The organism is Polyangium jinanense (assembly GCF_028435265.1).
Lineage (GTDB): Bacteria > Myxococcota_A > Polyangia > Polyangiales > Polyangiaceae > Polyangium > Polyangium jinanense.
Genome location: NZ_JAGTJK010000005.1, coordinates 228,438 through 284,887, shown reverse-complemented (window position 1 = coordinate 284,887; position 56,450 = coordinate 228,438). Strand labels below are relative to the sequence as shown.

Annotated in this window: 52 protein-coding genes (1 of these 52 only partly in view); 16 read left to right on the top strand and 36 right to left on the bottom strand. The window is 68.8% G+C overall.

The genetic code is table 11. The features are described 5' to 3' along the window. On the bottom strand, positions 1-542 hold the start of the coding sequence (locus tag KEG38_RS14280) for a DUF4912 domain-containing protein (RefSeq protein ID WP_272419982.1). It extends 892 nt beyond the left edge of the window; the window shows 542 of its 1,434 coding nt (coding positions 1-542); it begins with the start codon at positions 540-542; its stop codon lies beyond the left edge, outside the window. A gap of 144 nt (positions 543-686) precedes the next feature. On the opposite strand from KEG38_RS14280, the gene KEG38_RS14275 reads away from it, so the two are divergent. Next, positions 687-1,367 (top strand): sterol desaturase family protein, encoded by a 681-nt coding sequence (locus tag KEG38_RS14275; protein WP_272419981.1) that lies wholly within the window; start codon positions 687-689, stop codon positions 1,365-1,367. Between the two features lie 319 nt (positions 1,368-1,686). Here KEG38_RS14275 and KEG38_RS14270 read toward each other — a convergent pair whose 3' ends face one another. After that, positions 1,687-2,691, bottom strand: coding sequence for a D-alanine--D-alanine ligase family protein (locus KEG38_RS14270; protein WP_272419980.1), 1,005 nt, complete (start codon positions 2,689-2,691; stop codon positions 1,687-1,689). A 237-nt stretch (positions 2,692-2,928) separates the two neighbouring features. After that, complete coding sequence (locus KEG38_RS14265; RefSeq protein ID WP_272419979.1) at positions 2,929-3,747, bottom strand: PP2C family protein-serine/threonine phosphatase; 819 nt, start codon at positions 3,745-3,747, stop codon at positions 2,929-2,931. A gap of 88 nt (positions 3,748-3,835) precedes the next feature. On the opposite strand from KEG38_RS14265, the gene KEG38_RS14260 reads away from it, so the two are divergent. Further along, positions 3,836-4,978, top strand: coding sequence for an FIST C-terminal domain-containing protein (locus KEG38_RS14260; RefSeq protein ID WP_272419978.1), 1,143 nt, complete (start codon positions 3,836-3,838; stop codon positions 4,976-4,978). 357 nt (positions 4,979-5,335) lie between these two features. Here KEG38_RS14260 and KEG38_RS14255 read toward each other — a convergent pair whose 3' ends face one another. Next, the gene (locus KEG38_RS14255) at positions 5,336-7,708 is read right to left on the bottom strand and encodes a protein kinase domain-containing protein (protein ID WP_272419977.1); all 2,373 of its coding nucleotides are present in this window, start codon (positions 7,706-7,708) and stop codon (positions 5,336-5,338) included. 60 nt (positions 7,709-7,768) lie between these two features. Here KEG38_RS14255 and KEG38_RS14250 point away from each other — a divergent pair, with 60 nt between their 5' ends. Beyond that, the gene (locus KEG38_RS14250) at positions 7,769-8,773 is read left to right on the top strand and encodes an ABC transporter ATP-binding protein (protein ID WP_272419976.1); all 1,005 of its coding nucleotides are present in this window, start codon (positions 7,769-7,771) and stop codon (positions 8,771-8,773) included. Next, positions 8,770-9,555, top strand: coding sequence for an ABC transporter permease (locus tag KEG38_RS14245; protein ID WP_272419975.1), 786 nt, complete (start codon positions 8,770-8,772; stop codon positions 9,553-9,555). Before KEG38_RS14250 ends, KEG38_RS14245 begins: the two co-directional genes overlap by 4 nt. 3 nt (positions 9,556-9,558) lie before the next feature. On the opposite strand, the gene KEG38_RS14240 is transcribed toward KEG38_RS14245, so the two are convergent. The 8 genes from KEG38_RS14240 to KEG38_RS14205 form a co-directional block, all read right to left on the bottom strand. Next, a complete protein-coding gene (locus tag KEG38_RS14240) occupies positions 9,559-9,927 on the bottom strand; it encodes a VOC family protein (RefSeq protein ID WP_272419974.1) in 369 nt (122 codons plus the stop codon). 68 nt (positions 9,928-9,995) lie between these two features. Then, positions 9,996-10,793 (bottom strand): hypothetical protein, encoded by a 798-nt coding sequence (locus KEG38_RS14235; RefSeq protein ID WP_272419973.1) that lies wholly within the window; start codon positions 10,791-10,793, stop codon positions 9,996-9,998. 14 nt (positions 10,794-10,807) lie between these two features. Then, the gene (locus KEG38_RS14230) at positions 10,808-11,854 is read right to left on the bottom strand and encodes a cysteine hydrolase family protein (protein ID WP_272419972.1); all 1,047 of its coding nucleotides are present in this window, start codon (positions 11,852-11,854) and stop codon (positions 10,808-10,810) included. 27 nt (positions 11,855-11,881) lie between these two features. Further along, positions 11,882-13,825, bottom strand: coding sequence for a hypothetical protein (locus tag KEG38_RS14225; protein WP_272419971.1), 1,944 nt, complete (start codon positions 13,823-13,825; stop codon positions 11,882-11,884). 13 nt (positions 13,826-13,838) lie between these two features. Further along, positions 13,839-14,663 (bottom strand): protein phosphatase 2C domain-containing protein, encoded by an 825-nt coding sequence (locus tag KEG38_RS14220; protein ID WP_272419970.1) that lies wholly within the window; start codon positions 14,661-14,663, stop codon positions 13,839-13,841. A gap of 15 nt (positions 14,664-14,678) precedes the next feature. After that, positions 14,679-15,368, bottom strand: a complete 690-nt coding sequence (locus tag KEG38_RS14215; RefSeq protein WP_272419969.1) for an NUDIX hydrolase — start codon at positions 15,366-15,368, stop codon at positions 14,679-14,681. A gap of 104 nt (positions 15,369-15,472) precedes the next feature. After that, complete coding sequence (locus KEG38_RS14210; RefSeq protein ID WP_272419968.1) at positions 15,473-16,501, bottom strand: pirin family protein; 1,029 nt, start codon at positions 16,499-16,501, stop codon at positions 15,473-15,475. Between the two features lies 1 nt (position 16,502). Next, positions 16,503-17,126, bottom strand: a complete 624-nt coding sequence (locus KEG38_RS14205; RefSeq protein ID WP_272419967.1) for an NAD(P)-dependent oxidoreductase — start codon at positions 17,124-17,126, stop codon at positions 16,503-16,505. Between the two features lie 58 nt (positions 17,127-17,184). On the opposite strand from KEG38_RS14205, the gene msrP reads away from it, so the two are divergent. Next, positions 17,185-18,198, top strand: a complete 1,014-nt coding sequence (gene msrP, locus KEG38_RS14200) for a protein-methionine-sulfoxide reductase catalytic subunit MsrP (RefSeq protein WP_272419966.1) — start codon at positions 17,185-17,187, stop codon at positions 18,196-18,198. After that, entirely contained in the window at positions 18,198-18,851 is a 654-nt protein-coding gene (msrQ, locus tag KEG38_RS14195) for a protein-methionine-sulfoxide reductase heme-binding subunit MsrQ (protein WP_272419965.1), read from the top strand. Before msrP ends, msrQ begins: the two co-directional genes overlap by 1 nt. 141 nt (positions 18,852-18,992) lie before the next feature. Here msrQ and KEG38_RS14190 read toward each other — a convergent pair whose 3' ends face one another. Continuing rightward, the gene (locus KEG38_RS14190) at positions 18,993-19,811 is read right to left on the bottom strand and encodes a hypothetical protein (RefSeq protein WP_272419964.1); all 819 of its coding nucleotides are present in this window, start codon (positions 19,809-19,811) and stop codon (positions 18,993-18,995) included. A gap of 258 nt (positions 19,812-20,069) precedes the next feature. On the opposite strand from KEG38_RS14190, the gene KEG38_RS14185 reads away from it, so the two are divergent. Beyond that, positions 20,070-21,074, top strand: a complete 1,005-nt coding sequence (locus tag KEG38_RS14185; RefSeq protein ID WP_272419963.1) for an FG-GAP repeat domain-containing protein — start codon at positions 20,070-20,072, stop codon at positions 21,072-21,074. Between the two features lie 40 nt (positions 21,075-21,114). On the opposite strand, the gene KEG38_RS14180 is transcribed toward KEG38_RS14185, so the two are convergent. Then, the gene (locus KEG38_RS14180) at positions 21,115-21,831 is read right to left on the bottom strand and encodes a hypothetical protein (protein ID WP_272419962.1); all 717 of its coding nucleotides are present in this window, start codon (positions 21,829-21,831) and stop codon (positions 21,115-21,117) included. A 330-nt stretch (positions 21,832-22,161) separates the two neighbouring features. After that, complete coding sequence (locus tag KEG38_RS14175; protein ID WP_272419961.1) at positions 22,162-22,953, bottom strand: DUF6585 family protein; 792 nt, start codon at positions 22,951-22,953, stop codon at positions 22,162-22,164. A 61-nt stretch (positions 22,954-23,014) separates the two neighbouring features. Here KEG38_RS14175 and KEG38_RS14170 point away from each other — a divergent pair, with 61 nt between their 5' ends. Both KEG38_RS14170 and KEG38_RS14165 read left to right on the top strand, forming a co-directional pair. Continuing rightward, complete coding sequence (locus KEG38_RS14170) at positions 23,015-23,800, top strand: ABC transporter permease (RefSeq protein WP_272419960.1); 786 nt, start codon at positions 23,015-23,017, stop codon at positions 23,798-23,800. A gap of 7 nt (positions 23,801-23,807) precedes the next feature. Then, the gene (locus KEG38_RS14165; protein ID WP_272419959.1) at positions 23,808-24,659 is read left to right on the top strand and encodes an acyl-CoA thioesterase; all 852 of its coding nucleotides are present in this window, start codon (positions 23,808-23,810) and stop codon (positions 24,657-24,659) included. Here KEG38_RS14165 and KEG38_RS14160 read toward each other — a convergent pair. Both KEG38_RS14160 and KEG38_RS14155 read right to left on the bottom strand, forming a co-directional pair. Beyond that, entirely contained in the window at positions 24,610-25,443 is an 834-nt protein-coding gene (locus KEG38_RS14160; RefSeq protein WP_272419958.1) for a sterol desaturase family protein, read from the bottom strand. The genes KEG38_RS14165 and KEG38_RS14160 overlap by 50 nt on opposite strands. Continuing rightward, positions 25,430-25,813 (bottom strand): hypothetical protein, encoded by a 384-nt coding sequence (locus KEG38_RS14155; protein ID WP_272419957.1) that lies wholly within the window; start codon positions 25,811-25,813, stop codon positions 25,430-25,432. Before KEG38_RS14155 ends, KEG38_RS14160 begins: the two co-directional genes overlap by 14 nt. A 69-nt stretch (positions 25,814-25,882) precedes the next feature. Between KEG38_RS14155 and KEG38_RS14150 the strand changes: the two genes are divergently transcribed. Genes KEG38_RS14150 through KEG38_RS14135 form a run of 4 tightly spaced genes read left to right on the top strand, consistent with a single transcriptional unit; the run spans position 25,883 to position 29,237 of the window. Further along, positions 25,883-26,461 (top strand): hypothetical protein, encoded by a 579-nt coding sequence (locus KEG38_RS14150; protein ID WP_272419956.1) that lies wholly within the window; start codon positions 25,883-25,885, stop codon positions 26,459-26,461. After that, a complete protein-coding gene (locus KEG38_RS14145; protein ID WP_272419955.1) occupies positions 26,455-27,027 on the top strand; it encodes a hypothetical protein in 573 nt (190 codons plus the stop codon). Before KEG38_RS14150 ends, KEG38_RS14145 begins: the two co-directional genes overlap by 7 nt. Beyond that, the gene (locus tag KEG38_RS14140) at positions 27,024-27,635 is read left to right on the top strand and encodes a hypothetical protein (protein ID WP_272419954.1); all 612 of its coding nucleotides are present in this window, start codon (positions 27,024-27,026) and stop codon (positions 27,633-27,635) included. Before KEG38_RS14145 ends, KEG38_RS14140 begins: the two co-directional genes overlap by 4 nt. 30 nt (positions 27,636-27,665) lie before the next feature. Next, positions 27,666-29,237 (top strand): FMN-binding glutamate synthase family protein, encoded by a 1,572-nt coding sequence (locus KEG38_RS14135; protein ID WP_272419953.1) that lies wholly within the window; start codon positions 27,666-27,668, stop codon positions 29,235-29,237. Positions 29,238-29,333: 96 nt separating this feature from the next. On the opposite strand, the gene KEG38_RS14130 is transcribed toward KEG38_RS14135, so the two are convergent. The 15 genes from KEG38_RS14130 to htpG form a co-directional block, all read right to left on the bottom strand. Then, on the bottom strand, positions 29,334-29,735 hold the full coding sequence (locus KEG38_RS14130; protein WP_272419952.1) for a hypothetical protein: 402 nt from the start codon (positions 29,733-29,735) through the stop codon (positions 29,334-29,336). Between the two features lie 183 nt (positions 29,736-29,918). Continuing rightward, entirely contained in the window at positions 29,919-30,776 is an 858-nt protein-coding gene (locus tag KEG38_RS14125; protein ID WP_272419951.1) for a DUF6544 family protein, read from the bottom strand. Positions 30,777-30,795: 19 nt separating this feature from the next. Then, positions 30,796-31,293 (bottom strand): hypothetical protein, encoded by a 498-nt coding sequence (locus KEG38_RS14120; protein WP_272419950.1) that lies wholly within the window; start codon positions 31,291-31,293, stop codon positions 30,796-30,798. Between the two features lie 57 nt (positions 31,294-31,350). Beyond that, the gene (locus tag KEG38_RS14115; RefSeq protein ID WP_272419949.1) at positions 31,351-33,033 is read right to left on the bottom strand and encodes an IgGFc-binding protein; all 1,683 of its coding nucleotides are present in this window, start codon (positions 33,031-33,033) and stop codon (positions 31,351-31,353) included. Between the two features lie 61 nt (positions 33,034-33,094). Beyond that, positions 33,095-33,925, bottom strand: coding sequence for a pyruvate, water dikinase regulatory protein (locus KEG38_RS14110; protein WP_136929456.1), 831 nt, complete (start codon positions 33,923-33,925; stop codon positions 33,095-33,097). A gap of 72 nt (positions 33,926-33,997) precedes the next feature. After that, the gene (gene dnaJ / locus KEG38_RS14105) at positions 33,998-35,110 is read right to left on the bottom strand and encodes a molecular chaperone DnaJ (RefSeq protein WP_272419948.1); all 1,113 of its coding nucleotides are present in this window, start codon (positions 35,108-35,110) and stop codon (positions 33,998-34,000) included. A gap of 64 nt (positions 35,111-35,174) precedes the next feature. Next, positions 35,175-36,065, bottom strand: a complete 891-nt coding sequence (locus KEG38_RS14100; protein WP_272420124.1) for a hypothetical protein — start codon at positions 36,063-36,065, stop codon at positions 35,175-35,177. 126 nt (positions 36,066-36,191) lie between these two features. Beyond that, positions 36,192-37,688, bottom strand: a complete 1,497-nt coding sequence (locus tag KEG38_RS14095) for a purple acid phosphatase family protein (protein WP_272419947.1) — start codon at positions 37,686-37,688, stop codon at positions 36,192-36,194. A gap of 16 nt (positions 37,689-37,704) precedes the next feature. Further along, positions 37,705-38,874: a putative porin gene (locus KEG38_RS14090; RefSeq protein WP_272419946.1), complete on the bottom strand. Its 1,170-nt coding sequence runs from the start codon at positions 38,872-38,874 to the stop codon at positions 37,705-37,707. A 68-nt stretch (positions 38,875-38,942) separates the two neighbouring features. Further along, positions 38,943-39,800: an MBL fold metallo-hydrolase gene (locus KEG38_RS14085; RefSeq protein WP_272419945.1), complete on the bottom strand. Its 858-nt coding sequence runs from the start codon at positions 39,798-39,800 to the stop codon at positions 38,943-38,945. Positions 39,801-39,804: 4 nt separating this feature from the next. Continuing rightward, positions 39,805-40,989 carry a thiolase family protein gene (locus KEG38_RS14080; RefSeq protein WP_272419944.1) on the bottom strand — a complete coding sequence of 395 codons (1,185 nt, stop codon included), beginning with the start codon at positions 40,987-40,989 and terminating at the stop codon, positions 39,805-39,807. 53 nt (positions 40,990-41,042) lie between these two features. After that, complete coding sequence (locus KEG38_RS14075) at positions 41,043-41,627, bottom strand: RNA polymerase sigma factor (protein ID WP_272419943.1); 585 nt, start codon at positions 41,625-41,627, stop codon at positions 41,043-41,045. Between the two features lie 191 nt (positions 41,628-41,818). Then, the gene (locus KEG38_RS14070) at positions 41,819-43,480 is read right to left on the bottom strand and encodes an NAD(P)H-hydrate dehydratase (protein ID WP_272419942.1); all 1,662 of its coding nucleotides are present in this window, start codon (positions 43,478-43,480) and stop codon (positions 41,819-41,821) included. Then, positions 43,477-44,214 (bottom strand): pyridoxine 5'-phosphate synthase, encoded by a 738-nt coding sequence (locus KEG38_RS14065; RefSeq protein WP_272419941.1) that lies wholly within the window; start codon positions 44,212-44,214, stop codon positions 43,477-43,479. Before KEG38_RS14065 ends, KEG38_RS14070 begins: the two co-directional genes overlap by 4 nt. Positions 44,215-44,280: 66 nt before the next feature. Beyond that, complete coding sequence (gene htpG, locus KEG38_RS14060) at positions 44,281-46,203, bottom strand: molecular chaperone HtpG (protein WP_272419940.1); 1,923 nt, start codon at positions 46,201-46,203, stop codon at positions 44,281-44,283. A 183-nt stretch (positions 46,204-46,386) separates the two neighbouring features. Between htpG and hemB the strand changes: the two genes are divergently transcribed. Both hemB and KEG38_RS14050 read left to right on the top strand, forming a co-directional pair. Next, positions 46,387-47,370, top strand: coding sequence for a porphobilinogen synthase (gene hemB, locus KEG38_RS14055; protein WP_272419939.1), 984 nt, complete (start codon positions 46,387-46,389; stop codon positions 47,368-47,370). Then, the gene (locus KEG38_RS14050) at positions 47,370-47,858 is read left to right on the top strand and encodes a hypothetical protein (protein ID WP_272419938.1); all 489 of its coding nucleotides are present in this window, start codon (positions 47,370-47,372) and stop codon (positions 47,856-47,858) included. Before hemB ends, KEG38_RS14050 begins: the two co-directional genes overlap by 1 nt. Positions 47,859-48,158: 300 nt before the next feature. On the opposite strand, the gene KEG38_RS14045 is transcribed toward KEG38_RS14050, so the two are convergent. From KEG38_RS14045 to KEG38_RS14035, 3 genes are read right to left on the bottom strand one after another with little or no spacing between them, the layout of a single operon-like run. Beyond that, a complete protein-coding gene (locus KEG38_RS14045) occupies positions 48,159-50,087 on the bottom strand; it encodes an ABC transporter ATP-binding protein (RefSeq protein WP_272419937.1) in 1,929 nt (642 codons plus the stop codon). Then, positions 50,084-51,895, bottom strand: coding sequence for an ABC transporter ATP-binding protein (locus tag KEG38_RS14040; RefSeq protein ID WP_272419936.1), 1,812 nt, complete (start codon positions 51,893-51,895; stop codon positions 50,084-50,086). Before KEG38_RS14040 ends, KEG38_RS14045 begins: the two co-directional genes overlap by 4 nt. Then, positions 51,895-53,367: a hypothetical protein gene (locus KEG38_RS14035; RefSeq protein WP_272419935.1), complete on the bottom strand. Its 1,473-nt coding sequence runs from the start codon at positions 53,365-53,367 to the stop codon at positions 51,895-51,897. Before KEG38_RS14035 ends, KEG38_RS14040 begins: the two co-directional genes overlap by 1 nt. Positions 53,368-53,728: 361 nt before the next feature. Between KEG38_RS14035 and KEG38_RS14030 the strand changes: the two genes are divergently transcribed. Then, a complete protein-coding gene (locus KEG38_RS14030; protein ID WP_272419934.1) occupies positions 53,729-54,277 on the top strand; it encodes a CxxC-x17-CxxC domain-containing protein in 549 nt (182 codons plus the stop codon). 66 nt (positions 54,278-54,343) lie between these two features. Here KEG38_RS14030 and KEG38_RS14025 read toward each other — a convergent pair whose 3' ends face one another. Next, positions 54,344-56,230 (bottom strand): serine/threonine-protein kinase, encoded by a 1,887-nt coding sequence (locus KEG38_RS14025; RefSeq protein WP_272419933.1) that lies wholly within the window; start codon positions 56,228-56,230, stop codon positions 54,344-54,346. Positions 56,231-56,450: the final 220 nt, after the last annotated feature.

Sequence of the window (56,450 nt, the reverse complement as noted above, 5' to 3'; positions counted from 1 at the left end):
ACCTCCGCGGCTTCCTCCGTGCTCTCTTCCTCGACCGGCTCGGGCTCGCTGTCACTCTCGCTCGGCGTGGTCACGACTTCCTCCCGCTTCTCTTCCCCGACCGCGGGCGCCGCGCCTCCTGCGACGAGCCGCTGCCTCAGCACGCGCGCTTCCGTGTGCTCCGGCTCCCGCGCGAGCACCTCGTCCAGCACGCCGATCGCTTTGTCCACGAACCCCTGCGCCGCGTAGATCTCCGCGAGCGTCACCGTCGCGAGGGGCGGCGGCGCCGTCGGCCAGCCTTTCGCCGGTGGCGGCGCGCTCCGCACGGCGTTCGCCACGTCGGGCAGGTGCAGACCTCGCTCGATCACCCCGGCGAGCAGATCCCTCGCTCGCCCCATCCATCCACGCGACCGCGCGCGGTCCCGCTCGCTCCGCGCCGTGCGCGTCACGATCTCGTCCATGAGCTCCGGAATCGTGAGCGCGCGCGGACGGGCGATGCCGAGCTCTTCCGAAAGCGCGATCAGCTCTTCCCGCGTCAAACCCTCGAGCTCGTGCCGCTCCATTTCGCGCGCAACCTAGCACGAAGCGCGGCGTGGCGAGAGCGTCCGAGGCGGGGCAATTTCATTGCGTCCGTTCGTCCGGAGCATCCCTGCAGAATGCCATCGGAAAACCGCCGAGCGACGGCTCCCGCGCACTAGAATTCGAACATGCCGCCGCCGCACGTGCTCGCCTTCCGCGGCCAGGACCGCGCCGAACGAAGGCCAAGCACGCGCGCGGCCGGCTGGACGCATTTCGCCTTCACGAGCCTCGCCTCGCTCGCCGCCGTCGTCTTCGCCGCCTCCCGCGTCGAGCGTGTCCGCCTCCTCGAAGCGCTCGTCGTACCGGGCACCTTCCTGTTCGCGAACCTCGTCGAGTACCTCGTGCACCGCGGCCCGATGCACCGCCGCAAGAAGCTCCTGCCGATCCTCTACGAGCGCCACACCTTGCGGCACCACCGTTTCTTCACGCGCGAGGCGATGGCCTGCGAGTCCGCGGCCGACTTCCCCATCGTCCTCTTTCCCCCCGTGATGATCCTCGTGGTCCTCGGCGGCGTGGCCCTGCCGGTCGCGCTCCTCCTCTTCGCCGTCGCCACCCCGAACACCGGCTGGCTCTTCGTGGCCACCGCCATGGCGTACTTCCTCACGTACGAGTGGCTCCACTTCGCCTACCACCTGCCAGAGCGCTCCTTCCTCGCGCAAAGCCGCCTCGTCCGCGCCCTGCGCCGGCGGCACGCGCTCCATCACGACCTCGGCCGGATGGCACACGAGAACTTCAACATCACGTTCCCGATCTGTGACTGGCTCTTCGGGACGCTCGGTCAGCAGAGAAACGACGACCGAGACGGTTGACGCGCGAAAACCCACGCGGACCACGGTGACCAGCGGCCCTCGACGGCGCGTCGACACCCGCTGGCAACGATGACCAAGGGCCCTCGACACGCGTCGACCCCCGCTGGCAACGACGACCAAGGGCCCTCGACGGCGCGTCGACACCCGCTGGCAACGACGACCAGCCACCCTCGACGCGCATCAACCCACGCGGATCACGATGACCAAGGGCCCTCGACGGCGCGTCGACACCCGCTGGCAACGACGCCCCGTCATCCTCGACGCGAGGATCAGGGCACGAGAGACGATTTTCGGGGGGATTCGGGGATCGAGGGGCTGCTCAGCCCACCGACTTCATCATCGCGACGGGCGCCGCCGCGTTCGCGCGGTAGCTGCCCGCCGAGAGCGTCTCCACCGGCGTCTTCCGGCGCGCCGGCTGGTTCAGCTTCGCGCCGTCGAGCACCGCCTCGCAGAGCTCGCCGAAATCGTACCCCTTCGCAGCGGCCGCCCGGGCGAGCAGGCCGTCCGGCGACAGCGCCGGCAGCGTGTTCACCTCGAGCACGTACTCGTTCTCGCCCGCCGTCACGAGCAGGTCGACCCGCACCGCGCCCGTGCATCCGAGCGCCCGCGCGGCACGCTCCGCCAGGTTCTGCACCCCGCGCTCCCGCTGCGGCGACAGCTCCACCTTCACGAGCTCCGCGCCGGGATCCTCCAGCATCGCCTTCGGCGTCGCCACTTCCACCGAGCCGAGCACCTGCCCGTCCAGGATCGCGACGTTGATCTCCACGCCCGTCACGAACCGCTCCACGAGCGCGATGTCGTCGAACTCGAACGCCTGCTCCAGCGCCGCCCGCAGCTCCGCGAGGTTCGTCACCCGCGACACGCCCTGGCTCGACCCCTCCCCGCGCGGCTTCACGATCGCCGGGTACCCGAACGAGCCGTGCATCCCCTCGAGGTCCGTGAGGTCCGCGTCCTCCGACACCGTGTAGTACGGCGGCGTCGGCACGTTGTGCAGGCGGAACATCTCCTTCGCCTTCAGCTTGTCCATCGCGAGCGCGCTCGCGAGCACGGACGACCCCGTGTACGGAATCCGCAGGAGCTCCAGGAGCCCCTGCACGCAACCGTCCTCGCCCATGCGGCCCGACAGGGCCAGGAACGCCACGTCGATCCGGGCTTTCTGGATCACGGACGCGAGGTCGGGACCGTAACTCTCGCCGAGCGACAGCCGGACCACCTCATGGCCCCGCGCCGAAAGCGCCTCCGCGACGGCATGTCCGGCGGACAGCTCCGACGACGAGCCACCCATGATCACGCCGACCCGCCTCCGCATCGATCGCCTCTTCATCGAATCCACCTCCGTCGGCCTGAACGCTCGGACCACGTCACGACCTTCTAGCCGGCGGGTATCAGACAATCGACGAAGGGGTCAACAAAACGGACAACTTCGGATCTACGCGGGACCGTTCGGGATCTAGAACATCGGAACGATGTTCTAGGGAGATCGCAACGCGAGCTCCCTCGGGGGGTGAATCGGCCGGGCTTCGCCTGGCCGAGTGGGGGACGCGAGGCGTCCCCCTCGGGACTAGACGACCTCGACAAGAACGGCGGTGATGTTGTCTTTACCGCCTCGCCCGTTCGCGAGGTCGATGAACTGCGTCACCGCGTCGGCTGCCCCGAGCGCCGCGATCTCCGGGATCTCCTCGGTCCTGAGGTAGCCGTGCAGCCCATCCGAGCAGAGCAGGTACCGATCCCCCGCCCGCACCGCGAGCACCGCCGTGTCCACTTCCACGTAGTCGCGGTTGCCCACCGCGCGCGTGATCACGTTCTTGTGCGTCGCCTTCGCCGCCTCCGCGGGCGTCAGCAGGCCTTGCTTGATCTGCCAGGCGAGCAGCGTGTGATCCTCGGTGAGCTGCACCGCGGCGCCTTCGCGGATCTGGTAGATGCGGCTATCACCCACCTGCCCCGTCACCAGCGATCGGCCGAGGAACAGCGCCGCGCTGATCGTCGTGCCCATCCCGAGCTTGTCGCGCTCGAGCTCCGCCATCGCGTAAATGAGGTACGTCGCCGCCTGGATCGCCCCCTCCATGATCCGACACGCCGCGTGCGCCTGGGCCCCGTCGAGCTCCCCGTCGAGGGCCCCGATCTCGCTGAGCCCGCGCTTCACCATCCCGTGGATCGTGTCCACCGCCTGATGGCTCGCGACCTCGCCCGCAGCGTGCCCGCCCATCCCGTCCGCGACGATGTAGAGCGCGAGCTCGTCGTCGTGGAAAAATGCATCCTCGTTGCTCTTGCGATGCTTCCCGATGTCGGTTCGCGCCGCAGAGCGGACGGGCCATCGCCCTCGGAGCGTCGCAACCTCGTTCTGACGCAGGGCGTTATTCCGGTCGTGCGGTGTGCTCATCGTGGAGCTCGTACTTCGGCCGACGATAATCCGCCCCGGCCCCCCCTGTCGAGAGGGCCGTCCGCTCGGGTAGACTCCCTCGCCACCCATGTCAGCGCGGAGCTTCTGCACCAGCGTGACCTCCCCCGACGGGCTCTCCCGCGTCCTCCGGGAGATACGTGGAGCGGTCACCTCCCCGACAGGTGGGCTCGTCTTCGTGACGGGCCCGCTCGTGCCGCATCTCCACACGCTCGCGACCCGCGTGGCCGCCGCGTGGAAAGGCGTGCCGACCGTACTCGTCCCAGGCTCCGGCGTGCTGCACGAGCGCGCCGAGCTCGAAGGGGTCCCCGCCGCGAGCGGCATCCTCTGGAGCGGCGGGAAAGTCACGCCGTTCGCGCTCGGCGACGCGGAGGATTCACCACGCGCGCTCGGCGAGTCGATCGGCCAAGCCCTCGGCGCGCGTCCCTCGACGGCGCTGCTCTTCCACCGAACCGAAGGCTTCGACACGAGCTTGCTCGAAGGCCTCGCGACCGCGGCGCCCTCGGCCTGCGTGTTCGGCGCGGGCACGGTCGGCGCGGGGGGCGTGGTGATCACGGCCGACGGCGAAGAGCGCTTGGCGCGCGCGGTAGGAATGTCGATCAAGGGGCTCGCGTCGCCGATCGTCGCGGCCTCGCCCGCGTGTCGCCTCGTCTCCGAGCTCGTGCCGATCGAGGAGGCCAGCGGGGGCCTCGTGCTGCGCCTCGGCGGCCGCGGCGCGCTCGACGAGCTCTCGCAATGCGCGCCCGGCTCGTCGAACCCGGGCGCTTCCTCCCCACTCGTGTTCGCCGCGCTCGCCGAGTCCGACGACGTCACGGAGGATGGGCGCCCGCGCTTCGTGGTCCGGCCCGTGCGAGGGATCGATCCTTCCCGGCGGGGCGTGATGATCGGCGCGGACGCGCGCCCGGGGATGCTCATGGCGTTCGCGGTGCGAGACGCGCAGACGGCGAAGGCCGACCTCGAAACGATGGCGCGTGTCGTCTCCAAGAACGCGCTCGGCGCAGCGCCGCGCTTCGCGCTCTACCTGAGCTGCGCGGGCCGCGGCCAGGGCTTGTACGGCGCGCCCGACACCGAGGTGCGTATCCTCCGCCAGCGCTTTGGCGATCTCCCGATCGCCGGCATGCACGCGGCGTTCGAGATCAGCCCGCGTGAAGGCCGTCCATCACGGCTCGACCTTTACACCAGCGTGCTCGCGCTCTTCCGCTCGCCGAGCTGAGGCGCCGCGCCGGGGCTCTGCCCCGGGCCCCGCGGGGGCTGTTCGCCCCTCGACCCGAACCAGGGCAAGCCCTGGACTCGGGGTGGAAGAACTGCGCAACGCGCAGTTCTTCCAACGGGCCCGTTGGACCGCGTCGCCAGTCGAAAGGGCAGCGCGGCAGTCTTGGTTGGCAGGGTGCTTGGCAGTCTTGACTCGGCCTGTTCGATGAACTGCGCATCGCGCAGTTCATCGACCCCGGGTCCAGCGCTTGCGCTGGTCCGGGTCCAGGGGCGGATAGCCCCGGTGGGGCCTGGGGCAACGCCCCAGCACAGCGGCCCCAGGAAGAGACCATGCTCGACCGCAACGCGGCGAAAGGATCTACCCCGCCCGCAGCGCTTCCAGCATCCGCGACACACGCTCGTCGACGAGCACGCGCGCCGCGAGGAACTCCGGCGTCGCGCGGATCGGCTCGACCAGCGGGCAGCGATCCATCCACAGGAGATCGATGAGCCCGCTCTGCGCGCAGGGCACGATGGATCCGGCGGCGCGCGCCACGTCGCCCACGTACACCGCGAGCTCGATCTCGACCTGCCGGAAATAGGCGCTCCGCCTCCAGCCGCCATCGCGGTTCGCCATCGCTTGCTGGAAGACCGGCGAATCGAACGGCGAGATCTTGTCGAGCAGCGCGTCGCGGATCGCCATCTGGATCGGCGCGTCGGTCTTCACGTCGCGGAGCCGCTCGGCGACGTCCTTCGTGAGCGCCTCGTCGCGGAACCACATCGCGTACCGCGTCAGGCCGGCGAAATACGCGAACTCGCCTTCGATCGTTCGCACCTGCTCGAGGAGCTTCAGCGCGCCGTCCCAGTCGCCGCGCAGCACGAAGACACGCGCGAGGTTGCGGCCCACCGAGGGCGCCGCCGGATCGAGCGACCGCGCCGTCTCCAGCACCCGCGCCGCTTCGTCGAGCGGCCCCGACTCCGAGAGGATCATCCCGATGAGGCCATACGCTTCAGCGAGCGCGGGCGCGCGCAGGATGGCCTGACGCGCGCGTTGCACCGCGCCGGCCACGTCGCCGAACTGAAACAGCCCGTGCGCCATGGCGAGGTGTGCCTCCGCGAGGTGCGGCGCCACGGCGAGCGCGCGCTCGGCCGCTTGTTTGGCGAGGATCGCGTTGTCCCCATTGAAGAACGACATCCGCGCGAGCGCGCTCGCATACCCGGACAGGATCGTCGGATCCTGCGGCGCGCGCGCGAGGGCCTGCTCGAGCAGCTTCACGGCTTCGCGCACGTGCTGCACCCAGAACTTCCGGTACTCGACGCGCGCCTTCAGGTAGAGCTCGACGGCCACGGGATCCGTCGGCGACTCGCGCGCGGGCTGGGCCATGTCGACCGTGAGCGCGTCGGCGATCGCCTTCGCGACCTCGTCGTTCACCACGAAGAGATCTTTCTCCGGCCGATCGAATCGCTTCGCCCAGAGCTGAAACCCATCGGCCACGCTGAGCACACGCGCGCTGATCCGCACGCCCGCCGGCGTCCTGCGCACGCTGCCCTCGACGACGACCTGCACCGCGAGCTCACGCCCGATCTCGCGTGGATCCTGATCCACGCCCTTCCAGCGCATCACCACGCCGCGCGGCCTGAGCTTCAGGCCTCGCGTCATCGACAGCATATCGATCAGATCGTCGGTGAGACCTTCGGCGAGGTACTCGTCGTCCGGCGGCCCGCTGTTCCGGAACGGCAGCACCGCGACCGCCTTCTCGGCCGACAACCCCTGCGCGGCCGGCGGCGGCGTGCCTCCGCCGGGCGCGGACGCGGCGGGCGTCACGAGCGTCGTCACGGGCAGCTTGTTCATGGCCGGCATCGTCAGGCTCGTAAGGTCCTCGGCCACCTCCTGCGCCGTGCGATATCGATCCTCGCGCTCCCGCGCCATGCACTTGAGGACGAGCGTCCCGCACGCCGTCGGCAAATCGGGCCGCTTCGCGCGTGGATCCGGCGGCGGCTGCACCAGCCGCGCCGCGGCGACGCTCACGATCGACTCCCCGCGCCACGCCTTTTCGCCCGTGAAAAGCTCGTACAGCATCGCGCCGAGCGCATAGATGTCCGCGCGCGTATCAATGTCGGCGAGCCCCTGCACCTGCTCGGGCGCCATGTAGGCCGGTGTTCCGATCACCGCGCCGACCTGCGTGCGCGAGCCCTCCGGCTCGTGCATCCGGGCGATCCCGAAATCGGTGATCACCACACGCCCGTCCTTCGCCATGAGCACGTTTTCGGGCTTCAGATCCCGGTGCACCACGCCGGCCGCGTGCGCGGCGGCGAGCCCTGCGCAGATGGCCGTCGCGATCTCCACGACGCGGGCGACCGGCAACGCGCCTTGCCGCGCCAGGACCACGTTGAGGGGCTCTCCCTCGACGTATTCCATGGTCAGGTACTTGTCGGCGCCGTGCTCGCCGATGTCGAAGACGCGGGCCACGTTCTTGTGGGTGACGCGGCGCGCGAGCTTCACTTCGCGGCGGAACCGTTCGAGCATCCCGGGCTCGTTCACGAGGTCTTGCCGCAGCACCTTGAGGGCCACGATCTCTTCGAGCTCCTCGTCGCGGGCGCGGTAGACGCTGCCCATGCCGCCGACGCCGAGCAGGCCGAGCAGCGAGTATCGCCCGGCGACGCGCTCGCCTGGCGCGCTCGAAAGGAGCAAGCCCGTCGGCGCCTCGCTGAGGGGGTCTGCGGACGTGGGGGTCGCCTTGAAGTCGGTCATGTACGGCTGCGACGGAGGCTAACCGATCTGGGCCTCGTTCGGTGCTACCCTCCGCCGCCCATGGAAGCCGCCGTCGCGGTCCGCGCACTCACGAAGGTCTATCGGGTCCACGAACGCCCGGCAGGACTCGCGGCTGCGCTGCGCAGCGTTTTCCGCCGAACGTACAAGGAAGTCCGCGCGGTCGAAGACCTCTCCTTCACGATCGAACCCGGCGAACGTGTCGGCTTCCTTGGCCCGAATGGCGCCGGAAAAACGACCACTTTGAAGATCCTGTCGGGCCTCTTGCACCCGACGAGCGGCGAGGTGCGCGTCTCGGGCCACGTCCCGCGGCAACGCGAGGCCAGCTTTTTGCGGGCGATCACGCTCGTCATGGGCCAGAAGCAGCAGCTCCTCTGGGACTTGCCGCCGGCCGAGACGTTCGACCTGAACCGCGCCATTTACGGCGTCCCCGACCAGGCCTTCGCCGAGACCCTGCGCGAGCTCGAAACCCTGCTCGACATCGGCGCGCTCACGAAAAAGCCCACGCGCCAGCTCTCGCTCGGCGAGCGCATGAAATGCGAGCTCGCGGCGGCGCTCCTGCATCGCCCCGGCATCCTCTTCCTCGACGAGCCCACGATTGGCCTCGACGTCTCCATGCAGCTCGTCGTGCGTGAATTCATCCGCAAGTACAACGAGAAGCGCGGGGCCACCGTCCTGCTCACGTCCCATTACATGGACGACGTTGCCTCGCTTTGCCCGCGCGTCATCGTCATCGACCGGGGCAAACTCCGCTACGACGGCGACCTCGCCACCCTCGTGAAGACGATCCGCCCGGACAAACGAATCGTCCTCGTCTTCGCGACGCCGCCGGATCGCGCGGCGCTCGAGCGGGTCGGGACGATCGTCGAGCTCGAAGGCACGCGGGCCGTGTTGCGTGTCCCGCAATCGGAGGTGCGCGAGGCCGTGGGCCACCTCGTCGCGAGCGCGCCCACGAGTGACCTCACGATCGAGGATCCGCCGCTCGAAGAGGTCATGCGGGATCTCTTCGCGCGCCCCGCCGAGGAGCCGAGCGAGGCCACCCCATGAACGCGCTCCGGGCCTATCCGACGCTCCTCCGGGTGGGCTTCTCGGCGGCGCTCGCCTATCGCGCCGAGCTCGTGATCTGGATGCTGACGACCACGATGCCGCTCGTCAGCCTCTCGATCTGGACCGCCGTCGCGCGGGAAGCGCCCGTCGGTCGTTATGGTCCTGGCGAATTCGTGGGGTATTTCCTGGCCGCGCTCGTCGTCCGCCAGGTCACGGGCTCCTGGCTCGTCTGGGAGATGAACCAGGAGATCCGCCAGGGCACGCTCTCGCAGCGCCTCTTGAAGCCGATCCACCCGCTCTGGATCTACAGCGCGGAGAACCTCGCCGCCTTGCCACTCCGGGCCGCGTTATGCCTCCCGGTCGTCGTCGTGGCCGTGGTCTATGCCGACCTCACCCGAAGCGGCCCCCTGCTCGCGATCTTTTTCGCCTCCCTCCTCGGCGCGTGGCTCATCAATTTCTTCACGATGGCCATCATTGGCTCGCTCGCGTTTTTCCTGGAGAGCTCCACGAGCGTCTTCGAGCTCTGGCTCATCACGTTCATGTTGCTTTCGGGCTACGTCGTTCCGCTCGAGCTCTTCCCCGGCTGGGTGCGCGGGGTCGCGGAAGCATTACCGTTCCGCTACACGCTCGGATTTCCCGTCGAGGTCGTGATTGGCCTCATGGACACGAAGAGCGCGCTCCGCGGCCTCGCCGTGCAATATACGTATGCCGCGGCCGCGGCCGCCACCGCCATCCTCGTCTTCCGCGCGGGCGTGCGGCGGTTCGGGGCATTCGGCGGGTAGCGTTCAGGCGCCTTTCATCCATCCGACGGCCGCGCCCGTCGGATCTCGAACGATGGCGACGCGCCCGACGTTCGGCACGTCCATCGGGGGCCGCACCACGGTGGCGCCGCGGGCCACGGCCTTCGCGACACACGCGTCCACGTCGTCCACCCCGATGAGCGAGAACCAGTACGATTCCGTGGCCTCGGGAATGGCGCCTGCCTCCATCCCACCGAGCCCTGCCACGATCTGATCCCCCGACTTCGCGACCCAGTATTTGCCGTCCGGGATGGCGAACTCTTCGAACGTCCAGCCCAGCGTCTCGGCGTAAAACGCCTTCGCGGCTTCCACGTCCTTCGTCGTCAGCTCGTTCCAAACGAATGTGCCGTGCATGGTTTGTCCTTTCGCCCGCGCGCGTGGCGCATGCCAGCACGGCCCGGCCCCTCCTGGCAAGCCCCTCGTTACCCGAGAAACCCGCCCGCCGCCGCCCGCGAAAACCCTGCGTGCTGGCTCGCGCGCATCGCCGATTGCGAGAACATCCGGAACGCCCGCCGGATCTCCCCCACGTCGCTCCGCGGCGTCAGGATCCACCGGTCCTCGATTCCCATGGCCCGGAAGACGTCCCGGAACGGCGTATGCCCATCATCGATCCCCATCGCCGCCACGATGTGCTGCTCGCTCGCCAGCATGTCCCGCACGAGCGCCCGCACGTCGCTCGCCTTGGCTTTGCACGACCCCTCGTCGGCTCCGTCCGTCAGGATCAGCGTCACGCTCCGCACGGGCACGCCGCTTTGCGCGAACTCCTGCGCCTTCGCGATCACGGTCCCGAGTAGCACCACCGTCTGATCGTAGAGCGGCGTCCCCAGCGCGGGATCGTAGTTCTTCGGCGTCATCCGCTCGGCGAGTGCGACGGGCCGGTACGGATACAACACGAACCCGTTCAGGTACCGCGTATGCGCCAGGATCGAATCCTTCTGCTTCGACGACGCGAGCGCCTCGACCACCGTGTTGTGCCCTTCCCGCACGGCATCGGCGTTCCCGGAAAAACGGATCGACCCCGAATCATCTGGCATGATCGTCACGAACACGGCCTCGGACGCCTGCACGTCGTCCACGCCCACGCCGAGCCCGGCCTGGATCTGCGCTCCGATATCGATTGCCGCGAGCGCCGCGAGCGCCTCCGGCGACAACGTCCCTTCCTCCTCCGCCGCCTCGAACAACCGCCGGATCTCGTTCCCTTTCCCATTCCCGTTCGTCATGACGTCCTCCTCTCCTATTTCAAAAAGCTCCCGATCGCGTCCGTGCTCTTCACGAGCTTCATCCCGGCCGCCGCGAACTTCGCGAGCGCCTTGTCGGCCTCGGGCGTGAAATCCGCCGCGAACCCGCCCTTGCCGTCCGGCACCGTCACGGCCGACATGCAATCCGTGAGCAGGTAAATCTTCCTCGCCAGCGCCGCATCGACCGAGGCGATCTCGCCCAGGATGTCGTCGATCGAGCTCTTCACGCAATGGCTCGCCGCCTGCCCGGCGATGATCACCGCGTCCGCCGCGAGCAACGTCTTCAAAAACAGCGTGTTCTTCTGCCCGAGCGGCTGCCCGTCGAAGCGCGTGAGCACCTCCGGCGACAGCACCGAATAGTTCTCCGTCAGCGGATTGCCCCCCTTCACCTCCACCCACGACTGCGCCCCGCGCACGTACGAGTGGAACAGCCGCGCCTCGTGAATCGCCCCCACGAGCGCGTGCCCATCGCTCCCGAGCAGGCAGTGCGGCGGCCACAGATAAAGCGTGTACTTCCCAGCCTTCTCCAGCTCCTCGCAATAATGCCGCACCTGCTTCACGAGCCACGTGTAGTTCCCGCCGCAGAGCCATTTCGCCATGGCCGGGTTCGGCCGCACCTCGCCCGCGTCGATGTCGCGCGTCGTGATCACGCGGTGCGCCGAAAGCGGTTTGCCCTCGCGGTCCACCCAGAACGACGGGAAGAAGATCTGGTGCGAGAAATGCGTATCCATCGTCGTCGTGATCGCCGTGAGCACGTCGAGGTTCTTGTAGATGAACTCGGCGATCCGTCGGCTATCGTCGATCGCACCCCGCCCGCTCTTTCCGGCCACGAAGAGCGCGCCCTCGGGATGGCAAAAATCCTTCTGCACGTCGATGAGCAGGAGGTGCACGTTCGTCTTGTCCGCGCCGGCCGGCCGGATCTCGAGCGCCTTGCGCCAGTCCTCGGCGGCCACGAAAAGCAGCTCCTCCTTGGGACGATGGCCCCATTTCTCGGCGCTCCTGTGATCGTAAAATACCGGCAACGGAAGTTCCTTGTGGTTCATGATGTCCCTCTCGTTCCTTTCAACGAATCAACCCATGGCGAGCGTCGTGATCTCACGCGCCCCCACGACCCAGAGCCCCGCGGCTCCGGCGAGAATCCGCGCGCCTTCCTGCACGAACGGTTCGGTATCCAGAAACCGCCGCGCCTCGGCCGGACCACCCGGGCCGAGCTCGACCCGCACGAGCCCGCTGTCCGTGGCCGCGAGCAACGCGCCTCCGATCGCCTTTTTCCCTGCGATCGACCCGAGCCACGACCCGTCGCCCGCCTCGGCCTCGGCCACGCCGAGCAGCGCGCCATCCTCGGCCACCACGGCGCACCGGTTCATCGTTCGACCGGCACGCACGTACGTCACGAAAAACCAAACCCGGTCGTTGTCGATCGCGGCGTCCGCGGCCACGATCTGCCCGCTCGGCCAGGGCAGCTTCACCGTATCGCGAATCCCGCGTCGCTCCGTATCCCACGTGAACGCGACCGAAACCGCGCCTGCCCGGTAAAACCCGAAGCCGAGCCGCTCACCGACCCAGATCCGCGTCTGCCCGGCGAGCACCTCGCCCCAGGGCTCCGCCGCGCCTTCCGCGAGCCCTGCGAGAGGCGACCCGGAAGGCCGCGCGGCGCGCCGGAACAGGCGCCCTCCCTGGACGAACCATCGATATCGATCATTCACCACGAAAGCAGGTTCCTGCCCGAGAACATCCACCAGAATCGCCTGCTCCGCCTGCCCCGCCTCGAAGGCCACGACCCGCCCGCGCCGCCCGATGAACGTGGTTTTCCCCTGGATCCAGAACCTCAGCGCTCCGTCGAGTGGCCCCCGCGAAAGCACCGCCCCGTCCTCCCGCTTGTAAACCCCCTCCTCGTGCACCACGTACGCCGGCGCGTCGCCCACGAGCGAAGCCGCGACAATCGTGCCCGACGTGGCGGCTCTGCGGGACGCCTTCACGTGCCCCCGCACGACCACCACTTCGCGTGGAGCGCCGTGATCGCAGACCGGACAACGCACCCGCGCATGCTCGGCCCCGCACGACACGCACGCCGTGAAACGCAGATTCTCGAGGAGCGCGAGCGGAAACGGCGCCCGCGCGTCACGCTCGAAGATCGACGAGAACAAGTGCAAGAGGTCGTCCGGTAAAACCTGGTACGGAATCGCCGGCTTCGGATACCGCACCTCGGGATCGAACACCGTGATCCGCCGCAAGGGCCTCGCCGCCTCGGGCACACGTTTCGCCGGATCCCGTGGCCGATACACGCCTCCATAGGGCCCCACGCAGAGCAGCGTGCCCATCACCATCACGGCGAACGCATACCAGTCCGATTCCGCGGAGAACGGCCGTACGGGCCGCGGACGTGGCTCGCTCGCGTCGCAAAGCAGCGGATCGACGAACCGCTCGGTGTACACGGGGCACGGAAACCGGCCGAACTGAAAACTGTCGGCGTCCACGAGGTGCGCCTCGCCGTCCCGCACGAGCACGTTCAGATCGTTGAAATCGCCGATCACCGCGCCCGCGTGATGAAGGGCCGCCACGGTCGCCCGAAGATCCCGGAGGACCCGCGCCGCCGCCTCTCCCCCGAGCGCCCTGCGCCGCGCCGGCTCGCCGAGGCTCATGAGCGGCTCGGCGCCTGCAATCAAGCGCATCGTGTACCCGAGGATCGTGCGCCCCTTTCGATCCTTCGCGAGCGCGATCGGCGAGGCGACCCGCGCCGGCAATCCCGCCGGAAAATGCGGCATCTTCTCCTGCACGAGCGCGAGCCTGTCCTCCGCCGCACGCGCCTCGACCGAAATGCCGGCCACGTCCGGATGCTCCGGCCCCTTCCACAGCTTCAGCGCAAAGCCGCCGCCGAGGTCGAAGACGTCCGCCTCACCGCCCTTGCCGATCGAGGCCTGCGGGCTCACGCGAATGCGTTTGTCGTCGATGTACACATCCATGGCACACGTCTCCCGTCCTCGCCTCGCGGCGAGCCCGAACGGCCACTTCATCGGAAAACTTCTCCTACGCGGCTGCGCTGATCTTTTTGCGACGCACGACGAGCAGCGTCGTATCGTCTTCGAGCAGCCCTGGCTCCTTGTGGATCCGCCGCTCGTCCCAGATCGGCCGCGTCACCTCACGATTGACGAGCGAAAGCGACCGGCGCACCGCATCGACATTGCGGAAATACCGATCCTCCGACCAGAACGTCCGCAGCGGCGGCACACGCTCCCCGCGCGCCCCAGGGATCACTGCTCCTGCGAGCGCGTCGTAATCGGCCATGCCGTCCGTGCCGACGAGCACCGAGGTGATCGCCGATGCGGGCAGCACGCGGTGAATCGAGAACTGCGGCCCTGCCCCCGAAAGCCCATACCCAAGGTACGGCGGCGCATTGCCGGGAAACGGCCCGAGCCGCACGACCTCGTCCCCCACGACAAACATCCCGTCCCCGACGCCGAACACGACGGCCCGCTCGGCCGAGATCGCCACCCCGAGCACGGTGAACAGAAAAAACTCGGCCACTCCGCGTGCATGCCCAACGCCCATGTCCTGTGCGACCGAGGCAAGCGAAACGAGCAGCCGCTCCCGCACGCGCTCGAACGTCGCCTCCTCGACGATCGACGCGCCCGCCTCCATCTCGCGGAGCACCTGCGAAGCGACGACCCGCGCCCCCATCGCCGCGCCGATCTCGCTATGCGCGCCGCTCCCGCACCCGTCACAAACCACGCCGACGATCCCGCATTCGCCCGACCGAAACGCGAATGCATCCTGATTCGGCTTCCCGGCGAGGACGTGCGATCGCCCCGTCACGCTGCCGGCGGCCACCTCGAATCGCCCGTCCTCGCGCATGACATCCTCCTCGCCTCAAATCTCGAACAAGAAGCCCTCTTTTTCGAGCTTGCGATATGCCTTCTCGTCGAACGTGTAGAGCCGCGCCGCCCGATGCGCGACGTCCTGCTCGACCTCGTCGAGCTCGATCAAAAGCCCCGTCGCGGCCACCTTCTTGCGGAAGTTCCGCTTGTCGAGCTCATGACCGAGAACTTTTTCGTACACGCGCTGGAGCTGCGTGAGCGTGAATTTCTTCGGCAAAAGCTCGAACCCGATCGGCGCATATCGCACCTTGCCGCGCAGCCGCGTGATCGCCTTGTCGACGATCGCCTCGTGATCGAACGCGAGCCGCGGCAGGTCGTCGATGGTAAACCACGCAGCCTCGCGCGCATCCGTGGCCGCGCGAACCGCATGCTCGGAGAGCTTCACGAGCGCGTAATAGGTGACGGAAACGACGCGCTCGCGTGGATCCCGGTCGACGGCCCCGAACGTATAAAGCTGTTCGAGATACACCTTTTCGATGCCGGCCTCCTCGCGGAGCTCACGCCGCGCGGCCTCGTCGAGCGTCTCCTCGAGGCGCACGAACCCGCCGGGCAACGCCCAGCGCCCGGCGAACGGCTCGACGCCGCGCCGGATGAGCAGGACCTTGAGATCCTCCTCGTCGAGGCCAAAAACGACGCAATCCACCGCGAGCGCCGGGCGCGGATGCTTGTAGGTCACGCTCATGATCGGGTCCGTGTAGGATGTACACGAACCTTAGTGTCGAACCGACACCACGTCAAGAGCGCGTGGGATCACGCCTGGAAGATCGGCCGAACGTGGAGGATCCGTCAGGCGCCGCCCCGCTCCACCCGTCCATCCGCATGCCGCGCGAACCGCCCCTCGTGCCCATGCACCGGATCGTCGCTCGACCACGGCCACCCGCCGAACCGCGTCCGCTGGTAATCCATCATCGCGCGCTGGATCTGCTCGCGGCTGTTCATCACGAACGGACCGTACTGCACCACCGGCTGCCCGATAGGACGCCCCTGCAAAAGCAGGATCTCCGTCTCGGCGTCACCGGCCTCGAGCCGCACGTCCACGTCACTCCGGACCCGCGCCGCCGCATGCCCCGAAAGCGCATGCTCCCCGATGCGCAACGACGCGCCCTTGAAGAAATACAATGTCCGCACCGATTGCGGGTGTGCCGCCTTCGGCAGCGTCCACGTGGCGCCTGGGGCCATTCGAATGCTCCAGATCGCCACGTCCGTATCCGGCCGCGACGCCCACGAGCGCGGCGGCGGCGACGGCGCGCGTTTCCCGTCGAGCGACCCCGCGACGACCGTCACCTCCGTCGATCGCCCTGCCTCGTCGAGGAACACGCACCGCGGGATCGTATCACTCCACAGCATCGAGAAATGCGGCGGCACGAGCTTGTCCTCCGCCGGCAGATTCAGCCAGATCTGAAACATCTCCACCGGGTTCGGGTTCGTCCGGTCGAGCAGCGGGAACATCTCGGAATGGCTGATCCCCTCGCCCGCCGTGAGCCATTGCACGTCGCCCGCGCCGAAACGCGCCGCGGCGCCGAGTGAATCCGCGTGGTCGATGAGCCCGCGCCGCACGATCGTCACCGTCTCGAAGCCCCGGTGCGGGTGCTGCGGGAAGCCGGGCACGACCTGGCCGTGGTACATGCGCCAGCCATCCTTGCCGGCAAAGTCCTGGCCGATGTTGCGCCCCGCGAGCGACGCCGCCGGCCCCATGTGCTCGTTGCCCGCGGGGTACGCGTCGTCGTGGTGCACGCAGAAGAGGAATGGATCGGCCGTCTCCCAGGGAAAACCAAGGGGCCGCGTTTCGAGCACGATATCGCTTCTGGAGCTCATCCTAATACCCGATTCCCACGGCGGCCTGGACGTACTTCATCGCCATCATCTCGGCCACCATGAACTCGGCCAGGTCCGCGCGACTCACCTCGTACGACTTGCCGGCGGGCCCGTCCTTCACGATCTTGTAATCACCCCTTTTCGGTCCGTCGAGGAGGCGCGGCGGGCGCACGATGGTCCAGTCCGAGTCACTCGCGTGCAGCCGCTCCTCTGCCCTTCGTTGATCGGCATACACGTGCCGCGCCATCCATCGGCCCACGGTCCGGTACCAGAGCGGCTCGTTCGGGTCCTCGATCGTCCCGGCCGACGTCACGCACACGAACCTGCGCACGCGGGCCTCGGCCATCGCCCACAGGATGGCCGCGAACCCGTCCGAATAGAGGTTCGTCTCGCCGAAGTCCCTTCCTGTCCCGAGCGCCGAGATCACCGCGTCCACGCCGCGCATCGCGGGCCCCACCTGGCCCCACTCGAGCACGTCTCCTTGCACGAGCTCGAGCCGCGGCGACCAGGCGCCGACGGCCGCGGGCCTGCGCGCGAACGCCCGCACCTCGTACCCCGCGTCGAGCGCCTGCGCGACGACCTCGCGACCCGTGGGCCCCGAAGCCCCGAAGACCAAGACCTTCATGTGGCGATCATCGTACGTCACGCGCGACGTCGCAACGCGGATCGCTTACAATCGCCGCATGCGCAGGCTGCCTCCGCCGCCCCCGAGCTCCGAGATCACGCCCGAAGCGCGGTACCTGCGCCGCCGCGAGATCCTGAAGAGCGCGGGCCTGTTCGTGGGGACGGCCGCTGCGATGGGCGCGGGCCTCGTCGCGCTCACGGGCCGCGGCCGCCGCGCGACCATCACGGCCGAGCCCTTGCCCGCGGACCTCGTCGTGCCGCCGCCCACGCCCGCCGCGCCGTCGAGCTCGGCCGCCGCGCGGAATCCCTTCACGACGGACGAGCCTCGCACGCCGTACGAGGACGTGACGACGTACAACAATTATTACGAGCTCGGCCTCGACAAGGAAGATCCGGCGCGCAACGCGAAAACCCTGAAGCCACGGCCCTGGACCGTCGTCTTCGAGGGCGAGATCAAAAAGCCGCAGCGCGTCGACCTCGACACGCTCTTGAAATGGTTTCCCCTGGAGGAGCGCGTCTACCGCATGCGCTGCGTGGAGACGTGGTCGATGGTGATCCCGTGGCTCGGCTTTCCCCTGGGAAAACTCCTCGAACGGCTCGAACCGACGTCGCGGGCGAAATACGTGGCATTCAATACGCTGATGGATCCGGAGCAGCTCCCGTTCCAGCTCACGGACGTGCTCGAATGGCCCTACCGCGAGGGATTACGCCTCGACGAGGCCATGCACCCGCTCACGATCCTCGCGGCCGGGCTCTACGGAAAATCGCTCCCCGGGCAAAACGGCGCCCCGCTGCGGCTCGTCGTGCCGTGGAAGTATGGGTTCAAAGGGATCAAGTCGATCGTGCGGATCGCGCTCGTCGAGAAGGAGCCGCAGACGTCGTGGAACATGGCGGCCCCGCGTGAATACGGGTTTTACGCGAACGTGAACCCAGTCGTCGCGCACCCACGCTGGAGCCAGGCGATGGAGCGGCGCATCGGGGACGTCGAAAAACGCCCGACGCTCCCGTTCAACGGCTACGCCGACGAGGTCGCGCACCTCTACGCGGGCATGGACCTCCGGATGCATTACTGATGGCGACGAGCACAATCACCACCCCGGACAAACCCGCGGCGCCTCGCGCGGGCGCGGGCAAGCTCGGCTGGCTCGTCCCCGCGATCGTCACGGGAGGCCTCGTTCCGGCCGTCGTGCTCGCGGCGCGCGCGGCGAAAGGCGACCTCGGGGCGAACCCGATCGCCGAGGCGATGAACCAGCTCGGGCTGCTCGCGCTGGTCCTCCTCGTCCTCTCGCTCGCCGCGACGCCGCTCCAGATCGTGACGGGCTGGAAATGGCCGATCCGCATCCGCAAATCGCTCGGCCTGCTCGGCTTCTTTTACGTCTGCGCGCATTTCCTGGTGTACGCGCTCGTGGACAAATCGCTCGCCCTGCGCGCGATCGCCGAAGACATCACGAAACGACCGTTCATCCTCGTCGGGTTCGCCGGCTTCGTCCTGCTCCTTCCGCTGGCCGCGACGTCGACGGCCAAAGCCCTCAAGCGGATGGGGTTTGCCCGCTGGAAACGATTGCACCGGCTCGCGTACGTGGTCGCGATCCTCGGCGTCATCCATTTCGTGATGCGGGTGAAGAAGGACGTCACCGAGCCGGCCATCTACGGGGCCGTGCTCGCGGGGCTCTTCCTGATCCGGATCATGGATTGGGTGCGGGAACGCGGAAACAAGCGTCGCTAGGCTGAGAAACGCCGCGAGCGCCCTCGAGCCCGTGAACACGGACGCCGACGCGTGACACGACCTGACCGATGCGCAGTGGAAGCAGGCGGCCTCCATCGTCTCGACGTCTCGACGTCGTGATGGTCGAGGGTGGTGGGGTCTTCATGGCGCACCACTTCCGCCCGCGCCGCCGGCCCCGCTGCTTTGCTGCCCGCCACTGGCCCCGCCGCTTCCGCCCGCGCCGCCGGCCCCGCCGCTTCCGCCCGCGCCACCGGCTCCGCCGCTTCCGCCCGCGCCGCCGGCCCCGCCGCTTCCGCCCGCGCCGCCGGCTCCGCCGCTTCCGCCCGCGCCGCCGGCCCCGCCGCTTCCGCCCGCGCCGCCGGCCCCACCGCTTCCGCCCGCGCCGCCGGCTCCGCCGCTTCCGCCCGCGCCGCCCGCGCCGCCGGCCCCCGCGTCGAGCGAACAGACGGGGACGCCGGGGAGGCACTCGACGCTCGACGTCGCGAAATACACCCCGATCGGCTTGTACACGATGCCGGAGCCGTAGGTAATTCCGTGGCGTCCGCATACCATGTTCCACACAATCGGCTGATAGAGGGGATACGCCTCCAGCCGGGCATACCCGAAAGCCGGGACGAGGATGGTAGAGTTCGCCTCGAGCGTGAACTCCTGGCTCACGTTGAACCCGACCGCCTTGGAGATCTCCGAGTCCGCTGGCGTCTTGGTGGTCGTCACCGATACCTCCGCCGAGACGCTCGACGCGAAGGACAGGGAGAGGGTTCGGGGCCCCACTCCTTCCGACGCGCTGATCAGGTGCGCGGGATCCTCCCAATGAACCGTATCCGGAAGGAAGGTGACGTCCTCGATGAGGATCCGACCGCGGCAAACCTCGCCTTTGGCCTCGGCGACCTCTCCATCGCCTTCGGCCTCATCCAGGTCCGCCGATGGGCCGCCCACACATCCGAAAGCGTGGAACGCCATCACCATTGGAATCGAATTTCGCATTATGTTGAATGCCGGCATCGTATGCGCTCCGTAGAACGCGAGGACAAGCGTTCCACATGCGACACCTAAGGCCCGTCACCCCGTGACGGGAGACCTGGCGTGATGCTCGAAATTGCACTACGCAGCGAGCGCGAAGGCGCGTCTCACGCGTGCGCGGCGCACTCGTTTCGCCGCTTCCATGGGCTTCCTTCCGTAGGAGACGGCGCGGAGACGAGCGCTCGTGAAGGAGGAGTCATGAAATCGTCGGCGGCATCGATGATAGTCCTGGGCGCGATGATGGCGTTCGGCGAGGTGACCCCAGACGGCGGCGATGACGGGTGGAAGATCGTCATGGCGGCCGATTTCAATTTCGACGGGATGGCAGACGTGCTTTGGAACGACACGCACGACAACCTCTTCTCCGTCTGGTTGATGGAGGGCACGGTGCCGCGAGCGCCCGGGCCGGTCATCGCCGGACCGCCGGGTGATGGATGGTCGGTGAAGGCCGCGGGGGATTTCAATCAAGACGGCATGGCGGACGTGCTCTGGATCAATACGAATAGAAATCGATTCGCCATATGGCTCATGAACGGAGCATCCGTGCTCGCACCCGGTCCCGAAATTCTGGGGCCCGCCGGGGACGACTGGACACTCGCGAGCGTGTCCGACTTCAACTTCGACGGCCGGGCCGACGTGGTCTTCCACCAAGCGAAGACGAACCTGTTTTCCGTGTGGCTCATGAACGGCGCGACCGTGCTCGCGCGGGGACCGGCGCTGCACGGGCCGATCGGAGACGAATGGAGCGTGTCCATGACGGCGGATTTCAATGGCGACCGCCTGGATGACATCGTCTGGATCGATGTGACGAACCAGCGGATGGCGATTTGGCTGATGAACGGCACGACGCTCCTCGCACGGGGGCCTTCGGTATCGGGGCTCCTCGGCAGCGGTTGGAGCTTGGTCAGGAGCGCGGGCGACGTCAATTTCGATGGGATGGCCGATCTTCTCTGGACCAAGGACCAGCCAAGCCTGTTCACGGTTTGGCGGATGGGCGGGACGTCGCTTCTCGGACAGGGACCGCTCGTCGCGGGGCCGGAAGACGATGGTTGGAGCATCGCGACCATCGGGGACTTGAATGGCGACGGAACGGTGGATTTGGTATGGCAGGCCCAAAACCCGCCTCGCATGGCCGCGTGGGTGATGCGCGGGACGAGCGTCGCCATGGCTGGACCCGTGATCCAGGGGCCGAATGCGCCGTGACGGCCTGGCATTGAAATGACCGAGCACGACTTGCAGGCGCCTACCACACCTCCTTCCAGATGGGCTCGACATCGCCCGGAGGAAGCTCCGTACCCGAGACGGGGCCTGCGCCGACCAGCGTGTCATTCACGTCGATGTTGTCCAGCACGACGAGGCCGAAGTTGTCAGGACCGGTGTCTTGCCCCTCGTCGAAGACAATCGAGAGTGTCTCGACTTTTATCGCGGGGATCATCCACCTGAGCCTGAGCCAGCCATCGCCAGAAGCCTCGACGACCGGGGGCGGCGAGCTGCAGCCGATGGACGTGGCCGCGCCGCCCCCGAAAGGGGTGATGTCGAACCGCGGCGCCCCATTGCTACAGTGGGATCCGGCCGGCTCGCCCAGCGAATCCGGCTTCCAGATGTCGTAGCCGACCTCCGTCACGATCTCCCCTCTCGCGCCCTTGATCTCCACGCTCGCGGCCGCGAAATTGGCGGTCGGTCCCGTCTTGACGAGCAGCAGCCCCTCATTGCGACGATCTCTCGGGTCTCCCGTCTCGCAAGCCGGATCGGAGAACGACCCCGTCGTGATGCTGCCGTCGTGCGAGATACTTGCGTTCGTGGGGCAACCAATACCGGCGAGCCATTCCGCCTGGACGAGGAACGTGTTCGCGGGATCGAACTCGAACGGATACGCCTGGAGCCTATCGATCCATGCATATGCTGCGCCCGTGCCAAGAACGAGAATCGCCACCGACGCAAGGTGAGCGCGAAGCTTCATGGAACCCCCTTGTAGGACCGCGCCGGACGGTCCCCCGACGTCATCGCGGCCCGCAACACGTAATACACATCACAAGCAGATTGTCAAAGAAAGGAGCACGGCGAGCAAACCGCTTTTGAGCGATGCGACCACGGCATCACGCGGCCCCCTCCACTGCTCTTGCCTCCTTCAGGCCCCGTCGGGAGCCGGCGCACGTGCCGGAAGGGAACACGTGTGCGCGGCGAGGAGCAGGGTCCGTCTCGCACGGGCCAGCCTTGCGATCGAATACAAGCGTATTCCGAGGACGACGACCAACGATGCAGTGCGCACAGCAAGTTTATCGGCAGCCTGCTAGGCCGGTCCTCCCGCCAATCGGCCGACACCGAACCGCGCTGCCACGGCGAGCAGGGTGCCCACGTTCTGCACGTCCTCGGTCGGGAGCAAGATCCGCTTGCCCGAGGTGAGCCGCACTTCGAGCCAGCGAAACGAGAGCTGCATGGCGTCGACGTCGTACTCCCGCGCGTTGCGATTCCCGTAATGAATGCCGGACGCGTCGACCCTGAGCGGGCCAAACCAGAGCCGTTCTCCCTCGTCGAGCGCGGCGAGCGTATCGGCGAGCACCCGCACGGCCGTCTCGTTTTGCACCCGCGTGGCCAGGTCCCGCGCGTTCTCGATCTCCGCCGGGAGCCGGATCACGACGCCGTCGCGCGAGCCGAGGCGCACGATGAACTCGGGCGAACGTACGGGCTCGTAGAATCGCGCCCAGACCCCGGTCACGTCCTCCCAGAGGAACGTGCGTCTCCCCGTATGCGTGGTGACCACGAGCCCCTCCTCGTGCACCGTCACACGCGCGCGCGTGTCGCGCAGGAAGATACGCAGCGAAACGGCCGCGACGGTGCCGAACATGCCCACGGTGAGGAACGCGACGACCCAGAGGCCGGGATCGGAGCCGCCCGCGAGCGACGAGAGCAACGAAGCGAGCGCGGCGAGGCCCGTGGACGCGCCGACGAACAACGAGGATGCGCGACGCAGCTTGCTCGGGCGATACGTCGCGAGGGGCGGGCCGAACCTGAGCGGAGCCGCGCGGTAAGGGCTGATCGCGCGGGCACGCGTGTCGTTCGGGGTTTCGAGGCGCGGGGGCACGGGCGGGCGCGAGTATAACCACGTTCTCTCCGCGGCGTGCTACCCTCCGCGCGAACGCGAGATGCGGTATCTCTCCCTGCTCGGCCTCCAGCTCCGCAAGTCCGTGACCCTCGCGATGCAGTATCGCTGGGATTTCGTGGTCAGCGGGGCCCTCGCCCTGCTCTGGACGGCCGCGGGCCTGGTGCCGTTCCACGTGGCGTTCCACGACCGGCCGCCCGTCGGGGGCTGGACGTACGAGAACGCGCTCGTCGTCGTGGGCTTTTTCACGCTGCTCCGGGGCGTGCTCGACGGCGCGGTGAACCCCTCGCTCCTCTCGGTCGTGCAGCAGATCCGCGAGGGCACGCTCGATTTCGTGCTGCTCAAGCCCGCCGACGCGCAGTTCCTCGTCTCGACCACGAAGTTCGAAGTCTTCCGCATGTTCGACGCGATCGCCGGGCTCTCGCTCGTCACCTTCGCTTTCGTGCGCCTCGGCCGCGCCCCGACCCCGGGCGGCGTCCTCACGGCCCTCGCGATGCTCGCCGCGGCCACGGTGGTCCTTTATTCGATCTGGATCCTCGTCATCGCCGCGGCCTTCTGGGTGGTTCGTGTCGACAACCTCGCTTATCTCTTCGACTCGCTCTTCGATTTCGCTCGCTGGCCCGTGTCCGTGTTCCAGGGGGTGTGGAAGATCGTCTTCACGTTCATCATCCCGCTCGGCGTGATGACGACCTATCCGGCCGAAGCGCTGCTTGGCTCGCTCGCCACGCAGACCGCCGTGGCCTCGATCTGCGGCGCGGCGATGCTCGCCGTGATCGCGCGGTTCGTCTGGACACGCGCGATCGGCCATTATACCTCCGCTTCGAGCTGACCCCCCGATGCCCTCCGATCTCGCCCTCGACACCGCCGTCACGCCCGTCCCCGGCTCGCCCGGCCATTACACGACGAATCTGCCCGACGCCTGGAGCTGGAACCTGCCTTCGGGCGGCGTGCTGATGACCGTGGCGCTCCGCGCGATCGAACACACGATCGCCGATGCGACCTTTCGCCCGGTCTCGGCGACGACGCTTTTTTGCAATCCCGTCCCGGCCGGTCCGCTCGACGTCCGCGTCGAGATCCTCCGGCGCGGCAATGCGGCCGTGCAGGCGCGCGCCGCGCTCCGCGCGCAGGCGTCCCCGGGCACGGACCTCGAAGTGAGCGCGACGTTCGCGCGCGAGCGGCCGGGATTCGAGCTCATCGACACGGCGATGCCGCGCGTGCCGGATCCCGAAGATGCGCCGCCCATCGTGGAGCCGCGCCGCTCGGTCGCGGGACGGAACCATTATCCATTCCTCGACAATTTCGACTCGCGCCTGGCGCTCGGGCGCGTCTGGTGGAAGCCGGACTGGCCCGCGGGCGCGGCTCGTTATGGGCGGTGGATGCGTTACAAGATCCCGCAACGCCTCGCGGACGGCACGCTCGATCCGTTCGCGATCCCGCCGATCGCGGACCTCATGCCGCCGGCCCTGCGCCAGAAGCTCGGCCCGGAGGGCCCGCATTTCCACGCGCCGAGCCTCGATCTCACGGTGCATTTCCTCGACCCCACGGCGAGCGAATGGCAACTCGTGAGCGTGTGGGCGCGGCGAGCGCGTGCAGGTTATGCGACGGCGGAGGCGGAGGTGTGGGGCGCCGACGGAAAACTCACGGCGTACGCGACGCAGACGATGTTTCTGCGGAAACCGACGCGGTAGCCGGCAAGAACGGCGCGAGGAGCAGCCCGAGGTAACTTTTCGGCGCGGCGAACAGGACGCCGAGATCGTACGTCTCTTCGTCTTTGGGGCAATGGTGCGTCCCGAAGATCACGTCGAGCAGCGGCGCGACGTTCGCGAAGTTGTGCGATGTGCGTTCGAGGCGCGCGTGGTGCCAGTGGTGGAGCTCGGGCGCGCCGAGGAGCCATTTCAGCGGGCCGAGGGGCAGGCGCACGTTGGAATGGATGAAGATGGCCCACGCGCCCCGGAAGACGATGAACCCCGCGAGCGCCCGCGGCGAGAAGCCGAGCAAGAGCGCCGGCAAGTTCGTCGCGAGCTGCGTGAGGACGCCGTCGACCGGGTGCTCGCGATGCGCCGCGACCCAGTCGAGGTGCTCGCTCGTGTGATGCACGGCGTGGAAGCGCCAGAGAAAATCGAAACCGTGGCAAGCGCGGTGGTACCAGTAGACGCAGACGTCGCCGAGCAGGACAACGAGGACGGCCTGGAGCCAGAAGGGTTGCGCCACGAAAAACCCTCGGAGGCCTTCGGGGAGGTAGCCGCCGATCCAGGTGGAGGCCGTGCGCGCGATGAAAATCGCGAGGGCGTTCCAGACGAGGTATTGCCCGAAAAAGAAGCAGAGGTCGAGCCCCACGGCAGGACGGAAGATCCGCTGGTGTCTGGCCGGAAAAACCCGTTCCAGCGGGACGAACATCACCACGAGCACCGCGAGGCTCGCGAGCGCGGCCCAGAGCGCGTCGAGCGCTTGCAAGAGCTCAGCGCGGGGCATGGGCCTTCGAGGGGGCCGCGTTGTTCGAAGGCGGCACGTTTTGAAGAATGCCTGACTCACCCTTCAGGGCCGCGGAGGCCTGGGAACTGGGCCGGAACATCTTCCCCGATTTCGTCGTGCCGAACATCTCGTCGCCCACGTCGAGCGAGCCCGTGAACTCCGGCGCGACGGCGGACGCGGCAGGCGCGGCGGAGGGCGCGGGCGGCGGGACCGCGGCGCGGGGCTCGGGGACGGCCGAGGCCGCCGGGGGCTCGCTGCGAGAGCAGCCCGTCGAGAGCGAGGCTTGCGTGACGAGGACACCGAGGACGCCGAGGGAGAGCGTCACCGTGGCCATGCGAAGGAGGAGCGAGGCGCGAGGCGATGCAGCCATGGCCGCTTCGACGTACGAGGCCTCCGCGCGCGTTGACGAATTCTTCGAGGACCCGCACGATGCCTCGCGATGGAACGAACGAAGGTGCGATCGGCGGCTCTCCTCGCGCTCGTCGCAGCGCTCGCCCTGCCCTCGCGCGCGCTCGCGGACGCCCTCCCGCCCGCGCCGACCTCCTGTCCCTCCGGCACGCATGGCATCACGGGGCACGCCGGGACGGGCTGCGCGCCCGACCACTGCCCCGTCACCGGGTCGGAAGGCGGCGTCTGCGCCGGCGGTCGGCCTTGCTGCTTGATGGAGGTGTGCAACGCCCGCGACCGAAACCCCTGCGGGCCGGGACAGGAGTGCGTCGAGGTGCGCGCGTGCGTCGCACCGGGCGTCATCCGCACGCCGGGATCGGGGCGCAGCTTTCGCGAGGCCGTGAGCCACGTGAACGAGGACAAAGGCTGCCTCACCCCGGGCACGACGCAGGAAATTGTGGGCACGTGCATGACGAAGACGACCTCCGGCGTGAGCGCCCCGGGCCGCCGCCGCGGCGGCATCTGCTCGGTTGACCTCGACGCTGCGAGCGATTCCCCCGCGCTGCCACTCGCCGCGGCCGCGATGGTTTGTCTCGGCGCATGGGCGCGGAGGCGCAAGTCCCGATGCTGAAATGGTTGCTCATCGGGCTCGTGGTGTTCCTGATCTACCGGCTCGCGCAGAAGCGGCCGCGCTACGATCGGCTGTTCTCCCCGGACCACCTGATGGAGCTCTCGCGCGGGCTCGGCCGCGCGAAGCAGGCCGCGCTCGCGGGCGTGGGGAAAGGGCCGCCCGCGGATCCGTTCGCCGAGGGCAATGCGTTCGTCACGTCCGCCGATATCGCCGTCGCGTACACGGTCGCGAAGGCAGACGAGAAGGACGGCCACGAGCATCACGTCTCGCTCTCCTACCGCGGCGGCGCGTTCGCCCGCGCGGCCGCGGGATTTCTGGCCGCGGCGATCCTCCGCTTGCTCGACGTGCAGGAAAAACCCTGCGTGCTCGCGGTTTCGAATAGCGGCGTCTACCACCTGATTTTCAAGATCCCGGCCGCGGAAGAATCACGCTTCGCGGCGAAGACCGTCCCGGCGCTCGACGAGGAGGCCGCGCGGGCGCTGCTCGGCACGGCGATGGACGACCGGGGAGCGCTGCTCGCGCGTCTCGGCAAGCTCGACGTGAAGCTGCCGAAAGGGGGCGCGTGAAGCCGACGCACATCGCCGATCGAAGAGCGCGCGACGAGCTCGCGCGCCTGCTCGAACGATTCGCCCGGCAGTCCCGCCCGATCCGGGTCGTCAAAAAATCCGAATACTGGCACCAGCGGGCCGCCGGCACGGCGCTCTGGGCCGTGACATTCGGCGGGCAGAACAAGTACCTCACCCATTACGTGACCACGCTCGGCCACACGATCTACGTGCCCGACGATTTCGACGACTGGGAGCCCACCCGCGCGCTCGAAATCCTCCGCCACGAGGCCGTGCACGTCGCGCAATTCGAGCGGTACGGCTGGGTGATCATGGTCCTCTTCTACGGCATCCTGCCCGTGCCGATGGGCCTCTCCTGGTTCCGCGCCCGCCTCGAGTGGGAGGCCTACGAGGAGACGCTGCGCGCCGTCGCCGAGATCGAGGGCCTCGCCGCGGCCCGCGGCCCCGCGCTGCGGGCGGAGATCGTGCGGCGCTTCACGGGGCCGGATTATGGCTGGATGTGGCCTTTCCCGCGCACCGTGGAGCGCTGGATCGACGAGGCGCTCGTGAGGATCGAGGGCGAGCTCGCGCGAAAGGCACCCTCGACACCGTCTCCCGAGAAGCGGTAGCCTGGCCCGAGCCCCGGAGGTAGCCCGCCCGTGTGGATCATCCTGGCCGTCTTCGCCGTCCTCGTCGTCGCCGTCGCGATCTACGACGTGACGCAAAAGAAACACGCGATCCTGCGTAATTTCCCGATCATCGGGCATTTCCGCTACATGCTCGAAGCGGTGGGGCCGGAGCTCCGGCAATACATCGTCACGAACAACGACGAGGAGCGCCCCTTCAGCCGCGACCAGCGCCGCTGGATCTACTCGTCGGCGAAAAAAGAGAACAACTACTTCGGGTTCGGCACGGACAACGACCTCGAGCAGAGCCCGAACTACCTCATCGTCAAGCACGCGGCTTTCCCGCTGCCGGAGCTGCACGCGGGCGAGCCCGGCTACGACCCGGGCTACCGCGTGCCCTGCGCGAAGGTGCTCGGCGGCAAGCGGAACCGGAAAAAGGCATTCCGCGCGAATTCGGTGATCAACTCGTCAGCGATGAGCTACGGCTCGCTCTCGGGCGCGGCCGTGGAGGCGATCAACCGCGGCGCGAAGATCGCGGGCTGCATGCAGAACACCGGCGAAGGCGGCGTATCGCCGCACCACCGGCACGGCGGGGACCTCGTCTGGCAAATCGGCACGGGGTATTTCGGCTGCCGCGACGAGAAAGGACGCTTCAGCATGGAGCGATTCCTGGAGACGGTCGCGTCGGCGCAGATCCGCATGATCGAGATCAAGCTGAGCCAGGGCGCGAAGCCCGGCCTCGGCGGCGTGTTGCCCGGCGCGAAGGTGACATCCGAGATCGCGAAGATCCGCGGCATTCCGATCGGAGAAACCTGCATCAGCCCCGCCGCGCACACGGCGTTCTCCTCGGCCGACGAGCTGCTCGATTTCGCGGAGAAACTCGCCGAGGCGTCGGGCCTGCCCGTGGGGATCAAATCGGCCGTCGGCCAGGAGAAATTCTGGCACGAGCTCGCGAAGCTCATGGGCCGCGGCGATCGGGGCGTCGATTTCATCACGATCGACGGCGGCGAGGGCGGCACGGGCGCGGCTCCGCTCGTGTTCAGCGACCACGTGGCGTTGCCCTTCAAGATCGGGATGAGCCGCATTTATCGCATCTTCGCCGAGGCCGGAATCGCCGAGGACGTGGTCTTCATCGGCTCGGGCAAGCTCGGCTTCCCGCACGCCTCGCTGCTCGCGTTCGCGCTCGGCTGCGACATGGTGAACGTCGCGCGCGAGGCGATGCTCTCGATCGGCTGCATCCAGGCGCAGGAGTGCCACACGGGCCATTGCCCCACGGGCGTCGCCACGCAAAACCGCTGGCTCGTGCGTGGGCTCGACCCGACGGACAAGGCGGCTCGATTCGCGAATTACGTGACCGCCCTGCGCAAGGAGCTGCTCCAGCTCGCGCGGGCCTGCGGCGTGCCGCATCCGGCGCTGGTGACCCTCGACGAGCTGGACATCCTCGACGATCGGCTCCACGCACGCCCGGCGTCCGCGGTCTTCGAGTATCAGCCTGGCTGGGGCCGTCCCTCGGCCGCGGACATGGAGGCGATTCGCGCCATCATGGCCGGCAAACCGGCGCCCGCGCTCCCGAGCGGCGAGGGGCTCGTCATCGCGCCGGCCTGAGCCGCGTTTTTCCCCGCGCTTCGAAAACGAAAGCGCCGCCCGAGGGGGGCGGCGCTTTTTCATTTCACGCGTGCTCCGGAGAGCACCGCGGAAACCTCACTTCGCGTCGACGGGAATCGAGACCGTCTCGGTGAACGGCTCGCACGTCGTGTCCGTGCAGACCGCGCCCTTGAGCTCGGCCTCGATGGTCTTCTTCCCCGGCGCGGCGGCCGTCGCGACCACCGTGAAGCTCAGTTCTTCCTTCGAAACCTTCGCGTCGGCGGCGACGAGCTTCGCCTTCTCGACCGTCACGCCGTCCGGCGCCTTGAGAACGAGCTTGTGCGGGTACTCGAGGTTGACGTGATACGCGCCCTTCGCCTTGACGGTCACGACCGCCGTCGCCTTGCTGCCGGACTTGGCAGACGCGGGCGAAACCTTGAGGTCGTACTTGTCGCCCGCAAATGCGGCGCCAGCAAAAGCAAGGATAGCAACAGCAGCGAGCGAAAGGGCTTTCTTCATGACGACCGTCCTCCTACGTGATTCCGTTTCAGCACGTCCCGTGCCAGACGTCAACGCCCGCCGCACATCCGGAACGGTCGCGAGAAATTACCGTATCCTCGCGATTTTTCGCCGTTACGGGCCGGGACGTCAGGAGACGCAACATACGGGGATGGATCAAGAACGGACCGGGTGGGTAAATATTCATCCACCCAGGGGGACGATCCGCTGTTCGGCACGATAAAACTCGAACCGCTGATCCGTGCCGTGCCAGTACGCCACGCGGACACGGGAAGGAATGGTGAGGCCGCCCTCGCTGCACTCCTCGTCGACCTCGACCCCGAACGGGATCCACGTGAAGCGCTTGTCCTTGGTCTGGTTCGACCAGCGCAGAAGGCTCGCCGAACGCACCCGGCCCGCGTCGTCGATCAAGATCGCCACGGTGTACGGCTCGCCCGCGATGCGGAGCGTGGCGCGGATCGCGTCAGGGCCCTCGACCTCCCAGCGCACGCCACGCGAAGGGAGCAGCGCCGCCGGCGAGAGGATCGATTCGAGCGCAAGCCGGCCCGCCGCCGAACGGCGCACGTCGAGCCCCCGCGCATGCGCCACGGGGACCGCGCCGATCGCATAAAACTCGGTGCCCGCGTCCTCGCCCTCGAGCCAGTCGTACCCCACGAAGCGGCCACGCCCGGCGCCCACCGTGGCCTTCCAGACGAACCCGCGCGGCGGCGCGAGGAGCGCCTCGGCCTCCATCGGTCGCCACGCGTCCGTCGGCGACAGGCGCATCTCGCCCTGAATCGCGAGGCGCACGGCCGGATCGAGAGGCGCCCCCTCGGCGAGCGCATGCCGGAAGTAACGGGCCACAGGCTCGGGGAAGTCGTCGAGCTCGCGAGGATCGAAGCGTCCCTCGGTCGGCCGAGGCAAAAGCGCACGCCAACGCCGATGGATCACGCGGTCGCCATACAGCCGCCGGCCCGCGAGAATGACCGCGCCTCCGAACAACGTGCCCGTGACCCCGTAGACGATGCGGGGGATCAACCTGCCGCCGCCACGAGAAGCCATCCGCTCCTTCGCCTTCCTTTCAGGGCGTCGCGCCGGCGTCCATCTTCGCACGCGAGAGCAGGATGGCCACCTCCATCGGCGTCGGTGTGCCGCAGAGCTCGCTCATCGCAGGCTGAAGCGTCTCGGCGTGTGGCTCGAAACCATCGGCCGTGACGACGACGTTCACCGGGCCACTCGTCCAGAGCTCGCATGCAAGCGAGGCAAGGTCGGTGGGCGGCGGCTTGTCGCGATCGAGGTTGCAGACGAAATTGGCACCGTCGTCGAGCGTCTTCCACGTGGTCGCGTCGGACAGGACGAACGGCGGTTCGTCCCCGGCGCTCCACTCGACGACGATACGAAGATCCGGCGGGAGGGGCTCGCCGTCCGCGCGGATGTCGAGGACGAAGAGCGGCTCGGGGGGTCGTACGGGACAACCCCCCTCGCCGCCATGTCCGCCATCCACATCGGGCGGCGGAGGTTTGGGACGCTCACACGCCACGAGCCCTGCAAGGACGACCCCCAGAAGCCCTATGCTCAAGACGAACGCTCTGCGTGAAGACACAGTGCGTCGGAGAATAACTGATTTTCCCGACGATCACTTGGGCGGGGGCGGGGGCGGGGCGATGGTCGCGAGGTTCAGGCCACCCGGATACTGGTAACTCGTCTGCGCGCCGTACCCCATCACCTGAATGCCCACAGCCTCCGTCGCGGTGAGCACGTGCGCGCCGTTGTTTCCAGACCCGAGCGGGAGGCGCACGATGCCGTATCCCGAGCTGATCGGCTGCGGCGTCTGCGCCACCGGCTGGCCATCGAGCACGAGCTTCGCCCCGACCGGCTGGACGACATCGACGTAACTCTCGTCGTAATCGTTCGGCGCGAGGAAGACGTACTTCAAGCGGAACTGCTCCACCGCCGTCGAGAGGCTCGCGTCCGGATCGCCCTTCGGCTCGGCGCTGAACGGGTCGATGATCGAGGAGCCGAGCTGGAACGTGCCGACGGCAAACTCGTGATCGCCCGTGATCTCGAAGTTGACGTTCACCTGGCCGAGGTCGAAGACCTGGCCCGCGTTGATGCTGAGCGGCGCGCCCGGCGGGATTTCGCCCGCATACGTGAGCTTCGTGCCGTCGACGTTGCCGTAGATGCGGACGACGTGGCCGACGGGCCCGCCGCCCGGCGAGGTCGGGACCGTCACGATGTACCGCTTGCCGAGCGTCTCGGCCGGGAAGACGGACTCCTCGATGTGATCGCAGTACCCGCTCTCCAGCGGGACGTTGATGCACGGGACGCCCGCGATGACCTGCACGGGCTTGGTCGCGAAGATTTGCGAGCCGGAGGGGTCGGCGTCCGGCGCGAAGACCACCTCGACGACCTCGCCTCGGTTCACCGTGAACGACGCGAGGCCGTTCGGACCCGTGCTCGGGATGCCGCCACCCGCGACGATCTCACCCGCCCCGGAGAGCTTGACCTGCACGTTCGTGCCGTCTTGCGTGCCCGTGACCGCGAAGTACGAGCCCATGTTCGCCGCCGGCCAGCCGCCGATGCCCGTGACGCGGTAGTTGCCGGTCATGGCCGTGCTCGGCAGGAGGAGCGAGGCGTCGTTGCTATAGGAAAAACAGTCGTTGAGGCACTGCGCGCCGGGGCACGCGCTCCAGTCCTTGCCCGGCGGGCCGCCCTGCGGGCCGTACTCGAGCGCGTTGAACTGGTAGACCGTGACGGGGCGCGTGGTGACGAGGTGGTAGGCGCCGTTCTGCACGCGCACTGTGTTCGAGAGCGGCGTGGCGCTGCCGCACGCGTCGGCGTCCGGGCCCTTCAGCTCGGGGACCCACGGGAGGTAAATCTTCGCGAGGTCGTTCGCCCCCACGGTCGCGGTGGCGACGGTCGTGGCGCCACGCGTGACCGTGACGTCAGCAGGTTCGTCCCCCGTGTTCGCCACGACGACCGCGTAGTCGAAGATCGACCAGACGTTGTTCGCGACGACCGTGGGCCAGAAGTCACAGCCGATGTACGTGCGCGCCGCCGCAGCTTCCTCGCACGTCTTGGGATCGACGCCGGGATCACCACCGCCGCCCCCGCCGGAGCCGCCGGGGCCGACGAAGACGTCGCCACCCGAGCCGCCGCTGCCGGGCCCACCCGGGCCGCTCGCTCCTTCGCCTCCGGCGCCTCCGTCGCCGAACTCGTTTCGGCCCGATGTCGCAGAGCAGGACACCGCGAGGATCCCCGGAACGAGGAGAAACGCGAATGCAACGAAAGCTGTGTGCTTGAGCCCGGCTGAAGTCATGCGCCCGATTATCCGCCCCGCGCCACGTCAGGCACAAGAGCGATCGGGCGCGCGATGCGCTTCAGTGGGCGGCGCGGTTCCGCTCGTGGATGCTCTCCAGGATGATGACGGCCGTCTCCTCGATCGCTCGGCCCGTGACATCGACGACGGGCCACTCGGGATGCGCGCGGAAGATGTTGTGCGCGAAGTCGAGCTCCGTGCGGACATGCTCCCGCATCGCGTAATTCGTCTCGGGGGGCATGCCGAGCTGGCGCAGGCGCGCCTGGCGGATCTCGCAGAGCTGATCGAGGCCGATCGTGAGGCCGACGATGCGATCGCTCGGCGCCTCCTCGATCTCGTGCGGGAGCGGAACACCGAGCACGAGCGGGAGGTTCGCGACCTTGAGGCCGCGCTGCGCGAGCAGCGTCGACAGCGGCGTCTTCGAGGTGCGCGAGACGCCGACGAGGATGATGTCGGCCTTGCGGAAGTTGCGCGGCTCCTTGCCGTCGTCGCTCTTCACGGCGAACTCGACGGCCTCGATGCGACGGAAGTACTCGTCGCTGAGCGGCAGCATCGCGCTCGGCAGGTTGATCGGCTCGCGATCGAGGAACGTGCCGAGCTTGCCGATGAGCGAGCCGATCACGTCGATCGCCTCGATGCGTAGCTCCGCCGTCGCCGAGTGGATGAACTCGCGCAGCTCGGGGCTCACGACGGTGAACACGAGCAGCGCGCCCTCCTTCGCGGCGCGCTCGAGCACCGGACGCGCGACTTCCTTCGTACGCACACGCGTGTGCAGGCGAATCTGTACGCCCGCCTGCGGGAACTGGAGAAGCGCTGCGCGGACGACCTTCTCCGCAGTCTCCCCCGTGGAGTCGCTCAGCACGTCGATGAACTTGGACATGGGCTTGCTCATTCTCGTCTTCGTCTCGGTCGGATCGAGGAGCGCTGGCGTGGTCGTTTGGGCCACGCCGCTCGAACGACAAGCCTACCCAAAAAGGTTCTTCAACTTGTCCATGAAAGTCTCACGCTCGGGCTCTTGCGGCGCCTCGCCCAGGGTCGACGCGAACTGGGTGATGAGCTCCTTCTGCTCGTCCGTGAGCCGTGTCGGCACTTCGACCCCGATTTCCACGAGCTGATCGCCCCGGCCGCCCATGACGCGGCGCACGATGCCCTTGCCTTTGACGCGGAGCACCGAGCCCGGCTGCGTGCCCGCGGGAATGCGCAGCTTGCCCTTGCCTTCGAGCGTGGGGACCTCGACCTCGCCGCCGAGCGCGGCGACCGGGAAGGAGATCGGGAGCGAGCAGACGACATCGTCGCCGACACGGCGGAAAAACTCATGCGGAGCGACGCGGATCGTGAGCTCGAGGTCGCCCGGCGCGCGATCGGGGCGCGTGCAGTTGCCGCCGCGCTCGACGAGGCGCGTGGCGCCGTTCTCGATGCCCGCGGGGATCGTGACCTCGATCGTGCGTGACTTCGCGATGACGCCCGCGCCGCGGCAGTTCTTGCACGGATCGAGCACGATGCGGCCCGTGCCGCGGCAGCGCGTGCACGGGCGCTCGATCGCGATCGGGAAGACGCCCTGCTGCATGCGGACGCGGCCGCGGCCGAGGCAGAGGCTGCAGCGCTCGGTCTGCGTGCCCTTCGCCGCGCCGACACCGCCGCAGTCGCCGCAGGGCTCGACGCGCTCGTACGTGATCTCCTTCGTGCAGCCGAACGCGGCTTCCTCGAAGCTGATGCGGATCTCTTTCTGGAGGTTGCCGCGGTCGCCGACCTTGATGCCGAGCGCACCGAGCAGATCGCCGAAGAGACCGTCGATGTTGAGGTCGTTCAGATCGACGTAGCCCGCGCCGCCGAAGGGGCTGCCCGGCTGCGCGGCGCCGCCGACGCCCATCGGGCCGAAGCGATCGAACGCGGCGCGCTTCTGCGGATCACTGAGGATCTGGTAGGCCGCGTTGATCTCCTTGAAGCGCTGATGCGCCCCATCGTCACCCGGGTTCTTGTCCGGATGGTGCTGCGCGGCGAGCTTGCGGAAGGCGCTCTTGATCTCGTCCTGCGTCGCCGAGCGGTCGACGCCGAGCACATCGTAGGGATCGCGCACGGGGGCCGGAATAGCACCGATCCGGACGAGGGCCCAGGGGGTTCGGGCTGGGCCGAGCGCGCGTTCAGGGGAGAACTTTGCGCGTCGGGCACTCGCCGTCGCCCTGGTAGTCGCCGAGCGTGCGCGCTTGGGCGAGCACGTAGTCGTATGCGGTCTCGATCGGGACGCCGGCGAGGCTGTACTTGTCGGGCGGGAAAACGTCGGCGGCTTTCGTCTGTTTCAGCTCGTCGAGCGTGGTCTCGCCGTCGTTGTTCGCGTCCGCGTCGGCGATGTACTGCGCGTAGCGCGCCGTGACCTCGGCGCCGGCCGTGATGTTGTTGAAGAACCAATGATCGCCGTGGATCGTGGGTTTGACCGGCACGGTGCCGCCGGCCGGGACCGCGAAGCCGGGGATCTCGTCCTCCGTGGCGCAGTCATCGTACGAAGTGCCGGCGGCGAGGCCCCAGCGGAAGGTCTTCTGCGTGGTGCCGTTGTCGAGCGTGCCCTCGATGTAGAGGGAATAGCCGTTGTCGACGAGCAGCGTGACGTCGGCCTCGGCCGTGTCCCCGAGGCCCTTGGCGCCGGGTTTGGCGTTCGGCAGGTCGAAGCCGAAGCGGTCCCAGCGGGTCGCGCTCACGTCCTCGAACGTCGCCACGACGTATCCGCCCGCGGGCACCTTCTTCAGGTCGAGGACGTAGACGTCGGGCGCGGTGAGCGTCTCGGTCGCGTCGGAGCGGGAGGTGCGGATGTTGCCGATCGTGATGAGGAAGCGCTCGTAGTCGACGCTCCAGCCGTCCTGGATGTCCTCTTCGCCCATGCCGGCGGCGAGGCCGTTCGGGATGGTGTCTTCGGCCTCGACGAAGATCTGGGCCGAGCCTTTCTCGGCCGTCGCGCCGTCCTCGCCGCCGCAGCCGACGACGAAGAGGGCCGCGCTCGAGAGGGCGACGAGCTGCGCACGGATCCCGCACATTCGCATCACTTGAATCACCTCCGCAAAAGCAACGCGAAACAAGTAGCAAACGAGTTGCAGTAGCGCAAGGGCGAACGGGAGCGCTCGCGCGGCGCATCGGCGCGCGCGTGGGAGCGCCCGGGGCGGCTTGAATCACTTGGTGAGGGTGTACGTGTCGATGATCGGGTCGGTCTCGTCGGGCCGGATCTCGTGCGACTCGATGGTCAGCGAGGTCTTGTTGGCCTTGAGGAACGAGTAGAAGCCGAAGACGGTCTTGCTGTCGTAGGCCGCGCTCTTGTCGGTCCACACGCTGGTTCCGGCGCCATACGCATCGGCGCCCGCGCCGGCGCAAACCATGTAGACGGTGCCCTTCGCGGGCGGCGCCTGAACGACGGGCTCGAGCGTGCCCTCGGCGAGCGGGCCGGTGAGCGGCTTCGTGCGCTCGTAGTTGTGGTCGTGGCCGAGGACCATGAGGTCGACCTGGTACTGGTCCCAAATCGGCACGAAGAACTGCCGCCCGAGCAGCACGTCCGAATCGGTGCCGTGCGACGAGGAGGAGAACTCGGCGTGATGGTGCATGCCGACGATCCACGGCACGTTCGCGCGATTCGCGTGCGCCGCCTCGAGGTCCTTCTCGAGCCACGCCTTCAGCATCGGCGCGTATTCGGGTTTTCCGGTCGGAGACGTGATCCAGAAGTCGTCGACGACCACGACGTGGACCGGGCCGATGTCGACCGAATAAAAGAGCTCGGTGTAATCGGGGAATTTCGTGGTGTCCTGGGGGAGGACCACGCTGCTGTAGAAATGGGTCGTGTGGTTCTCGTGGTTGCCGTGCGTCGAGAGGGTGAGGATCTGGCCGAGCGTGAGGAGGCTGTCGTCGGCGTCCTTCGCCGCGAGATCGAGCCACTTGTGCCATTCGCCCTGGTCGGTGGCGAAATTGATCATGTCGCCCGAGAAAAGCTGGGCCGTGACGCCGGCCTTCATCATGCGGCGCTGGATGAGGCGCCAGGCCTGGTTGTCCTGGCCGCGCGCGTCGCCCGAGACGCCGAGGACGACCTCGACATTGGGATCCTTCGGCGTGGTCGTGAAGGAATGGACCTCGCTCCAGACCTCCTTGCCCGCAGGGCCGCCGCCGACACGATAATAATAGGTCGTCGCCGGGCTCAGGCCGCAGAGGTAGGCCTCGTGCATGCGATCGTCGCCTTGCGGGGCGAAGAGGCCTTCCGGGGTCACCCACGTGACGCCATTCTTGCGATTCGCGGCGGGCCAGGTCGACGGGTCGGGCGTGGTGCCCCACTGGATCTCGCTGGCGAGGGTCTCCGGGTCGGTCTGCCAGCCGAAGCCCGCGGAGGTCGCGGGGTCGGCGCGGCCCGGGGCATCGAGCTCGACGTTGCCGCCGAGGCCGAGGCGGACGCGGCGGATGTCGGGCGCGGCCGACACCTTGGCGCTGCCGCGCTGGAAATTGAGATATTCGGGGCGGGTCGCGATCTCGAAATCGCAGCCCTCGGGCTGGAAGCGCTCGATGTTGGGCTCGGGCGGCGGCGGGTTCTGGTTCGGCTCGTCCGCGCAGGCAGGCGCGAGGAGCGCGAGGCCGGCGAGGCTCGCGAGGCCGGCGAGGCCGAATGCATACGAAGCGATCGTTTTCTTCATGAAGCCATCTCCCTCGTCAGAAGCCTGCCGTTGCCTGGAGCATCACGCGTGCGCCTTCGAAACCCACATCGTAGAAGAGCTGCGCCTTGAGCCGGTGCCCGCGATCGAAAAAGCCGTTCACCCCGCCGCCGATGGCGTACCCCGCGCCAAGCAGGTCGATGTCACGATATTGCGCCCGCGCGACGAGCTCGACGTGCTCGCGGAGGAGCCCGAACGGCAAAAAATACCCGAGTTGCGCGGAGGTCACGAGCCAGCGAATGTCGTCAGGCTCCGATCCCTGCGCCCCGGGCGGTGGGTTCCCGTCTTGGACCCGATAAAGGATCTCCCCATAAAACGAGGCGCCGGCGTACCAGAAGCCAACGTCGGCGCCTGCCGCGAGTCCCTCGGAGTCGCCCGCGAGGGTCGTCGAGCCCCCTCCCTGCGGCGGCTCCTGGTATCGATACGATACCTTCGTGCGGAGCCCGCTCGCGCCGATCGACAAGACCGGCTTGCGCCTCTGGGAGGTCGGCCGAAGGTCTCCCTCGAACGACGGCGCCGGGCCGAGCGGCTGGAGCTCGATTCGCCCCGCGTAAAGGAGCCACGGTTTGTCGACCTCGAACGTAAGATTGAACGGGGCCCCGAGCGGAAACGAAGTGCCCCACCCGCCATTGTAGACGCCCGCGAGCAGGCGAATCTTTCGTTCGAGAAAGTCGACGCCGAGCATGCCGCCGAGCTGCCGGCCGGGGATCATCGCCGAGATGGCCCCCGCGAGCTCGGGCGTCTGCAGGCCGATGGGCTGGATCAAGTTCTGCCGGCTGATCGGCACGCGAAACCGGCCGAGCGTGACGTCGATGCCGAAGAAGCGGCTGCGATGCGGGGTGACGACGGCGTACGCGTCGAGCAGCCACGGAGGCGCCGGGACGGCACCGGCCACCGGCGCGAGGTCGATCTCCGTATGCATCGTGGCCCAGCGCCCGAGCGTCGCGACGGCGCCAAACCGCGCCTGCGGTACGGAGAACTGGACGTCGACGTCTGGGTCCCCGAACGGAGTCACCGGCGCGATCGTCACGCGCGGCGAGACCCACCCATAAAGATCGAGCGCGACCGCCGGTTTTTCGAACGTCGCGACCCGGACCTGGGCCTCCGCCACGCGCGCCGAGGCACTCGCGGCAACCACGATCGCGGTGAAGGCAAGGGCGCGGCGCATGAAACCCCGCGGCGAGCTTAGGCCGAAGCGCCGCGGCGGGGAACCCCTGTCGGGTTTGGGACGGCGCGTCAGGAGCCGGGAGCGAGGCGATAATCGCCCGACGAAGTCCGCAGGACGCGCCCCTCGCGCACGAGCTTGACGAGGTGCGCTTCGAGGCTCATCCGCGCAAGGGGCCAGAGGAAAGGCGGCGTGTCGGCGTACGCAACGGGCAGGAGCGCATCGAGGCTCGCGCCCTCGGGAGGCATCGAGGCGAACGCCGCGACGACCTTGGCCTCACGCGCAAGGCGATGCGTGATGTAACGGCGGAAGAGCGTGGTCGGCTCGTCGATGGGCTCGCCGTGCGCGGGCAGCGCGACCGAAGCGGACAAACCCGCGAGGCGATCGAGCTGCGCGAGGTACTCGATCATGTCGCCGTCCACGGGCTCGATGAGGATCGTACCCTCGCTCGCGACCATGTCGCCGACGATCACGGCCCCCGTGTCCTCGTCGAGGAGGCAGACGTGGCCCGGCGCGTGGCCCGGGGTGTGGAGCACACGGAGCGGCATGGTGCGTGGGCCGGCGAGGACGATCCGCTCGCCATCCTCGATGTAGCGATCGATCCGGACCTCCCCGGCGAGGCGCGCGGCCGTCTCGCGGTGCGCGAGCAGCGGCAGGCGGAGCTCGTCCGCGAAAAACGAGGCGCCGCCCACATGATCCGCGTGGTGATGGGTGAGGACGATGCCGATGGGGTGGCGGCCGTGGCTCGAAAGGGAGCGCGCCCACGCGAGCCATTCACGCCGCTCGTCATCGAACGGCGTTGCCGGCTCGACGAGCAAAACCTCCCGCTCGCCCAGCGCGTAGCTGTTCGTGTGGGTGGCGGGAGGCAAGGTGGGCGTGAGCGCGGGAAAACGCTCGACGCCCAGCGTGACACGCCACGGCCGCCCCATGTCTCTACCGCTCGAGGACGACGGCGAGCGCCTCGCCACCGCCGATGCACAACGTCGCCAGGCCGCGTTTGTCGCCGCGATCCTTCATCGCGTGGATCATCGTGGTGAGCATGCGCGCGCCCGTCGCGCCGATCGGGTGGCCGAGCGCGACGGCGCCGCCGCGCACGTTGACGCGGGCGTTGTCGATGCCGACGAGCTTGTTCACGGCCAGCGTGACCACGGCGAAGGCCTCGTTGATCTCCCAGACGTCGATCTGCTCCTTCGTGAGCTTGGTCCGGGCGAGCGTGTTCTCGATGGCGGCCGCGGGCGCCGTCGTGAACCACTCGGGCTCCTGGGCGGCGCCGCCGTAGCCGGCGATCCGCGCGAGCGGCTCGAGGCCGAGCTCCTTCACGGCCTTCTCGCTGGCGAGCACGAGCGCCGAGGCGCCGTCGTTGATCGAGGAGGCGTTCGCCGCGGTGATGGTGCCGTCCTTCTGGAACGCGGGCTTGAGCGTGCCGATCTTGTCGGGCTTGCCGGCGGGCGGGCCCTCGTCGAGCTTCACGACCACGGCGTCGCCCTTCTTCTGCGGGACGTTGACGGGCACGATCTCCGCGTCGAACAGGCCTTCCTTCTGCGCGGCGAGGGCGCGACGGAAGCTCTCCTTGGCGAACTCGTCCTGGGCCTCGCGAGAGAACTCGTACTTCTTGGCACACAGCTCACCGGCGTTGCCCATGTGGAAGTTGCCGTAGGGATCCCACAGGCCGTCGTGGATCATGCCGTCGACGATCTTGTTGTCCCCCATGCGGTAGCCGTTACGCGCCTGCGTGAGGTAGTACGGCACGTTCGACATCGACTCCATGCCGCCGGCGACCACGATCTCGGCGTCGCCGAGCGCGATGCTCTTGGCGCCGAGGATCACGGCCTGCATGCCCGAGCCGCAGACCTTGCCGACGGTCGTCGCCGGGACGTTCTTCGGGATGTTCGCGTAGATGGCGGCCTGGCGCGCGGGGGCCTGGCCGACGCCGGCGCCGAGGACGTTGCCCATGAAGACCTCGCCGACGCGATCGGCCGGGACCTTCGCGCGGCTGAGCGCGGCCTCGATGGCAGCGGCGCCGAGGCGCGGGGCGGGCAGGGCCGAGAGGGCGCCGAGGAAGGCGCCGATGGGCGTGCGAGCGGCGCCGACGATGTACACGGGAACGGGCAAGGTCATCGCATCCTCCGGGAGGCTCGGGCGCAACGTAGCGCGCGCCCCGGAGAAGCGAACTACTCCAACATGTTGCACTGCACAAGCGACGCGTCCCGATCCGCCTCGAGGGCCTTGGCGAGCGAGCGCCTGCCGCGGTGGAGGCGGCTCATGACGGTGCCCACGGGCACACCGAGCTTCTCGGCGGCGTCCTTGTAGGACATCTCCTGGAGGTCCACGAGGATGAGGGCCTCGCGATAGACCGGCTGGATGGCCTCGAGCGCGCGGAGCGTGGGCGGCGAGAGAGCGGTCATCTCGGAGACCGCGGGCGCGGCCGTCCACGCGTTCGGGTCGGAATAGAGGACGTCGAGGGCACGGCGCTCGCGGCGGTTGCGGCGACACTTCGTGATGAAGACGCTGAAGAGGATCTGATGGACCCACGCCTTCAGGTTCGTGCCGGGGCGATACTGGTTCTCGAAGCGGAGGGCGCGCTCGACGGTGTCCTGCACGAGGTCCTCGGCGAGGGCGCTGGAGCGCGACATACGAAGCGCGCGGCCGAAGAGCTCGGGGGCCATCGCGGCGACGCCTCGGCGGAGCTCCTCGATCGAGTTGGCCTGGAGAGACTTCGAGGGGGCGGGCGTGGTGGCGAGGACCTGGGCGAGCATGGGATGTGACCTCCTGGTGACCACCGCCTTTCGCAAGGCAGGTGCCCAGGGGTGGCCAGCCCTAAGTGCTCGGAATGATTAGGGGGGGAAGGGACGAGTGTCCGCCGGACGTGTCAAATCGACACCGGGGCGTGTCCAGGCGCCAACCTGTCGTGGGAAGGCGGGGGATCGTTCGGGCGTACGGCCGCCCTTCAGGTCGCGAGAGGGTCTCCGCCGCGGGCGAGGGCCGCGAGGATCTGCGGGACGAGGTCGGGGATCTCGCCGGCGAACAGGCCTCGGTCGCAGCCGGTGCGGGCGCGCCAGAGGTCGCCGGCGAGGGCGTGGACGAGGACACCCGCGCAGGCGGCTTCGTCCGCGGACATGCTGCACGCGAAGGCGGCGATGAGGCCGGTGAGCACGTCGCCGGAGCCAGCCGTGGCGAGGGCGGGGTTGCCCGCCATGCAGATGAAGAGGCGGCCCTCGGGCGTGGCGATGATCGTGCGGGCGCCCTTCAAGATGACCGTGGCGTTCGTGCGCTGAACGGCCTCGCGGACGGCGCCGAAGCGGTCCTGCTCGATCGCGGTGGCGCTGCGGCCGAGGAGGCGGCCGAGCTCGCCCGGATGCGGCGTGAGGACGAGGCGGCCTTTCGCTTGCGCGAGCGACTCGGGCCGGCCCGCGAAGTGGGTGATGGCGTCGGCGTCGACGACCTTGAAGCCGTCCCAGCCGAGGACGACGTGATCCACGGCCGCGCGCGCCTCCGGTCCGAGGCCGAAGCCAGGGCCGATCGCGACGGTGCGGCGGCCGGCGAGCGCGGCGTCGAGCGAGGGGCCGATGCGGTTCGGGTCGATCCGCGTGGTCATGACCTCGACGACGCGGGACTCGAGTGACGTCGCGGCCTCGGGCCAGGTGCCGATCGTGACGAGGCCGGCTCCAGCGCGCATGGCGGCCCGCGCCGTGAGGAGCGAGGCGCCGAGCTTGCCGGGCGAGCCCGCGACGACGAGGACGTCGCCGGCCTTGTGTTTGTGGACGCTCGCCTCGCGGGGCGCGAAGTACGAGCCGACGGTCTCGCGGCGGATGACCTCGGCGACGAACCCGACGTGGGCGAGGATCGGCGGGTCGGGGACGCCGAGGTCGACGACGTGCACGTTGCCCGAGAGGCGCGCGCCCTCGGGCGTGAGCATGCCGATCTTGAGGTGGCCGAAGGTGACGGTGTCGTCGGCGCGCACGGCGATGCCGAGCGGCGAGCCGCTGTCGGCGTCGAGGCCCGAGGGGATGTCGAGCGCGACGCAGCGGGCGGCCGCGTCGTTGAGGACGGCGATCACGTCGGCGAGATGGCCGGCGATGGGCCTGTCGAGGCCGGTGCCGAAGAGGGCGTCGATGACGAAGTCGGCGCGCGAGAGGGCCGTGTGCAGCGGGCCGAGGCTCGCTCCCTCGGGCAGCTCGAAGAAGCGGCCGCCGAGGTCGATGTAGGCGTCGTGGTTGATGCGCGCGTCGCCCGTGACCTTCTCGCTCTTGCCGGCGAGATACACCTCGACCTCGGCGCCGCGCGCGTAGAGGTGGCGCGCCACGACGAACCCATCGCCGCCGTTGTTGCCGGTGCCGCAGACGACGACGACGCGCGCTTCGAGCGGGTACGTGGCGGGCTGGCCGGGGCTCTGGACGTGGCGGACCGGGAAGGAGCGGGCGCGGGCGGAGATCGCGTCGGCCTCGCGGCTCGGCGCGTCCGGGCGGCGGCGCGCCTCGATCATCGCGGAGAGGACGTCCGCGGCGCCGCGGCCGGCGTTCTCCATGAGCACGACGCCGGGCACGTGGCACGTCTCGATCGCGTACTTGTCGAACGCGCGCATCTGCGCGCGCGTGAGGACAGGGATCATCGGGAACGGCCTCGTACGCCGCGATCGATAGACCTTCGAAGATCTCGCACGGCGCGGTCGAGCCCGAAGAAGACGGCGTCGGCGATGACCGAGTGGCCGATGTTGACCTCGACGAGGTCGGGGATGGCCACGACGGGCCCGACGTTGTGCCGGGTCAATCCATGACCCGCGGCGATCTCGAGGCCGAGCGCCGCGCCGCGGGCGGCGGCGCGCTTCAGCCGATCGAGCTCGTGCTCGGCTTGCTCTCCGGAGGCGTGGCAGTACTCGCCCGTGTGCAGCTCGATCTGCGCGACGCCGAGCGCCGCGGAGGCCTCGACCATGGCCTCGTCCGCGCCGATGAACAGGCTCACCTTGATCCCGCGCTCCTTGGCCATCTTCACGGCGGCCTCGATGCCTGCGCGCTGACCGATCACGTCGAGCCCGCCTTCGGTCGTGCGCTCCTCGCGCCGCTCGGGGACGAGCGTGATCACGTCGGGACGAACTCGCGACGCGATGCCGATCATCTCCTCGGTGACGGCCATCTCCAGGTTGAGAAGCGTGTTCACCGAGGCGCGCAGGCGCGTGACGTCGTCGTCGGTGATGTGACGCCGATCCTCGCGCAGATGCGCGGTGATGCCGTCGGCGCCGGCCGCTTCGCAGAGGCCGGCGGCGAAGACCGGATCGGGGTAACGCGTGCCCCGCGCGTTTCGCACGGTGGCGACGTGATCGATGTTGATGTGCAGCCGAACCGCCATGGTCGGCACTCTACGACGAACCAGGCATCAGGACGAAGCGCTCGCACGAACGGAGCGCGAGAAAAACTAGCGCGCGACGGCCGCGTTCGTCGCTTGCACGAGCAAGTCCTGGATGTGCTGCACGAGCTTGGCCGGGTCGACCACCACGCCCTCGGCGAGAAGCGCCTGCTCGTAGAGCAGCTCGGACCAGAGCTTGATGGGCTCCGCGCTCGGATCCTTCTCGGCGAGCGCGCTCAGGTTCTTCACGATGGGACTCTCGGGGTTCAGCTCCAGGATCCGCTTCGCCTGGGGCGCGTCCTCGCCCATCATGCGCATGATCCGCTCCATGTTGACGCCGAGATCCCCCTCGGCGGCGACGAGGCAGCTCGCGCTGTCGGTGAGGCGACGCGAGGCGCGCACGTCCTTCACCCGATCGCCGAGCGTGGCCTTCACGGCGGAGACCGCGCTCTTGATCTGCTCGCCGGCCTTCTCGTCGGCCTTCTCGTCCTTGTCGCCGAGATCGATGTCGCCGTGCGAGATGCTGCGCAGGCGGCGCTTGTCGTACTCGTTCAAGCCTTGCACGACCCACTCGTCGACGGGCTCCGTCATGAAGAGGACGTCGTAGCCGTGCTTCTTGAAGGCCTCGATGTGCGGGCTCTTCTCCAGCGAGCGGCGGCTCGTGCCCGTCAGGTAGTAGATCTCCTTCTGCGACTCGGGCATCGCCGCGACGTACTGCTTGAGCGAGATGAGCTCTGCTTCCGGCGTGTTCATCGAGCCGAACCGGCAGAGGTCCGCGATCGCGTCCTTGTTCTTCCAGTCGACCGACACGCCCTCCTTGAGGACCTTGCCGAACTCCTTCCAGAGCGTCGCATACCGCTCGGGCTCGCTCTCCGAGAGCTCCTTCAAGCCCTTCAAGACCTGCTTCGTGATCTGCGTCTCGATCTGCTTCAGGGCCTTGTCCTCCTGGAGCATCTCGCGCGAGACGTTGAGCGAAAGATCCTCGGAGTCGACCACGCCGCGCAGGAAGCGCAGGTAGCTCGGCGCGACCTTGTCGCAATCTTCGACGATGAGCACGCGCTTCGCGTAGAGGCGGATGGCGCGGCGATCCCGCTGGAAGAGGTCCGGCGGCGCCTTCTCGGGCACGTAGAGGAGCGCCTGGAACTGCACCGGCGCGTCGATCGAGACGTGCAGGTGCCAGAGCGGCTTTTCGCCCTCGTAGCCGCCCGTCACGTGCCGGAAGAACTCGGCGTGTTGCTCCTCCGTCACCTGCGACTTCGGCAAGGACCAGAGCGCCGCCTTGCGGTTCGCGACCTCGCCGTTCACCGAGATCGGGAAGTGGACGAAGTCCGAGTACTTGCGGATGATCTCCTTGATCCGCCAGGCCTTCGTGTACTCGCGCGTGTCCTCCTTGAGGTGCAGCGTGATCTTCGTGCCGGGGTGCTCGCGCTCGCCCGTCGCGACCGTGAACGTGCCCGATCCACCCGAGCGCCAGAGCACGGGCTCCGCGCCGGGGAGCATGGAGCGCGTCTCCACGTCGACCCGCGAGGCGACCATGAACGCGGCGTAGAAACCCACGCCGAACTGACCGATGAGCTTGACCGCAGAGTCCTTGTCCTGGCTCGCGCGGAGAGACTCGGCGTGCGCCTTCAAGAACTCGAGCGAGCCGCTCTTCGCGATGGTGCCGAGGTTCTGGACGACCTCGTCGCGCGTCATGCCGATGCCGTTGTCCTCGATGACGATGGTGCGGGCCTCGTCGTCGAGCTTGATCGTGATCGCGGGCTCACCTTCCTGCTCGGTCACGTCCTTGCGCGTGAGGGCGAGGAAGCGGGCCTTGTCGAGCGCGTCGGAGGCGTTCGAGACGAGCTCGCGCAGGAAGACCTCCTGGTTCGCGTAGAGCGAGTTGATGACGAGCGAGAGGACCTGCTGCACCTCCGCCTGGAACGGCATCTCCACGGCGGCAGGCGACGCGGCGGGGGGAGCTTCGGGAGTCGGGGGGGCTTCTTGGCTCATGGCGACGACGAAATGGATCCGCTTTTTGGAAATGCAATCCCCCTCCCCGCACGAAAAAAAGGCGCCACTCCCGAGGAGGACGCCTCGCGTCCGGGCAGAGCCCGGACGATTCACCCCCCGAGGCGAGATCGCTGTGCGCTCTCGCAGAGCATCGAGCGTGTCGATGCTCTACAGTGGCCCCTCGTGTTCCCCACCGAACGACCCCGCAGGCTCCGCCGCTCGTCGGCCATCCGGAGCCTCGTCCGCGAAACCTCCCTCGCCCCCTCGGACTTCGTCCTGCCGCTCTTCTTCAACGAGGTGCTCGACGAGGCCCGGCCCGTCTCGACGATGCCGGGCGTCTCGCAGCTCCCGGTCGCCGCGGCCGCCGACCAGGCACGGCTGGCACGCTCGCTCGGGCTCGGCGGCATCATCCTGTTCGGCCTGCCCCGGACAAAGGACGCGAGCGGGTCCTCCGCGTACGATCCCAACGGCCCGGTGCCGCGCGCGGTCGCGGCCATGAAAGACGCGGTGCCGGATCTGCTGGTGATCACGGACGTCTGCGTCGACGAGTACACCGACCACGGGCACTGCGGGATCCTGAGGCCGGGTCCGCGCGGCCATCTCGAGGTCGACAACGACGCGACGCTGGAGGTCTTGGCGAAGACGGCGGTCGTGCACGCGGCGGCGGGCGCGGACATCGTGGCGCCGAGCGACATGATGGACGGGCGCGTGGACGCGCTCCGGCGCGCGCTCGACGGCACGGGCCACGAGAGCACGGCGATCCTTTCGTACGCGGTGAAGTACGCGTCGAGCTTCTACGGTCCGTTCCGCGAGGCCGCGGACTGCGCGCCGAAGTTCGGCGATCGCGCGGGCTACCAGATGGATCCGGCGAACACGCGCGAGGCGCTGCGCGAGGCGCGGCTCGACGAGGAGGAAGGCGCGGACCTGCTCATGGTGAAGCCGGCGCTGCCCTACCTCGACGTGATCGCGAAGGTGCGCGCGGCGTCGCCGTTGCCGCTCGGCGCGTACAACGTGAGCGGCGAGTACGCGATGATCAAAGCCGCGTCGGCCGCGGGGATGATCGACGAGAAGCGCGCGGTGCTGGAGCTTTTGACGTCGATCCGGCGCGCGGGAGCCGACTTCATCCTGACGTACCACGCCGTGGACGCGGCACGCTGGCTCGGCTGATGGGTCGCGCATCACGCTGGGGGATCCTCGCGGCCACGCTCGCGCTCGTGGGTTCGAGCGGCTGCAACGCGATCAACTCGATCGGCCCGAACTGCGACCGCTCCGCCGAGACGAACACACCGGTCCGGTACACGGAGGGCACGGTGAAGAGCGGCGTCTACATGAGCGCGCCGTGGGACGGGGAGCTGCTCTGGTTCCCCGCCGGGATGCGGTACGAGCTCGAGCACGGGCTCGGCGAGGTGCCGCGGTTCGTGAACATCTGGCTGTCGTTCGACAAGTGCGGGACGAACGAGAGCACCGTCGCGCAGGCGTCAGGCAACCAGGCGGAGCTACGCGAGGTCGACGAGAAGAAGCTCGTGATCGTGAACGGGAGCTGCGTGGATTACTGGCTGCTCGTGGTGGCAGGGACCGGGGATGGAGAGCCGGATGCGCCGGAGGAGCCGGGGGCGATGCCGCACGGGAGCTGCCCAGTCGACGCGGGGATGTGAGGGAAGACACCCGCCCTTGCGGAACGACACCCCGCCCTTGCGGAACGACACCCCGCCCTCGCGGAACGACACCCCGCCCTTGCGGAACGACACCCCGCCCTCGCGGAACAACACCCCGCCCTCGCGGAACGACATCCCGCCCTCGCGGAACGACATCCCGCCCTTGCGGAACGACACCCCGCCCTCGCGGAACGACACCCCGCCCTTGCGGAACGGCATCCCGCCCTTGCGGAACAGCATCCCGCCCTTGCGGAACAGCATCCCGCCCTTGCGGAACAGCATCCCGCCCTCGCGGAACGCCTACTCCGCCGCGTGCGCCTCGCCCCGGCTGAACTGGAGCTGGTAGAGGCGCGCGTACGCCCCGCCCTGCGCTAGCAGCGTCTCGTGGCTGCCCTGCTCGACGACGCGTCCCTTGTGGAAGACGACGATGCGATCGACGGCGCGGATCGTCGAGAGCCGGTGCGCGATGATGAGCGCGGTGCGGCCCTGCATCGCGGCCCAGACGGCCTTTTGCAGGCGCGCCTCGGTGTCGCTGTCGATGTTCGCCGTGGCCTCGTCGAGCACGAGGATCGGCGGGTCGCGGTAGAGCGCGCGCGCGAACGCGATGAGCTGGCGCTCGCCCGCCGAGAAGTTCGACCCGCGCTCCTCGACCTTGGCGTCGAGCCCGCCCTCGCGACGCTCGAAGAGATCGAGCGCGCCGATCCGCTCGAGCGCGCGGACGACACGCGCCCTGTCGACCTCGACGTCGCCGGCCGCGATGTTGCTGGCGATCGTTCCGGGGAAGAGGAAGACCTCCTGCGGCACGACGGCGAAGCTTTTCCGAAGCTCGTCGCGCGGCGCGTTCCGCACATCGCGGCCGAAGACACGCACCGCCCCCTGCTTGGCTTCGTAGAGGCGCAGGAGCAGCGACGCGACCGTCGTCTTGCCCGCGCCCGTCGCGCCGACGAGCGCGATCTTCTCGCCCTTCGCCGCCTGGATCGAGACGTCGCGGAGGATGGGCACGCCGGGCTTATACTCGAAGTCGACGTGATCGAGCTCGAACGCGTTGTTCGACGTTCGGGGCTGCGGATCGCCTCCGGCGTCCTTCGCCCCGACCCCCGGATCGTCCTTCTTCACGGCCTGCCCCTCGGCGTCCGCGGGGACCGGCGCGTCCTCCTCCTTGTTTTCGAGGAGCTGGAAGATGCGCTCCGCGCCGGCCAACGCCGACTGGAGCTGCGTCATGCGCGCCGAGAGGTCGCGGATCGGGACGAAGAACATCTCGATGTACGCGACGAACGTGACGAGCGTGCCGAACGAGACGCGATCCGAGAGCGAACGGACGCCCGCGTACCAGAGCACGGCCGCGATGCAGAGGCTCTGCACGAGCTCGATCGCCGCATCGAGCGCCGCGTCGAAGACGATCGAGCGGTTGTTCGCCTGCCGGTAGGCCTCGTTGATCTCGTCGAACTCGGCGGCGCTCTGCTCCTCGCGCGCGTACGCCTGCACGACGGCCATGCCCGAGACCTGCTCGTTCAGGTAGGCGTTCATGCGCGCCGTCTTGACGCGGATCTCACGGAACGCGTCGCGGATCCGGCGCCGCGTCCACATGACGCCGAGCGCGACCGGCGGGACCGCGACGAACGTGATCAGCGCGAGCTGCCAGTCGCGGCGCAGCATGACCACGACGATGAGGACGAGACGAACGAGGTCGCCGAGGGCGTTCAGCGTGCCCGAGGCGAACATCTCGTTGATGGAGTCGACGTCGTTCGTGACGCGCGTGACGAGCCGGCCGACGGGCGTGCGATCGAAGAAACCGAGCCTGCGCGTGTGCAGGAAGCGGAAGACGTGCACGCGCAGATCGCCCGCCGCGCGCGCGCCCGCGAGCTGCATGAGGTAGACCTGCGGGAACGCGATCGACTGCTCGAAGAGCTTCAGGACGAGGATGAGCGCGCCCATCTGCATGAGCGTGCGCGCCGCGTCGGGATGCCCGAACGCGTCGAACGTGAGCCCCATGAGCCACGGCTGGAGCACGGCGAGGCCGGAGCCGAGGAGCAAGAGCACGAGCGAGATGACGAGCCACTTCGCGTGCGGCCGCATGAACGGCCAGAGCCCCGCGAGAATGTTCGCGTCGAGGCCCTCGGCGAGCCGGTCCTCTTCGTGAAACCGCGCGAGCGCCTTCTCGGCCCGGGTCTTCCCCGGCGCCGCCGCCTTCTCGCCGTTCGCCTTCGAATCCACGGACATGCTCGTCATGCGGGCACGACCTCCGGCGAGGGCATCGAGGAGGGCAGGTCCTCGGCGCCGAACGCAGCGAGCTTCGCCTCGATCTCCTGCTCCTCCGCGAACGACGCGTAGAGGCCCCCGGCCGCGGCGAGCTCCTCGTGCGTGCCCTCCTCCACGACGCGCCCGCGCTCGAGCACGATGATGCGATCACAGCGCTTCGCCGCAGCGACGCGGTGAGTGATCAGGACGAGCGTGCGGCGCGCGGCCTGGCGCTCGATCGCGCCGAGAATCGCGGCCTCCGTCTTCGCATCGACCGCGGACATCGGGTCGTCGAGGACGAGGATCTTCGGCTCGCGCAAGAGCGCGCGGGCGAGGGCGACGCGTTGCCGCTGGCCACCCGAGAGCTGCACGCCACGCTCGCCGACGACCGTGTCGAAGCCGTCCGGCAAGGACTCGATCTCCTGGAGCACGCCGGCCTCGGCCGCGGCGGCGCGGATCTTCTGCATCGCCTCGGGCGAGTCCTGCTCTTCGAGCGAGTAGCCGATGTTCTGCGCGACGGTCGTCGAGAAGAGGAATGCGTCCTGCTGCGCGTAGCCGATGCTCTCGCGCACGACCTCGAGCGGCAGATCGCAGATGTCCTTGCCGTCGAGGAAGACCGTGCCGCGCGGCGTGGGCAAGAGGCGCGGCAAGAGCGTGGCGAGCGTGCTCTTGCCCGATCCCGTGCGTCCCACGATCGCGAGCGAGCCGCCCGCGGGGATGTCGAACCGCACGTCTTCGAGGACCCTCCGCTCGCCGTGAGCGAACGCGAGACCCTCGACGCGCAGCGCGCCGGAGACGGCCTCGGGCGCGGGCAGCGCGCCGCTCACGACCTCGGGCACCGCGTCGAAGATCGCCTTGAGCCGCACGTAACTCGCCCGGCCGCGCGCCACGATCGCGGTGACGAAGCCGAGCGCGAGCATCGGCCAGATGAGGCGACCGAGCGCGGCCCAGAACGAGATGAACGCGCCCTTCGAGATCTCGCCATGGAGCACGAGCGAGCCGCCGTACCAGAAGATGATGATCGTCCCCGCGGCCAGGATCGCGCCCATGATCGGCTGCATCGAGCCGCGGACGCGCGCGAGCGAGAGGTTCTTCTCGACGTAGTCCTGGTTCGCCCGCTCGAACGTCGCGAGCTCCGCCTCCTCGAGCGCGAAGCTGCGCACGACGCGGACGCCCGCGAGGCTCGCGAGGACGCGATCACTCATCTTGCCGAGCGCCTCCTGGTTCTCGCGCATGCGCGAGAACATCCTCCCCGAGAAGGTGCGCGTGACCAGCATGAGCACGGGGAACGTCGCGAGCGCCGCGAGCGTCAGCTTTCCACTCACGCGCACCATGACGTAGAGGGCGCTCGCGAATGCGAGCAGCGAGTTCACCACGTTGAGGATGCCAAAGCCGAGGAGGAGGCGGACCTGCTGCAGGTCGCTCGTCGAGCGGCTCATGATCTCGCCCGTGGGCATGCGCCGGAAGAACGCGGGGCCGAGCTTGTGCAGGCGCGCGAGCAGGACCGCGCGGAGCTCGTACTCGACGTTCCTGCCGCCGGTGAACATCGTCCAGCGCGAGAGGACACGCACGACCGCAGCCGTGATGACCACGCCCAGCATGAGCAGCGCATCCTGCGCGGCGTCGCTCGCGCGGAACTGCTCGGCAGCGTCGACGGCGTCCCTCACGAGGAAGTCACGCTTCACCATGAGGATCTGCTGCGTCGCGAGGAGGAGCGCTCCGCTCAGATAGAGCCAGATGTTGCGCCGGAACTGAGCGCCGAGCCCGGTGGGGAACTCGGCTGGATCGACCTTTCGCATTAGCGCGCTTTGCGGGGCATCGGGGCCGTGGGCCGCCGGTGGGAGCTCTGGATCGCGGGCCGCTCGCGCCCCTCGGGCACGAGGGCGAGATCCGTCACGTCGATGCGCGTCGAGAGCAGGCCGAGCAGCACGCGCGCGCCGCCGCGACCGTCGAGCTCGCCGAGCACGCCGATCTTGTCCGCGAACGCGCCGCTCAAGACACGCACGCGCGCGCCCTTCTCCATCGTGGTCGGCGCCGCCGGGCTCGCGCTGCTCGAAGCCGCAGGCGCGGGCGCAGCCGCCGCGGGCGCGGGCGAAGGAGCGACGCGAGGCGGCGCGGGCGTGTGCTCACGTTCGCGCTCGCGCGGCGCGGCCGGAGCTTGCGGGGCCTTCGCTTCTTGCGGCCTGCCGCCGCGCCGATCGCGATCGCCCTCGGCCTTGCTGCCCGGCTTGAACAACGTGTCGAGCGAAGGCCTGCGCGGCGCGCCGTGCCCCGGACGTGCGCCATGACCGAACGGAAGCGCCGAAGCACGTGGCCCCTCGGCCTCGCCGCGCGCCTTCGCCTCGGCGAGTGATCGCTCGCGCGCGGCGGCCTGCTCGGCTTGCCACTTCTCCGTCTGGGCCGAGACCTCCGCGTGCGTCCGGGCGCGCTCGCGCTCGATGCCTTCGAGGCGCCGATCGAGCGCGATGTGATCGTTCTGCCGCGACCACGCGACGAGCGTGTAGATCGGCGCGAGCGCGAGCAGCGCGTCTTCGAGCTGTTCGTCGAGGATCTCCGCGTGCTCCAGCGCGACCTCGCGCGGCACGGCCCAGCCGATCCAGAGCGGCACTTGCCCCTCGGCCGCGCGCTCCAGCATCGCCTCGATCGCCTCGGGCGTCGCCGCGCTCGCCGCCACGCGATCGGCGCCGACGCCCACCGCGAACTGCTCGGGGAGCGCGCGAAGCGCGGCCGTGAGCTCGGCGGCGAGCCCGGTCGGGCCATTCGACGCTTGGGGCTTCGGATCGCCTGCGGCGTCCTGCACCCCAAACCCCGCCCCTTCCGCGGCGTCCTTCGCTGCGAGCCGCGCCCGCAGGTTGTCGATGTCGACCTTCGCCTCGGGATGCACGGCGAAGCAAACCTCGACGCCGTGCGAGTCGATCCGGAGCGCGAGGAACGCGTGCCGACCGTACGGGCTCGGATCATCGATCGCGGCCGAGATCGATCGTCCCGCGTCGAGCAGCCTTTCGAGCTCCTCGCGCGCTGCCGCGTCGCGCCAGAAGAAGACCCACTGGCAGTCGACGCGTTTCTTGTTGCGCAGCGTCGGATGCTCGTCCGAGCCGTGCATGTCGACCGTGATCCCGAGCTCCGCGAGGCGCGCGAACACGCCGCGCGCCCAGGCGAGCGCGCGTTGCTTCACTTCGAGGCGCGGGCGCGAGTAGGCGTTCGACGTCGCCTTCTCCGGCGCGTAGGCGTCGAAATCGCTGTCCGTCAGATGCAAGGGGGCGTGGGTCATCGCTCTGGCTCGAGGTGCGCTCTTCGCGACCACGACGCGCGAACGAGCGTCGCGTGCGGCGTGCGTAGCGAAGGCGGATGGCGTTGTGGCTCCCCTTGTAGCACTGGCCAAAACGCGGTGATATCCCCTCGCGTCTTCGCGCGTCGCGCACAGACGAGGCGGACCGCGGACGGCCGTGGAGACGAGGAACGAGCGCCTTGACCCCGAGGGGCTGCATGTCACCTTGATCTCCACGATCTCCGAACGCTCGCCCCCCAAGGGGCGGGCGTTTTTGCCGTGAAATCAGGGGCGTGCCGAGCGCACCATGCGGGCACACGGGTCCCAGCACCCGCGCCCTTTGCGAAGAGTTTCCGGAGTGTCCATGGAGCAGCATCGAGACGAGCAGATCAACTGCGCGAGCTGCGGCTCGTCGTTCCTTTTTTCCGCCACCGACGCGGCCGCGCGCGCCGAGCGAGGGCATTCGTCCCCGCCGACACTGTGCAAGCCCTGCTGGCGCGAGAAGCGATCGAAGAGCGCGGGCCGTAGCGAAGGCCCGAGCCGCGGCGCTCCGCGCGGACGCGAAGGTCGAAGGCACGAGCCTGCCGCGCGCCCCGGCCGCTACACGGGCGACGTGAACGAATACCGAAGCCCGATGCCCGATCCGCACTTCGCCATGTACCCGTCGTACGGCCGACCCGCCGCGCCGGGGCATCGCGGTGGCGGCTTCCCGCAGCGAGGTCAGGGTCCGCGCGAAGGCGGCCAAGATCGCGCGCAAGGCCCGCGCGCCTCGTCCGGTCCGCGTGGCCCGCGCGGCCGCGGTTTTCCGATCACGTGCGCGGCGTGCGGCGTCGCGGCGACCGTCCCGTTCAAGCCGGCCGAGGGCCAGAAGGTCTACTGCCGGGCTTGCTTCCAGGCTGAAAAGCCGTCCTGAAGTCTCCCACCTGACACCGGGGGGTTTGGGGGGCAAAGCGCGGCGAAGCCGCGCGGCCCCCCATCGTCAAGCAATCTCGCAGGTGAGCTCGGGCGTGAACCCGACCTCGCCGGCGGTGATCGCCACACGCACGTCGAAGCTCGCGGCGCGGCGCGCCGTCTCCTCGACCATCCCCACGACCCACAGGCGCAGCGCGAGCGACGCCGGCTCGAACTCCGCGATCTGCAGGACCACCTTGCCGCTCTGGCTCGCGCCGACCTTCCACGCGCCGAAGCTGAAGAGCCGCGACCAGATCGAGATCCCGCGTCGGATCGCGATCTGCAGATCCGGCGCGGGCCGGAGCACGCTGCGCACCGTGTTGTGGAGCTCGCCGCCAATCGCGAGGCGGCCGAGCGCGCGCCATCGTGAAGGCTCGTGCAGCGAGATCGCGGTCGCGATCTCCATGTACGCGTCGAGCGCTTCGAGATCGTACGCGACGAGCGCGTTGATCGAGTCGTTCAGGAAGTCCTCGGCGTAGCGCTGCGGCAGCTGCGCCACGACCTGCTCGCGCACGCGCGGCCCCGCGTCCTCGGTGAGGGCCTTGTCGACAGCACGCAGCACCGCGCCGCGCACCTGGTACATCCCGGGGAACCGCGACGCCGCGCGCGGCTGGACGTACCGCGACGGCGGACCCGCGCTGGAAGAACTCGCCGACGCGCTCGCCGCCGACGCCGCGCTCCGCGCCACGCCGAGCGGCTTGGGCATCGCCGGAGGCACGAGCGGCTCGACGCTACGCGGCGGAGCGATGTAGTCGCCGCGCGGCGGAGGCCCGGGATCACTCGTGCGACTCGGGCTCCCCATGCTCGGCACGACACGCGTCGGCGCGTACGGAATCGACGACGCGCCCGAATCGCTGAAGCTCGTCCGCACGCTCGGCCGGATCGGCGGCGGCGCGGTAGGCGGCTCGCGGAGCGGCGTCGAGATGCGATCGGGCTCGGGCAGGATCGTGGCCGGCGGCGGCGGAGGCGCGCCTTGGGATTGCGACACGCTCGCCTGCGCGACGCGCCGGGGCAGGTTGATGATCCGGCCGAGCGCCATCGAGCGCTTCATCGGATCCGACGAGAAGCGGTCGAGCTCGCGCGCCACCTCGCCCGCGGTGGCGTAACGCTTCATCGGATCCTTCTGCAGGAGCTTCGCGACCACGGCTTCGAGCCGCGGATCGACGTGCACGCCCGCCGCGGCGAGCGTGGGCGCCTCGGCGTGCACGACGCGGAACGCCGTCGCCACGGCCGTCGGCGCGCGGAACGGCCGCGTGCCCGTGAGCAGCTCGTAGAGCAGCACGCCGACGGCGAAGAGATCACTTCGTCCGTCGATCGGCGCATCCCCCGTGGCCTGCTCGGGCGAGAGATAGTCGGGCGTCCCGAACACCACACCGGTGCGCGTGCGCGGCGAGGGCCCGCTCGAGTCGAGCACTTTCGCGATGCCGAAATCCAGAAGCCTTACGACCGCTTGGCCTCGCCCCGCATCGAACGCGACGAAGACGTTCTCGGGCTTCAGATCACGATGGATGATCCCCACGCGGTGGGCGGCGTCGAGCGCCTCGAGGACGGGGATGCACGTCGCGACGGAGGCGTCGACGTCGAAGCGCCCGAGACGCTGCAGCGCGGAGCCCACGCCCTCGCCTTCGAGGTGCTCCATCACGATGTAGGGGCCCATCTCGCCCACGCCCGCGTCGATCACGTCGACGATGTTCGGGTGGCGGATGCGGTTGACCGCCTGGGCCTCCTGGAAGAAGCGCTGCGCGAGCTCGGTGTTCTCCGACAGCTCGGGATGGAGGAACTTGATCGCGACCGCGCGGCCGGCGAGCACGTTCTCCGCACGAAAGACGTGGCCCATCCCGCCACCGCCGATGCGCTCTGCAAGGCGGTACTTGTTGTCGACGATCGCGCCGGGGGCGGGGGTTCGAGAAGCCATTCAGCCGGTGGACATGCTCGGATCCAGACAGACTCGCCTCGGGGTTCGGCCCAAGGCCCCGCCTCGAGGCAGAGCCGCTACGATACCCGTCTCCCAGGGCAAAGAGCCACTTCGGATGGTGCCAAGATAGCGAATCTCGGAGAGAGTGGGGGCCTCTTCGTTCCGCGTCCTCGTCCCTGTGCGCCGTTGCTGGTCCATCCCACGTTCCATCCCCCCGGAT

Bases quoted from the DNA above. Each gene is read 5' to 3' on its own strand.
- KEG38_RS14145 (WP_272419955.1), top strand. From the start codon at position 26,455: ATGCTGAAATGGTTGCTCATCGGGCTCGTGGTGTTCCTGATCTACCGG.
- KEG38_RS14100 (WP_272420124.1), bottom strand. From the start codon at position 36,065: ATGCGAATGTGCGGGATCCGTGCGCAGCTCGTCGCCCTCTCGAGCGCG.
- KEG38_RS14125 (WP_272419951.1), bottom strand. From the start codon at position 30,776: ATGGCTTCTCGTGGCGGCGGCAGGTTGATCCCCCGCATCGTCTACGGG.
- KEG38_RS14210 (WP_272419968.1), bottom strand. From the start codon at position 16,501: ATGAGCTCCAGAAGCGATATCGTGCTCGAAACGCGGCCCCTTGGTTTT.
- KEG38_RS14270 (WP_272419980.1), bottom strand. From the start codon at position 2,691: ATGAAGAGGCGATCGATGCGGAGGCGGGTCGGCGTGATCATGGGTGGC.
- KEG38_RS14160 (WP_272419958.1), bottom strand. From the start codon at position 25,443: ATGCCCCGCGCTGAGCTCTTGCAAGCGCTCGACGCGCTCTGGGCCGCG.
- msrQ (WP_272419965.1), top strand. From the start codon at position 18,198: ATGGCGACGAGCACAATCACCACCCCGGACAAACCCGCGGCGCCTCGC.
- KEG38_RS14065 (WP_272419941.1), bottom strand. From the start codon at position 44,214: ATGGCGGTTCGGCTGCACATCAACATCGATCACGTCGCCACCGTGCGA.
- KEG38_RS14085 (WP_272419945.1), bottom strand. From the start codon at position 39,800: ATGGGGCGGCCGTGGCGTGTCACGCTGGGCGTCGAGCGTTTTCCCGCG.
- msrP (WP_272419966.1), top strand. From the start codon at position 17,185: ATGCGCAGGCTGCCTCCGCCGCCCCCGAGCTCCGAGATCACGCCCGAA.
- KEG38_RS14075 (WP_272419943.1), bottom strand. From the start codon at position 41,627: ATGCTCGCCCAGGTCCTCGCCACCACGCCCGCCCCCTCGAAGTCTCTC.
- KEG38_RS14110 (WP_136929456.1), bottom strand. From the start codon at position 33,925: ATGAGCAAGCCCATGTCCAAGTTCATCGACGTGCTGAGCGACTCCACG.
- KEG38_RS14130 (WP_272419952.1), bottom strand. From the start codon at position 29,735: ATGAAGAAAGCCCTTTCGCTCGCTGCTGTTGCTATCCTTGCTTTTGCT.
- KEG38_RS14190 (WP_272419964.1), bottom strand. From the start codon at position 19,811: ATGGCGTTCCACGCTTTCGGATGTGTGGGCGGCCCATCGGCGGACCTG.
- KEG38_RS14025 (WP_272419933.1), bottom strand. From the start codon at position 56,230: ATGGCTTCTCGAACCCCCGCCCCCGGCGCGATCGTCGACAACAAGTAC.
- KEG38_RS14115 (WP_272419949.1), bottom strand. From the start codon at position 33,033: ATGACTTCAGCCGGGCTCAAGCACACAGCTTTCGTTGCATTCGCGTTT.
- KEG38_RS14050 (WP_272419938.1), top strand. From the start codon at position 47,370: ATGGGTCGCGCATCACGCTGGGGGATCCTCGCGGCCACGCTCGCGCTC.
- KEG38_RS14225 (WP_272419971.1), bottom strand. From the start codon at position 13,825: ATGAAGTGGCCGTTCGGGCTCGCCGCGAGGCGAGGACGGGAGACGTGT.
- KEG38_RS14275 (WP_272419981.1), top strand. From the start codon at position 687: ATGCCGCCGCCGCACGTGCTCGCCTTCCGCGGCCAGGACCGCGCCGAA.
- KEG38_RS14180 (WP_272419962.1), bottom strand. From the start codon at position 21,831: ATGAAGCTTCGCGCTCACCTTGCGTCGGTGGCGATTCTCGTTCTTGGC.
- KEG38_RS14215 (WP_272419969.1), bottom strand. From the start codon at position 15,368: ATGAGCGTGACCTACAAGCATCCGCGCCCGGCGCTCGCGGTGGATTGC.
- KEG38_RS14185 (WP_272419963.1), top strand. From the start codon at position 20,070: ATGAAATCGTCGGCGGCATCGATGATAGTCCTGGGCGCGATGATGGCG.
- htpG (WP_272419940.1), bottom strand. From the start codon at position 46,203: ATGAGCCAAGAAGCCCCCCCGACTCCCGAAGCTCCCCCCGCCGCGTCG.
- KEG38_RS14170 (WP_272419960.1), top strand. From the start codon at position 23,015: ATGCGGTATCTCTCCCTGCTCGGCCTCCAGCTCCGCAAGTCCGTGACC.
- KEG38_RS14035 (WP_272419935.1), bottom strand. From the start codon at position 53,367: ATGACCCACGCCCCCTTGCATCTGACGGACAGCGATTTCGACGCCTAC.
- KEG38_RS14045 (WP_272419937.1), bottom strand. From the start codon at position 50,087: ATGACGAGCATGTCCGTGGATTCGAAGGCGAACGGCGAGAAGGCGGCG.
- KEG38_RS14155 (WP_272419957.1), bottom strand. From the start codon at position 25,813: ATGGCTGCATCGCCTCGCGCCTCGCTCCTCCTTCGCATGGCCACGGTG.
- KEG38_RS14255 (WP_272419977.1), bottom strand. From the start codon at position 7,708: ATGACCGACTTCAAGGCGACCCCCACGTCCGCAGACCCCCTCAGCGAG.
- KEG38_RS14240 (WP_272419974.1), bottom strand. From the start codon at position 9,927: ATGCACGGCACATTCGTTTGGAACGAGCTGACGACGAAGGACGTGGAA.
- KEG38_RS14250 (WP_272419976.1), top strand. From the start codon at position 7,769: ATGGAAGCCGCCGTCGCGGTCCGCGCACTCACGAAGGTCTATCGGGTC.
- KEG38_RS14090 (WP_272419946.1), bottom strand. From the start codon at position 38,874: ATGCGCCGCGCCCTTGCCTTCACCGCGATCGTGGTTGCCGCGAGTGCC.
- KEG38_RS14165 (WP_272419959.1), top strand. From the start codon at position 23,808: ATGCCCTCCGATCTCGCCCTCGACACCGCCGTCACGCCCGTCCCCGGC.
- KEG38_RS14095 (WP_272419947.1), bottom strand. From the start codon at position 37,688: ATGAAGAAAACGATCGCTTCGTATGCATTCGGCCTCGCCGGCCTCGCG.
- KEG38_RS14080 (WP_272419944.1), bottom strand. From the start codon at position 40,989: ATGACCTTGCCCGTTCCCGTGTACATCGTCGGCGCCGCTCGCACGCCC.
- KEG38_RS14260 (WP_272419978.1), top strand. From the start codon at position 3,836: ATGTCAGCGCGGAGCTTCTGCACCAGCGTGACCTCCCCCGACGGGCTC.
- KEG38_RS14070 (WP_272419942.1), bottom strand. From the start codon at position 43,480: ATGATCCCTGTCCTCACGCGCGCGCAGATGCGCGCGTTCGACAAGTAC.
- KEG38_RS14230 (WP_272419972.1), bottom strand. From the start codon at position 11,854: ATGAACCACAAGGAACTTCCGTTGCCGGTATTTTACGATCACAGGAGC.
- KEG38_RS14040 (WP_272419936.1), bottom strand. From the start codon at position 51,895: ATGCGAAAGGTCGATCCAGCCGAGTTCCCCACCGGGCTCGGCGCTCAG.
- KEG38_RS14030 (WP_272419934.1), top strand. From the start codon at position 53,729: ATGGAGCAGCATCGAGACGAGCAGATCAACTGCGCGAGCTGCGGCTCG.
- KEG38_RS14265 (WP_272419979.1), bottom strand. From the start codon at position 3,747: ATGAGCACACCGCACGACCGGAATAACGCCCTGCGTCAGAACGAGGTT.
- KEG38_RS14220 (WP_272419970.1), bottom strand. From the start codon at position 14,663: ATGCGCGAGGACGGGCGATTCGAGGTGGCCGCCGGCAGCGTGACGGGG.
- KEG38_RS14205 (WP_272419967.1), bottom strand. From the start codon at position 17,126: ATGAAGGTCTTGGTCTTCGGGGCTTCGGGGCCCACGGGTCGCGAGGTC.
- KEG38_RS14150 (WP_272419956.1), top strand. From the start codon at position 25,883: ATGGAACGAACGAAGGTGCGATCGGCGGCTCTCCTCGCGCTCGTCGCA.
- KEG38_RS14245 (WP_272419975.1), top strand. From the start codon at position 8,770: ATGAACGCGCTCCGGGCCTATCCGACGCTCCTCCGGGTGGGCTTCTCG.
- KEG38_RS14235 (WP_272419973.1), bottom strand. From the start codon at position 10,793: ATGACGAACGGGAATGGGAAAGGGAACGAGATCCGGCGGTTGTTCGAG.